Source organism: Alteromonas sp. KUL42 (genome assembly GCF_006538325.1).
Taxonomy (GTDB): Bacteria; Pseudomonadota; Gammaproteobacteria; order Enterobacterales; family Alteromonadaceae; genus Alteromonas.
The window spans coordinates 115344-173014 of record NZ_BJKK01000001.1 but is presented as its reverse complement, the minus strand read 5'-3'; the positions used below and the strand labels follow the sequence as shown (position 1 = coordinate 173014).

The 57671-nt window shown below is 43.2% G+C and carries 56 protein-coding genes and 3 pseudogenes (2 of these 59 cut by a window edge); 35 read left to right on the top strand and 24 right to left on the bottom strand.

What is annotated here, in order from left to right; translation table 11 throughout:
• Positions 1–184: the beginning of a GGDEF domain-containing protein gene (locus tag EYR97_RS00750; RefSeq protein ID WP_131091940.1), read on the bottom strand. The gene continues 833 nt to the left of window position 1, outside the view; the window shows 184 of its 1017 coding nt (coding positions 1–184); it begins with the start codon at positions 182–184; its stop codon lies beyond the left edge, outside the window.
• 83 nt (positions 185–267) lie between these two features.
• Between EYR97_RS00750 and EYR97_RS00745 the strand changes: the two genes are divergently transcribed.
• From EYR97_RS00745 to ruvX, 3 genes are all read left to right on the top strand, one after another.
• Positions 268–1389: a linear amide C-N hydrolase gene (locus EYR97_RS00745; RefSeq protein WP_131091939.1), complete on the top strand. Its 1122-nt coding sequence runs from the start codon at positions 268–270 to the stop codon at positions 1387–1389.
• Positions 1390–1616: 227 nt separating this feature from the next.
• Positions 1617–2183 carry a YqgE/AlgH family protein gene (locus tag EYR97_RS00740; RefSeq protein ID WP_131091938.1) on the top strand — a complete coding sequence of 189 codons (567 nt, stop codon included), beginning with the start codon at positions 1617–1619 and terminating at the stop codon, positions 2181–2183.
• A complete protein-coding gene (gene ruvX / locus EYR97_RS00735) occupies positions 2176–2607 on the top strand; it encodes a Holliday junction resolvase RuvX (RefSeq protein ID WP_131091937.1) in 432 nt (143 codons plus the stop codon). Before EYR97_RS00740 ends, ruvX begins: the two co-directional genes overlap by 8 nt.
• A gap of 166 nt (positions 2608–2773) precedes the next feature.
• On the opposite strand, the gene EYR97_RS00730 is transcribed toward ruvX, so the two are convergent.
• Genes EYR97_RS00730 through EYR97_RS00720 form a run of 3 tightly spaced genes read right to left on the bottom strand, consistent with a single transcriptional unit; the run spans position 2774 to position 5293 of the window.
• Entirely contained in the window at positions 2774–3097 is a 324-nt protein-coding gene (locus EYR97_RS00730) for a DUF2007 domain-containing protein (protein WP_131091936.1), read from the bottom strand.
• A 31-nt stretch (positions 3098–3128) separates the two neighbouring features.
• Positions 3129–4244, bottom strand: a complete 1116-nt coding sequence (locus tag EYR97_RS00725; protein ID WP_165477964.1) for a PilT/PilU family type 4a pilus ATPase — start codon at positions 4242–4244, stop codon at positions 3129–3131.
• A 5-nt stretch (positions 4245–4249) separates the two neighbouring features.
• Positions 4250–5293 carry a type IV pilus twitching motility protein PilT gene (locus tag EYR97_RS00720; RefSeq protein WP_131091935.1) on the bottom strand — a complete coding sequence of 348 codons (1044 nt, stop codon included), beginning with the start codon at positions 5291–5293 and terminating at the stop codon, positions 4250–4252.
• A gap of 27 nt (positions 5294–5320) precedes the next feature.
• Between EYR97_RS00720 and EYR97_RS00715 the strand changes: the two genes are divergently transcribed.
• The 5 genes from EYR97_RS00715 to EYR97_RS00695 all read left to right on the top strand — a co-directional run bounded on the left by EYR97_RS00715 (position 5321) and on the right by EYR97_RS00695 (position 10405).
• Positions 5321–6019, top strand: coding sequence for a YggS family pyridoxal phosphate-dependent enzyme (locus tag EYR97_RS00715; protein WP_131091934.1), 699 nt, complete (start codon positions 5321–5323; stop codon positions 6017–6019).
• A 120-nt stretch (positions 6020–6139) separates the two neighbouring features.
• Entirely contained in the window at positions 6140–6961 is an 822-nt protein-coding gene (proC, locus tag EYR97_RS00710; RefSeq protein ID WP_131091933.1) for a pyrroline-5-carboxylate reductase, read from the top strand.
• Between the two features lie 20 nt (positions 6962–6981).
• Positions 6982–7521, top strand: coding sequence for a YggT family protein (locus EYR97_RS00705; protein ID WP_131091932.1), 540 nt, complete (start codon positions 6982–6984; stop codon positions 7519–7521).
• Between the two features lie 39 nt (positions 7522–7560).
• On the top strand, positions 7561–8007 hold the full coding sequence (locus EYR97_RS00700; protein WP_131091931.1) for a DUF4426 domain-containing protein: 447 nt from the start codon (positions 7561–7563) through the stop codon (positions 8005–8007).
• 376 nt (positions 8008–8383) lie between these two features.
• Positions 8384–10405, top strand: coding sequence for an NADPH-dependent 2,4-dienoyl-CoA reductase (locus tag EYR97_RS00695; protein ID WP_131091930.1), 2022 nt, complete (start codon positions 8384–8386; stop codon positions 10403–10405).
• 24 nt (positions 10406–10429) lie between these two features.
• On the opposite strand, the gene EYR97_RS00690 is transcribed toward EYR97_RS00695, so the two are convergent.
• From EYR97_RS00690 to EYR97_RS00680, 3 genes are all read right to left on the bottom strand, one after another.
• Positions 10430–10765, bottom strand: coding sequence for a VOC family protein (locus EYR97_RS00690; RefSeq protein ID WP_131091929.1), 336 nt, complete (start codon positions 10763–10765; stop codon positions 10430–10432).
• Positions 10766–10917: 152 nt separating this feature from the next.
• Positions 10918–12750: a DUF885 family protein gene (locus EYR97_RS00685; protein ID WP_131091928.1), complete on the bottom strand. Its 1833-nt coding sequence runs from the start codon at positions 12748–12750 to the stop codon at positions 10918–10920.
• A gap of 152 nt (positions 12751–12902) precedes the next feature.
• Positions 12903–13532, bottom strand: a complete 630-nt coding sequence (locus EYR97_RS00680) for a glutathione S-transferase family protein (protein WP_131091927.1) — start codon at positions 13530–13532, stop codon at positions 12903–12905.
• Positions 13533–13846: 314 nt separating this feature from the next.
• On the opposite strand from EYR97_RS00680, the gene EYR97_RS00675 reads away from it, so the two are divergent.
• Positions 13847–14263: an MAPEG family protein gene (locus EYR97_RS00675; RefSeq protein WP_131091926.1), complete on the top strand. Its 417-nt coding sequence runs from the start codon at positions 13847–13849 to the stop codon at positions 14261–14263.
• Between the two features lie 88 nt (positions 14264–14351).
• Here the strand turns inward: EYR97_RS00675 and EYR97_RS00670 are convergent, their stop codons facing one another.
• The 4 genes from EYR97_RS00670 to yaaA all read right to left on the bottom strand — a co-directional run bounded on the left by EYR97_RS00670 (position 14352) and on the right by yaaA (position 16819).
• Entirely contained in the window at positions 14352–14696 is a 345-nt protein-coding gene (locus EYR97_RS00670) for an AzlD domain-containing protein (protein ID WP_131091925.1), read from the bottom strand.
• Complete coding sequence (locus EYR97_RS00665; protein ID WP_131091924.1) at positions 14686–15408, bottom strand: AzlC family ABC transporter permease; 723 nt, start codon at positions 15406–15408, stop codon at positions 14686–14688. The genes EYR97_RS00670 and EYR97_RS00665 overlap by 11 nt, the downstream gene beginning before the upstream one ends.
• Positions 15405–15935: a helix-turn-helix transcriptional regulator gene (locus EYR97_RS00660; protein WP_131091923.1), complete on the bottom strand. Its 531-nt coding sequence runs from the start codon at positions 15933–15935 to the stop codon at positions 15405–15407. Before EYR97_RS00660 ends, EYR97_RS00665 begins: the two co-directional genes overlap by 4 nt.
• A 107-nt stretch (positions 15936–16042) precedes the next feature.
• Positions 16043–16819, bottom strand: a complete 777-nt coding sequence (yaaA, locus tag EYR97_RS00655; RefSeq protein ID WP_131091922.1) for a peroxide stress protein YaaA — start codon at positions 16817–16819, stop codon at positions 16043–16045.
• 311 nt (positions 16820–17130) lie between these two features.
• Between yaaA and tal the strand changes: the two genes are divergently transcribed.
• The 3 genes from tal (at position 17131) to EYR97_RS00640 (ending at position 20368) form a co-directional block, all read left to right on the top strand.
• On the top strand, positions 17131–18090 hold the full coding sequence (gene tal / locus EYR97_RS00650) for a transaldolase (RefSeq protein WP_131091921.1): 960 nt from the start codon (positions 17131–17133) through the stop codon (positions 18088–18090).
• Positions 18091–18105: 15 nt separating this feature from the next.
• On the top strand, positions 18106–19755 hold the full coding sequence (pgi, locus tag EYR97_RS00645; RefSeq protein ID WP_131091920.1) for a glucose-6-phosphate isomerase: 1650 nt from the start codon (positions 18106–18108) through the stop codon (positions 19753–19755).
• Between the two features lie 436 nt (positions 19756–20191).
• Positions 20192–20368 carry a DUF3545 family protein gene (locus EYR97_RS00640; protein WP_012519516.1) on the top strand — a complete coding sequence of 59 codons (177 nt, stop codon included), beginning with the start codon at positions 20192–20194 and terminating at the stop codon, positions 20366–20368.
• Between the two features lie 87 nt (positions 20369–20455).
• Here the strand turns inward: EYR97_RS00640 and ung are convergent, their stop codons facing one another.
• The 5 genes from ung to EYR97_RS00615 form a co-directional block, all read right to left on the bottom strand.
• Positions 20456–21127, bottom strand: a complete 672-nt coding sequence (ung, locus tag EYR97_RS00635; RefSeq protein WP_131091919.1) for a uracil-DNA glycosylase — start codon at positions 21125–21127, stop codon at positions 20456–20458.
• Positions 21124–22410 (bottom strand): threonine synthase, encoded by a 1287-nt coding sequence (gene thrC / locus EYR97_RS00630; protein WP_131091918.1) that lies wholly within the window; start codon positions 22408–22410, stop codon positions 21124–21126. Before thrC ends, ung begins: the two co-directional genes overlap by 4 nt.
• Before the next feature lie 136 nt (positions 22411–22546).
• Entirely contained in the window at positions 22547–23512 is a 966-nt protein-coding gene (gene thrB / locus EYR97_RS00625) for a homoserine kinase (protein WP_131091917.1), read from the bottom strand.
• Positions 23513–23531: 19 nt separating this feature from the next.
• On the bottom strand, positions 23532–25997 hold the full coding sequence (gene thrA, locus EYR97_RS00620) for a bifunctional aspartate kinase/homoserine dehydrogenase I (RefSeq protein ID WP_131091916.1): 2466 nt from the start codon (positions 25995–25997) through the stop codon (positions 23532–23534).
• A gap of 292 nt (positions 25998–26289) precedes the next feature.
• Complete coding sequence (locus EYR97_RS00615; protein ID WP_131092317.1) at positions 26290–27168, bottom strand: LysR substrate-binding domain-containing protein; 879 nt, start codon at positions 27166–27168, stop codon at positions 26290–26292.
• A gap of 161 nt (positions 27169–27329) precedes the next feature.
• On the opposite strand from EYR97_RS00615, the gene EYR97_RS00610 reads away from it, so the two are divergent.
• The gene (locus EYR97_RS00610; protein WP_131091915.1) at positions 27330–28487 is read left to right on the top strand and encodes an S-(hydroxymethyl)glutathione dehydrogenase/class III alcohol dehydrogenase; all 1158 of its coding nucleotides are present in this window, start codon (positions 27330–27332) and stop codon (positions 28485–28487) included.
• 85 nt (positions 28488–28572) lie between these two features.
• Here the strand turns inward: EYR97_RS00610 and EYR97_RS00605 are convergent, their stop codons facing one another.
• Both EYR97_RS00605 and EYR97_RS00600 read right to left on the bottom strand, forming a co-directional pair.
• Positions 28573–29217, bottom strand: a complete 645-nt coding sequence (locus tag EYR97_RS00605; RefSeq protein WP_131091914.1) for a response regulator transcription factor — start codon at positions 29215–29217, stop codon at positions 28573–28575.
• On the bottom strand, positions 29214–30389 hold the full coding sequence (locus tag EYR97_RS00600; protein WP_131091913.1) for a sensor histidine kinase: 1176 nt from the start codon (positions 30387–30389) through the stop codon (positions 29214–29216). Before EYR97_RS00600 ends, EYR97_RS00605 begins: the two co-directional genes overlap by 4 nt.
• A 183-nt stretch (positions 30390–30572) precedes the next feature.
• Between EYR97_RS00600 and EYR97_RS00595 the strand changes: the two genes are divergently transcribed.
• The 5 genes and pseudogenes from EYR97_RS00595 (at position 30573) to arsB (ending at position 34243) form a co-directional block, all read left to right on the top strand.
• Positions 30573–31358, top strand: a complete 786-nt coding sequence (locus EYR97_RS00595) for a hypothetical protein (protein ID WP_131091912.1) — start codon at positions 30573–30575, stop codon at positions 31356–31358.
• 94 nt (positions 31359–31452) lie between these two features.
• Positions 31453–32073, top strand: a complete 621-nt coding sequence (locus tag EYR97_RS00590) for a protein tyrosine phosphatase family protein (RefSeq protein WP_242634826.1) — start codon at positions 31453–31455, stop codon at positions 32071–32073.
• Positions 32074–32304: 231 nt separating this feature from the next.
• Positions 32305–32637 carry a metalloregulator ArsR/SmtB family transcription factor gene (locus tag EYR97_RS00585; protein ID WP_131091911.1) on the top strand — a complete coding sequence of 111 codons (333 nt, stop codon included), beginning with the start codon at positions 32305–32307 and terminating at the stop codon, positions 32635–32637.
• Between the two features lie 120 nt (positions 32638–32757).
• Entirely contained in the window at positions 32758–33225 is a 468-nt protein-coding gene (locus EYR97_RS00580) for an arsenate reductase ArsC (protein WP_131091910.1), read from the top strand.
• Positions 33226–34243: pseudogene (gene arsB / locus EYR97_RS00575) on the top strand (ACR3 family arsenite efflux transporter).
• Between the two features lie 137 nt (positions 34244–34380).
• Here the strand turns inward: arsB and EYR97_RS00570 are convergent.
• A complete protein-coding gene (locus EYR97_RS00570) occupies positions 34381–34779 on the bottom strand; it encodes a response regulator (RefSeq protein ID WP_131091909.1) in 399 nt (132 codons plus the stop codon).
• Positions 34780–34958: 179 nt separating this feature from the next.
• Between EYR97_RS00570 and aceK the strand changes: the two genes are divergently transcribed.
• From aceK to EYR97_RS22640, 3 genes and pseudogenes are all read left to right on the top strand, one after another.
• The gene (gene aceK, locus EYR97_RS00565; RefSeq protein ID WP_131091908.1) at positions 34959–36722 is read left to right on the top strand and encodes a bifunctional isocitrate dehydrogenase kinase/phosphatase; all 1764 of its coding nucleotides are present in this window, start codon (positions 34959–34961) and stop codon (positions 36720–36722) included.
• Positions 36723–36925: 203 nt separating this feature from the next.
• On the top strand, positions 36926–37606 hold the full coding sequence (locus EYR97_RS00560; protein WP_131091907.1) for a response regulator transcription factor: 681 nt from the start codon (positions 36926–36928) through the stop codon (positions 37604–37606).
• Positions 37603–39004 (top strand): annotated as a pseudogene (locus EYR97_RS22640) (sensor histidine kinase). The gene EYR97_RS00560 and the pseudogene EYR97_RS22640 overlap by 4 nt, the downstream one beginning before the upstream one ends.
• 31 nt (positions 39005–39035) lie before the next feature.
• On the opposite strand, the gene EYR97_RS00550 reads toward EYR97_RS22640, so the two are convergent.
• Entirely contained in the window at positions 39036–39587 is a 552-nt protein-coding gene (locus tag EYR97_RS00550) for a DUF3833 domain-containing protein (protein ID WP_131091906.1), read from the bottom strand.
• Between the two features lie 131 nt (positions 39588–39718).
• Positions 39719–40189 (bottom strand): chalcone isomerase family protein, encoded by a 471-nt coding sequence (locus EYR97_RS00545; protein ID WP_242634823.1) that lies wholly within the window; start codon positions 40187–40189, stop codon positions 39719–39721.
• A 172-nt stretch (positions 40190–40361) separates the two neighbouring features.
• Between EYR97_RS00545 and EYR97_RS00540 the strand changes: the two genes are divergently transcribed.
• The 4 genes and pseudogenes from EYR97_RS00540 to nspC all read left to right on the top strand — a co-directional run bounded on the left by EYR97_RS00540 (position 40362) and on the right by nspC (position 44561).
• Positions 40362–41252: a 1-aminocyclopropane-1-carboxylate deaminase/D-cysteine desulfhydrase gene (locus tag EYR97_RS00540; RefSeq protein ID WP_242634858.1), complete on the top strand. Its 891-nt coding sequence runs from the start codon at positions 40362–40364 to the stop codon at positions 41250–41252.
• Positions 41253–41466: 214 nt separating this feature from the next.
• Entirely contained in the window at positions 41467–41877 is a 411-nt protein-coding gene (locus EYR97_RS00535) for a hypothetical protein (RefSeq protein ID WP_131091905.1), read from the top strand.
• A 211-nt stretch (positions 41878–42088) separates the two neighbouring features.
• Positions 42089–43290 (top strand): annotated as a pseudogene (locus EYR97_RS00530) (saccharopine dehydrogenase family protein).
• Between the two features lie 140 nt (positions 43291–43430).
• Positions 43431–44561: a carboxynorspermidine decarboxylase gene (gene nspC / locus EYR97_RS00525; RefSeq protein ID WP_131092313.1), complete on the top strand. Its 1131-nt coding sequence runs from the start codon at positions 43431–43433 to the stop codon at positions 44559–44561.
• Between the two features lie 280 nt (positions 44562–44841).
• Here the strand turns inward: nspC and rsmI are convergent, their stop codons facing one another.
• The gene (gene rsmI, locus EYR97_RS00520; protein WP_131091904.1) at positions 44842–45678 is read right to left on the bottom strand and encodes a 16S rRNA (cytidine(1402)-2'-O)-methyltransferase; all 837 of its coding nucleotides are present in this window, start codon (positions 45676–45678) and stop codon (positions 44842–44844) included.
• A gap of 138 nt (positions 45679–45816) precedes the next feature.
• On the opposite strand from rsmI, the gene EYR97_RS00515 reads away from it, so the two are divergent.
• From EYR97_RS00515 to EYR97_RS00475, 9 genes are all read left to right on the top strand, one after another.
• On the top strand, positions 45817–47787 hold the full coding sequence (locus EYR97_RS00515; RefSeq protein ID WP_131091903.1) for a penicillin-binding protein activator: 1971 nt from the start codon (positions 45817–45819) through the stop codon (positions 47785–47787).
• Positions 47788–47796: 9 nt separating this feature from the next.
• Positions 47797–48138 (top strand): YraN family protein, encoded by a 342-nt coding sequence (locus tag EYR97_RS00510; RefSeq protein ID WP_131091902.1) that lies wholly within the window; start codon positions 47797–47799, stop codon positions 48136–48138.
• A 299-nt stretch (positions 48139–48437) separates the two neighbouring features.
• Positions 48438–49034, top strand: a complete 597-nt coding sequence (locus EYR97_RS00505) for a phosphoheptose isomerase (protein ID WP_105929513.1) — start codon at positions 48438–48440, stop codon at positions 49032–49034.
• Between the two features lie 12 nt (positions 49035–49046).
• Positions 49047–49631 (top strand): BON domain-containing protein, encoded by a 585-nt coding sequence (locus tag EYR97_RS00500; protein ID WP_242634822.1) that lies wholly within the window; start codon positions 49047–49049, stop codon positions 49629–49631.
• Complete coding sequence (locus EYR97_RS00495; protein WP_242634821.1) at positions 49615–51030, top strand: MFS transporter; 1416 nt, start codon at positions 49615–49617, stop codon at positions 51028–51030. The genes EYR97_RS00500 and EYR97_RS00495 overlap by 17 nt, the downstream gene beginning before the upstream one ends.
• A gap of 116 nt (positions 51031–51146) precedes the next feature.
• On the top strand, positions 51147–51746 hold the full coding sequence (locus EYR97_RS00490; RefSeq protein WP_131091901.1) for a DUF7010 family protein: 600 nt from the start codon (positions 51147–51149) through the stop codon (positions 51744–51746).
• A gap of 33 nt (positions 51747–51779) precedes the next feature.
• Positions 51780–52109, top strand: coding sequence for a multidrug efflux SMR transporter (locus EYR97_RS00485; protein ID WP_131091900.1), 330 nt, complete (start codon positions 51780–51782; stop codon positions 52107–52109).
• A gap of 13 nt (positions 52110–52122) precedes the next feature.
• On the top strand, positions 52123–53268 hold the full coding sequence (locus EYR97_RS00480) for a histidine kinase (protein ID WP_242634820.1): 1146 nt from the start codon (positions 52123–52125) through the stop codon (positions 53266–53268).
• Between the two features lie 13 nt (positions 53269–53281).
• Positions 53282–53887 carry a DNA-binding response regulator gene (locus tag EYR97_RS00475; RefSeq protein WP_131091899.1) on the top strand — a complete coding sequence of 202 codons (606 nt, stop codon included), beginning with the start codon at positions 53282–53284 and terminating at the stop codon, positions 53885–53887.
• Positions 53888–54047: 160 nt separating this feature from the next.
• Here the strand turns inward: EYR97_RS00475 and EYR97_RS00470 are convergent, their stop codons facing one another.
• Together EYR97_RS00470 and EYR97_RS00465 are read right to left on the bottom strand one after the other, a co-directional pair.
• Positions 54048–54380: a hypothetical protein gene (locus EYR97_RS00470; RefSeq protein WP_131091898.1), complete on the bottom strand. Its 333-nt coding sequence runs from the start codon at positions 54378–54380 to the stop codon at positions 54048–54050.
• A 230-nt stretch (positions 54381–54610) separates the two neighbouring features.
• Positions 54611–56875, bottom strand: coding sequence for a TonB-dependent receptor (locus tag EYR97_RS00465; protein ID WP_131091897.1), 2265 nt, complete (start codon positions 56873–56875; stop codon positions 54611–54613).
• Between the two features lie 609 nt (positions 56876–57484).
• On the opposite strand from EYR97_RS00465, the gene EYR97_RS00460 reads away from it, so the two are divergent.
• On the top strand, positions 57485–57671 hold the 5' end (the start) of the coding sequence (locus EYR97_RS00460; protein ID WP_131091896.1) for a GntR family transcriptional regulator. Its footprint extends 476 nt past the window's final position; the window shows 187 of its 663 coding nt (coding positions 1–187); the start codon lies at positions 57485–57487; the stop codon falls past the right edge of the window.

The following is a 57671-nucleotide window of genomic DNA, read 5'->3' as shown; positions in this document are numbered from 1 at the left end:
AAGCAAAAAAAGAGGAGAATATAAATTGCGAAACAGCCACCCATTGTGTGATGACCTTATTAGTAAATAAGTTCTGTAGACCCGTCGCTAAGCAGGAAAGGAATATCACCAAACTCAATGTTAATAAAACCCTGTTTCTGAGTTGATGATTGCCTAAATCTATTTCCGGTTTAATTGCTGACATCGTCCACTTTTATCAGTCAAATTACTAAGTTGCGATGTTACCATCATTTTTTTACCAATACATGTGAATTAAAGGAGTACGCCATGTGCTGTAGAATTTTTAACTCAACTGCTGCAGACTTTCCGGTGACAGGCCGAAATATGAATTGGATGTGGAGCTTCGATACCTTTTTGTATTCCACACCCAAACACCTAATAAAACAAGGATTAAGCGATAGTTACTGCCAGAACGAAGGGCTTGAACCTAGTCAAGTTTTTACTTGGCAATCTACATACGCCAGTATTTCAACTATTATTTATGGAGAGCATGTAGAGCAAGAAAAAAGCATTAGTAGTAAAGTTGCCTATCGTGGATTTGAGTATGCTTGCGCCGACGGAATGAATGAGGCGGGTTTAACAGTTAATGCATTGGCTGATACCAATTCTGAATTTGGTACTCCATCAGACTCAGATAAACAGCTCAGTACTTTGAGGTGGGCGCAATACATTTTAGATTCATTTGCAACTGTGGCAGAAGCTATCATTGCTTTGCAGTCCCCAAAGTACGTACTGGTTGATCAGGGCATGCCTGACGCTTCGAATAAAAAAGGACTTTTTCATATGTGCTTGTCCGACCCATCAGGAGATAGTGCAATAGTCGAATACGTTAATGGTGAGCCCGTTATTTATTGCGATGCACAGTATCGCGTCGTTACCAACCAACCAGACTACGCTACACAACTCATTCTAAATAATTATTGGCAATTTCAATGGGGGGTATCGACTGCGCATAACAATCACCCCATACAAACAGCACCTGGTGGACATTCTTCTACACAAATGTTCGAACAAGCGAGTTACAATTTAACGTATAGTGTTGCTCAAGAAACCGCTATTCTAGCAACGGCTCAAACACGAAACTTAATGGGCCAAGTCGCTGTGCATTTAGGGTTTAACTCGAAAAAATTTGATGACATTCCTTTGGAAAATAGGGCGTACACCATTTGGACAAACTTGGCGAGCACGAATGACTTACAATATTACTTCATTAACACATTAGTCGGTTGTGGAGGCTATTTAGAGGTAAGAAATAACACACGTAATACATATAGAGTTAAAGTGATGAATAAAGACAAATATGACCAAGACCAATTTGTCGCATATATTGGTGATCTTTCGGGACAGCTTGAATACTTCGATGTGGCACCATTTGAACACAGAAATTAACACTATTGCTCAAGGCGAATGCAACAATGTAGTTAGAAAATTCAGAAAAGCATCTGTTAACCTCTGCTCGGTTTACAATTTGGGGTATAATTACCGTTAATATCTTTAAATCTATAAACAATCATAACTTCCGACGTTATACCCAGAATTCAAAACGCTCGAATAAAAAGACAAATAGTTCTTAATCGGGATATTCCGGTTACAGCTTAGTAAAGTAAACATAGAAAATGACAGAAATAAAAAGCTTACAAAACCATTTTTTAGTCGCAATGCCTGATTTAGAAGACCCATACTTTTCTCGTTCTCTCATTTATATTTGTGCGCATAACAGTGAAGGTGCAATGGGTATCGTAGTCAATCAGCCTTCCACAATGAACGTGAAACAACTGCTTGAACAAGTAGATAGCTCACTCAATGTGTCTGAAGACAAAGCCGAACAAATCGTACTGGCTGGCGGCCCTGTAAGCAAAGAGCGCGGCTTTGTATTGCATTGCGATCAGAAACGCTGGACTTCTAGCCTGCAACTTGCTCCCAATGTAATGGTCACCACATCGAAGGATATTTTAACTGCAATTGGAAACAATGAAGGACCTAAAGACGTGTTAATAGCACTTGGCTATGCAGGATGGACTGCTGGCCAACTAGAAATTGAAATGCAAGAAAATGCATGGTTGACCATCGAAGCTGACGAAGAAATACTTTTTCATACGCCCATACATAAAAAATGGCAGGCCACTGTAAACAAATTGGGTGTAGATGTGTGGCAACTCGCCCCAGGAGCCGGTCATGCCTGATATTGGCAGTCGCACTGTACTTGCGTTTGATTTTGGTACAAAAAGTATTGGTGTCGCGGTAGGACAAGAAATTACAGGGACCGCTTCTCCCCTACCCGCGTTAAAGGCCCGAGATGGCATTCCTGACTGGACACTTATTGAGAAACTATACGCCGAATGGCAGCCGCAAGCTGTTGTTGTAGGTTTGCCCCTAAACATGGACGGCACCGAGCAAGAAATGACGCAACGTGCGCGAAAGTTTGCTAACCGACTCCATGGACGATTTCGCATTCCCGTAGAAACCTGTGATGAGAGACTCACAACCACGGATGCCAAGTCCATGTTATTTGAGTTAGGTGGTTATAAGAAACTCACCAAAGACAAAGTAGATAGCGTGTCTGCATGTGTTATTTTCACAAGTTGGTTTGAAAACCAGTTTGATTAAAACAACCGATAGAAAATAGCAACATCACTTTTTATCGTTGTTTACTATGCGAGCGCAAACTTTGTTGCTGACAACTTGCTAGGATTAGCGTTTTTATACTAGGCATTTATAAACTAAGCCGTTGTACGCTAGAACTTTAGAAGCTAGGACGTAAACAGCTTGGATTTTACGGGCGAAGCGTCTGACAATGCCAACAATGGTCAAACGCCGCACCATTTTCTTCGGCGCAAAAAGCACAAACCCAATCGTTGTTAGCGCCTTCTGAGGATTGCGTCATTCGAGCAACCAAAGAGGACACTATTGCGGAGGCACGCTGATACCAAGTATCGTCAATTAACCACAATTCTTGCTGTGCGTCTTGCCAAGGGAGCTCTCCAACAGCACCGCCCGCATATTCGTTTTTAACCAAGTAAGGAATAGACAGAGCGTCCAGCTCGCTTCGCACTGCTTGTATTTCAAATCTATCAAGGGAAGAGAAAAGCTTCTTCACAATGCCGGTGCCTCATTCTTATCAGAGCGTGCTAGTCGTCCATATCAATTGATACATTTGATAGTGTACCTAAGCTCGAACCATCGCTGGTATCCAGTTTTATCATCAAACGCAAATCATTGGGTGAATCAGCGTGATGTAGGGCTTGCTCCATATCTATCTTGCCCGCTTTGTACAAGTCGTAAAGTGCCATGTCAAAGCTTTGCATCCCTTGCTCTTTGCCTTTTTTCATGGCTTCTTTTAGGCTGCCAATCTCATTGCGCTGAATGAGATCGCGTATTAATGGCGAGTTTAATAGAATTTCAATGGCAGCTACGCGCCCTTTACCGTCGGGTGTAGGTACCAGCTGTTGCGCGACGATAGCGCGTATGTTCAAGCTCAAATCAAAACGCAGCTTGTCATGCTGATCTTTTGGCGCCAAATGCATGATTCGCTCTATGGCCTGATTAGCATTGTTAGCGTGAAGTGTTGCCACACACAAGTGCCCCGTATCGGCAAACGACATGGCGTATTCCATGGTTTCCATAGAACGAATTTCACCAATTAAGATGACATCAGGTGCTTGTCGTAGCGAGCTCTTGAGCGCGTCATCAAAAGACTGAGTGTCAATACCAACCTCGCGTTGGGTGACTACACAATTATTGTGTTCATGAACAAATTCAATGGGGTCTTCTATGGTAAGAATATGACCGTGAGAGTTAGCATTTCTGTGCCCAATTAACGCAGCAAGTGACGTTGATTTACCCGTACCTGTGCCCCCAACAAACAACACTAAACCGCGTTTAGACATGATAATGTCTTTTAGCACCTCGGGTAACCCCAACTCTTCTGCTTTGGGTATTTGCGTTACAATGCGACGCACCACCATACCAGCTTGATCGCGTTGCCAAAATGCAGAGCAACGAAAGCGCCCAATTCCCTCTCTCACAATGGCGAAATTACACTCTTTTGATGTGTGAAATTCATCTTTCTGTTTGTCTGTCATGGCTTCGTGCACCAATGCCAGTGACGCCTCTTCAGATGCCACTTCACTGGTTATAGGCGTAAGCTTACCGTTGATTTTCGCACTAACGGGAAAGCCTGCTGTGACAAATAAATCGGAGGCGCCGGAGTCGACCATTTTTTGTAGCAAGGTGTCTAACATCATCACTCCTAAAAATTGCTCATCGATTGCTTATCAACTGATTTCTCTGCGGCATCCTGTCGCGTAATCACCCCCATCGCCACTAAGCGTTGCAAACACTGATCCATTGTTTGCATACCATACGCCTGACCAGTTTGTATAACCGAATACATTTGAGGCACTTTGTCTTCTCGAATCAGGTTTCGGATAGCAGGAATACCTACCATGATTTCATGGGCAGCGACTCGACCTCCACCAACCTTTTTTAGCAGTGTTTGTGAGATAACCGCACGCAACGATTCAGACAGCATTGAGCGCACCATCGACTTTTCTTCCGCAGGGAAAACGTCAATGATACGGTCAATGGTTTTCGGAGCGGAGTTAGTGTGCAGTGTACCGAATACTAAATGCCCTGTTTCAGCTGCCGAGATCGCAAGGCGAATTGTTTCTAAATCGCGAAGCTCACCAACGAGAATAACGTCAGGGTCTTCACGAAGCGCCGAGCGTAGCGCGTTATTAAATGAATGGGTATCGCGATGCACTTCACGTTGGTTAATAAGGCTTAACTTGTTGTCGTGAACAAATTCAATAGGATCTTCAATGGTAAGAATGTGTTCTCGTTTATGTGTATTGATGTGGTCAATCATAGCCGCTAGCGTGGTACTTTTCCCCGAGCCAGTAGCCCCAGTAACCAATACAATTCCCGTTGGCTGATTGATAATTTCTTTGAATATCTCTGGCGCACCTAAATCTTCTAAAGTAAGCACATCACTTGGGATGGTACGCAATACTGCAGCCGCCCCGCGATTTTGAACAAAGGCGTTAACACGAAAACGAGAAAGCCCTTTTACCTCAAAAGAAAAATCGGTTTCTAAGTTTTCTTCGTACTCTTTACGCTGCATATCGTTCATAATTTCATAAACGAGCGCATGCACTTGTTTGTGATCGAGCGCAGGGACATTTAGCTTTCGAATATCGCCGTCAACACGAATTATAGGTGGGAGGCCCGCCGAAAGGTGTAAATCCGACGCGTTATTCTTAACACTGAAGGCCAAAAGTTCGGTAATATCCACAACCACTTCTCCAAAACAAGGTGAATAATGCAAACAATAGCAGAAAGACTAGATTCCGCACGAAAAGGAATAGACCAAGCCGCTAATAATGCACATCGTCCACCAAATTCCATTAAATTACTAGCGGTTAGCAAAACTAAACCCGTATCAGATATCATGGAAGCGTATGAAGCGGGACAACGTATGTTTGGTGAAAATTACGTGCAAGAAGGCGTTGAAAAAGCACAAGCTTTGGCGCATCTGAACGACATAGAATGGCACATGATTGGTCCTATTCAATCGAATAAAACCAAAGTTGTGGCTGAACATTTTGACTGGGTGCAGTCAATTGACCGCGAGAAAACAGCGAAGCGTTTAAATGATCAGCGCCCTGCCAATATGCCGCCGCTTAACGTGTGTGTACAAATAAATATCGATGACGAACAAAGCAAGTCAGGTGTAAAACCAAGTGAACTAGCCGACCTTATCACTTTTATTCAGAGCCAAGAAAATCTTAGACTTCGTGGCCTCATGGCAATTCCCAAAGCTGATCCAACAGCAGATGAACAAAACATGAGTTTGAGTAAACTCAAAGAAATATTCGACCATTATCACAATTCTTTGACCAATTTTGATACCCTATCCGTAGGAATGAGCAGTGATATGCAAGCCGCTATTTTAAGCGGCTCAACGATGGTGAGGATCGGAACCGCCATATTTGGTAAGCGAGAGTACCCAAAAGCGTAAAGTCGCTACCTTGTATTTAAGCGGGTAAGTACGCGTTATGTTTCGCGTTTAAAAATAGTGGATAGTGAACCAAAAGCGAACACTGCTAACGTTAGAATTTCAACAACCAATAGGATTTACATGCAACAGAAGAAATTGGCATTTATTGGCGCGGGCAATATGAGCCGCAGTATCATCAGTGGTTTAATCAAATCAGGTTATGCGAAGGAAAATATTCTTGCGGCCAACCCTTCGACACCAAAGCTCGATGGTTTAAAAGCAGAATTCGGGATCCACACCACACAATCGAATGATGAAGCTTGCCAATTTGCTGATGCCATTGTGCTTGCCGTAAAGCCGCAAATTATGGGTGATATGTGTGCTGAATTGCAAAAGAGCAACGACCTTTCAGGTAAGTTATTTTTGAGCATCGCCGCTGGTCTACCCGTCGCTAGACTGCAAGAAATGCTAGGTGGCGCCTATCCCGTGGTACGTATTATGCCAAATACTCCAAGCTTGTTGGGCAAAGGCATGTCGGGAATGTACGCTGATACCACTGTGTCAGAGTCTGATAGACAATATGTTGACGACGTGATGAATAGCGTTGGTGAAACCGTATGGGTTGACCAAGAGGACGGTATTAACGGCGTAATTGCAGCAGCCGGAAGTAGCCCAGCGTATTTCTTTTTGTTCTTGCAAAACATGCAAGAAGAAGCCATGAATATGGGCTTTGACAAAGCGCAATCACGCCTTATGGTACAGCAAGCGATGTTAGGTGCTGCTGAAATGGTTTGTAACAACCCAGACCTTGAATTAAGTGAGCTTCGTGCCCAAGTTACGTCTAAAGGTGGTACAACTGCAGAAGCAGTAAACACCTTTATCAATGAAGGTTTAAAAGACATGGTCAGCAAGTCAATGCGCGCGGCAGTGGCTCGTGCAGAAGAAATGGCAAAACAGCTCTAACGTTTTAGGAAAAACAATACATGAACGCAACGGTTTTTTTGGTTGATACCTTATTCAGCCTTTACTTAATGGTGGTAATTCTTCGCCTGTGGTTGCAAATGGTGCAGGCAGATTTCTATAACCCATTAAGTCAGTTTATTGTTAAAGCAACCCACCCTATAGTGGGGCCGTTGCGTCGTGTTATCCCCTCAATTGGACGTTTCGATACGGCAACCTTTGTGTTAGCCGTTGTGGTGTGTGCACTCAAAATTGTTACTCTTGCTTTAATGTTTAACGGTAATCTTAATCCATTGGGCGTCCTGATACTGTCAGTGGTTGGCGTGATCAAAGAAACCTTGTCGCTCCTATTTTGGGTACTGTTATTACGCGCAATTTTAAGCTGGGTATCACAAGGTCGCTCACCTATTGACTATGTGCTATATCAGCTAACCGAGCCGTTTTTGGCGCCTATTCGCAAGGTACTTCCTCCTTTGGGCGGCCTTGACTTGTCGGTGTTAGTGGCCATTATTGCGCTACAGTTTTTGCAGTTATTGTTGCAAGATCTCTTCCCTATGTTCTGAGCCTAAAGGCTCAGTTGTACCTCGTATTATTTTGAGGAAATGAACATGACAAACGTTAAGATAAAATGGTTAGCATTCTTTACGCTCGCACTTACCACATTGTGTAACACTGCCATCGCAGAACAAAAGCAAACGTTAGGCAACTGGGATGTGCATTACATGGTAGTAAATACACCTTTTCTAACCCCTGAAGTGGCTGCAAGTTACGGCATTGTAAGAAGTAAGTTTAACGCCTTAGTGAATATTTCTGTGCTAGATAACACTACGGGTAAAGCGCAGCGTGCCGATGTCACCGGTGTCGCCAAAAACTTAATTGGCAATAGTCGTTCGTTAAGTTTTAAAAAAGTTGAGGAAGGTGACGCTATTTACTATCTGGCTGTATTACCTTTTCGCGACCAAGAAACCTTTCGTTTTGAAATAGATGTACAAAAAGGTAAAGATAAACAAACGCTAAAGTTCCAGCAAAAAATGTATGTAGATAATTAAAGGGTATTCGACGCTTTGAATATTTATATGAAAGCGCCCATTAGGCGCTTTTTTGTTGGTAGAGAATAAATACCTTTTTGATTCTCCCCTCCCCTTGGGCGGCTAACCGCTATTGAGTGAAGTGTCTAGAGAAGGCTGGTCGATTCATAGGCCTTTGCGTACGTTTTGGCCGCAAAGGTCAACACGATCTAATTTGAGTTAAAAATCTAGCCAACATCAATGCAATCTTCTTTACTTTACCTGTGCACTTGTGTGATGAATAATTACGACAACTGGTCGGGCAAGTTTCATTGTAGCGACTCGCTACTTTGAACTGCGCATATTTTAATTAGCGCAAACCGATAGGCCCAAAAACAAAATAAGAAAGAGACTGACTATGAATAGCCCCTACCCACATTTACTTGAACCTTTAGATTTAGGCTTTACAACGTTGCGCAACCGAACATTGATGGGTTCAATGCACGTGGGTCTTGAAGAGGAAAAAGGCGGTTTTGACAAATTGGCTGCCTTTTATGCAGAGCGGGCTAAAGGTGGTGCGGGACTTATTGTGACCGGCGGTATCAGTCCAAATATATCAGGCTGGGTGGCGCCCTTTGCAGGTAGAATGACCCGTAAAGGACATGCGAAAAAACATCGAGTTATCACCGATGCAGTGCATGCCGAAGGCGGAAAAATATGTATGCAGATCCTGCATTCTGGGCGTTATGGCTATCATCCTCTCGCGGTTTCTGCGTCACCAATGAAATCACCCATTACCCCTTTTAAGCCACGAGAGCTCTCCTCACGCGGTGTAAGAAGTACCATTAAAGATTACATCAAGTGTGCCAGCCTAGCCCAAGATGCTGGCTATGATGGTGTAGAGATCATGGGCTCTGAAGGCTACCTTATCAATCAGTTTTTCTGCGAACGTACGAATCATCGAAATGATGAGTGGGGAGGCAGCCTTGAAAATAGAGCCAGACTCGCAATTGAAGTGGTAAGAGGTGTTAGAGAAAAAGTAGGTACTAACTTCATCATTATTTATCGCTTATCTATGCTCGATTTAGTTGAAGGTGGCGCACAGTGGGATGAAGTCGTTTACTTAGCTAAAGCTATTGAAAAAGCGGGGGCAACCTTAATTAATACAGGAATAGGCTGGCACGAGGCGCGCGTACCGACTATTTCCACCTCAGTTCCACGGGCGGCCTTTACGTGGATAACCCAGCGAATGAAAAAAGAAGTATCACTTCCGCTTATCACCACAAACCGAATAAACACACCTGAAGTAGCGGAATCTGTTTTGGCAGATGGCCATGCTGATATGGTGTCGATGGCAAGACCTTTTCTTGCCGATGCACATTTCGTTAATAAAGCGATGCGCAATGAGTCAGCACTTATTAATACTTGTATTGCGTGCAATCAGGCATGCCTTGATCACGCTTTTGAGCAAAAGCGCGCTAGCTGCCTTGTGAACCCACAGGCGTGTTATGAAACAGAGCTTACATTCACGCCAACAGCAAACCCCAAAAAACTTGCAGTTGTTGGCGCGGGCCCCGCTGGGCTTGCGTTTTCTATGTACGCAGCCGGTCGCGGTCACGAAGTACACTTATTCGACAAAGCTTCAGAAATTGGTGGGCAGTTTAACTACGCCAAGCAAGTACCAGGTAAAGAAGAATTCTATGAAACCCTGCGTTACTTTACTAATCAACTGGCGCGTACAGGGGTTCATATTCATCTCAATACCCTTGTTACACCAGAAAGCCTACAGCAAGGTAATTTTGACGACGTGATATTGGCCACAGGTATTAATCCAAGAAAACTCAACATAGAAGGCCATGACCATCCTAAGGTTATGGGATATTTGGATGTACTGCGCGACCACAAGCCTGTGGGACAAAACGTCGCAATTATTGGTGCAGGCGGCATAGGCTTTGATGTTGCCGAGTTTTTGGTCGAGCACGAAAAGCTCACCGAAAACAAAGAAAAATGGCTTTCACATTGGGGTATTGATACACAATATACGCATGCTGGAGCTCTAAAAGAAAAAGCCATAGAGCCATCATCTCGCAAGGTATATCTGCTGCAACGCAAAACATCAAAAGTAGGCAAAGGACTAGGCAAAACCACTGGTTGGATCCATCGTCAATCGCTAAAACACCACAATGTTCAAATGATAAATGGTGTGAGCTATGAAAAAATAGACGATGAAGGGCTTCATGTTCTTATCAACGACAGCCCAAAACTGCTGCCTGTAGACAACGTTATTGTGTGCGCAGGACAAGAACCCTTCAAGCCATTACAACAGCCACTGGAAGAAGCGGGTCTTACCGTACACATTATAGGGGGCGCAGATGTTGCCGCAGAACTTGACGCCAAAAGAGCGATCCGCCAAGGCGCAGAGTTGGCAGCAAAAATATAGGACGTATATCTAAAGCCTGTTTATCTAGAACTGATCGAACATGATTGTGTTGCCGTCCGGGTCTTTAACCATCAAATGTCCCGGACCACTATCACCTTTCACCGGCACATCAATACTTACACCTTGTTCTTTTAAACTCGCTTCAATGGCGCGAACATCACTTGGGTTGAAGGTTAAGATATTATCTTCAAACATACCTTCAAATAGCCCTATCATGGTTTGTCCATTTTTCATGATCACCCACTTCTCTTCTATCGAGCCACACGACGGCATTGCTTCAAACCCCAAGGTTTCATAGAAGCTTTTTGATAGTGCAATATCCTTTACAGACAAACTTAATGAAAATAGACCTAGTTCCACGCGCTTTCCCTAATTCAAACTGACTAAAATTCATACTTTAAAGAAGACCAAAAGTAATATCACTGACGTTGGTCGCAAATATAAAAAAAGCCAGTGATGCAACGCATCAACTGGCCCTTGATGATAGTTTTGACTGACTGCTAGTTTTTTAACTAGGCTTTTTGACTAGCTATCCAGCGGTCAATTTTTTGCTCTAGAATAGCCAGTGGAATACCACCGGTGTTCAGCACTTGAGCGTGGAATTCACGGATGTCGAATTTATCGCCAAGCGCTTTCTCTGCACGAGCGCGTAGTTCTTGAATTTTCAGCGCGCCCACTTTGTATGACAACGCTTGAGATGGGATGGCAATGTAGCGCTCTACTTCTGCTACCACTTCAGTACGCGTCATACCTGAGTTTTCTAGCATAAAGTCGATAGCTTGTTCACGGGTCCAGCTTTTAGCGTGAATACCCGTATCCACCACAAGACGCATGGCACGTAGTTGCTCATCTTGCAGTGTGCCGTAACGGTTCCACGGATCATCAAAAAAGCCCATCTCGTAACCAAGGGTTTCAGAATACAATGCCCAGCCTTCACCAAAAGCAGGTAAGAAGCTAAAGCGCATAAATGAAGGTAGCGCTTCATTCTCTTGCGCAAGGCTTACCTGGAAATGGTGACCCGGTGCACCTTCATGAAGGTACAAAGTAACGTTACCTGTGGTCAAACGACTTGGTAAGTCGTAAGCATTAAAGTAGAACGTACCAGGTCGTGAACCATCAGGTGTACCTGGTTGGTACGAGCCACCCGCGCTGAACTGTTCGATGGCAGGATCATAGGGTTTTATTTCAAGCTCAGATTTAGGTAGCAAAGAGAAATATTGGTCAATTTTCTCATCGACTTGGCGACCAATTTCATAATAACTCTCTGTTAACGCTTCACGGCTTTCAGGCTTAAATTTAGGGTCGGTGCGTACGTAATCGAAGAACTCGTTTAACGTCCCTTCAAAGTTCACTTCGTCCTTAATTTCAAGCATATCGTTTTTAATGCGCTTAACTTCTTTAAGGCCAAGATTGTGCAGTTCATCAGGTGTCATTGGTAGCGTAGTTGAACCTTCAACCATCAATTGATACAGCTTAGCGCCGCCTTTCATGTCACTCAAACCGATGGTTTCACGAGCTACCGGCAAGTACTCATCACGCAAGAAATCACGCATACGGGTAGTCGCATCGTAAATTTCTTGGGTTGCAGTTTCATAGTCCGCCGTTAAGCGTGCTTTCTCTTCGTCAGAAAAACTTTCTGGGAACATGGTAATTGGCCCCCAAAATTGTGATTCTTTAAGCGGAATAGCCAATTGGGTATCGAACTGTTTGATCACCCGGTCAATCGTCAACTTGGTTTCAAAAACACCGGTTTCCATGCCTTCACGGAATTTTTCGATAGCACGGTCCGAAATGGCGATGTAGTCTTTGTGACGAGACAGGTTATTTTCATAATCTTCTACTGTTTTAAAAGGGGCTGCCCCTTTACCACTGGCAAAAGTAGGATAGAAAGTGTGGAAACCACTGAAATGGTTTACTGGGCGAACTTCTGTTAGCGCCTCAATTTCATCGGTAGACATTTTTACAGAACGTTCTTGGTTATATTTAAAAACGTCGTAGGCTAACTTATCAGTATCACTGAGTTTGCTTCTATCAATGTGAGACAACTCAGACAAATTAAGCAAAGTTGCGGTTTTGCTAGCTATAGTGTGAGAATCCGTTAGAAAATCACCGAGTTTATCAGCACGGCTCATGTCACCACGAAAAATGGCCATGACAGGATTAAGCTCAATATTACGCGCATCAGAAGCAGCAAATAGTGCGAAAAGCTTGTCATGCTCAGTTTTAACCGCTTGATTGGCGGGTGCTTCTGCCTTTGAACCTGTGTGTTCATGTGCAATAGCTAAAGGGTTTCCGAGAGCTAGCGCCACTGCACCGCTCACCAAAAGTGTTTTGAATACTTTCATTGTATTTCCTGTTGTCGTTGAACCGGTCAGGTTCCCTGTCGTATTGTTAGTTGTTCTGCTTTATCGTATATACTATGTCGTATGTACTGCGTCTTATATGTTCATCTGAGTATGCTGATTCAAGCGTACTGAGTCGAACATATTGGCGCTTCTTATTTGGGTAACTTATCAGCTTCACCTTGCCACGCTTTTGTGTAAGCAGGACGAGCTAGTACCTTCTCAGTGTAAGCATGTACGTTATCATAGGAATGCGACAATTTAGACCCTTTAGCCCACGCAAGAATGTGCCCTGCTATCACATCAGCCATGGTAAACATGTCACCACAAACAAAAGACTTATCGCCTAGCAAGATAGAGAATGTCTTCATGGCACGCGTAAATTCCCACGCTGCTACGTCACGCATTTCTGCTATACGCTTGTCTTCTGGTAATGCAAAAGTGTGCTTTGCAATATTCCAAATAGGTTGCTCTAGCTCTGCAACCAGAAACACCAACATTTCTTCGTACTTGGCCCGTGCAAAACTCCCCGGCTCAGGAATGAACTCGTGCATGCCATGACGCTCTGCTAGGTAAGTTACAATAGCTGCAGATTCGCTAAGCGCGCCTTCAGGGGTAATAAGAATAGGAATCTTTGCTGCAGGACTTAACGCTCTGAAAGCATCAGATAAATGTTGCCCTTGTCGTAAGTCAATGAGTTGATAATCGTAGGGTAAACCTAACTCTTCCAGCGCCCAAGCTACGCGAACTGAACGCGTTTTAGGGTAGCCATATAAAGTATACATGCCTCACTCCATTACATAAATGAAGCTAACACTCTATGTCGTTTAGTAAAAAAGTGCTACACGGATTTTGTATCACTGTGTTTCTGATTTGATATAAAGTCAGGAATTAGCGGAGCATTAGTATAACTAACTGAACGATGAGTATTATATTGCGCACTGCCAGCAAAGTATTCTTGTTTGAATTCACGTCTAATCGAATACTTGCTAATTGTAGAGTTTGACGTGCTGTAACTAGAGCCTGCTTTGAGGCTTTGCGTTAAATTAATTTATTGTAAAAGAGCATCTTTGCTCAATATTTGACAAAGGACACTTTCATGCAAGCAACGAGTATATTTTGGCCGGTTTTGACACAAATTGCGCTGACGTTATGTATGTTTATCGTACTGGGTATGAGAAAAGCCAAAGCAGTGAAAGCGGGTGAAGTAAATAGAAAAGAGGCTGCGTTGAACAATCAAGTTTGGCCTAACGAAGTTATTCAAGTTTCAAACAATATTGCCAACCAATTTGAGACGCCGGTACTTTTTTATGCACTTTGTGGCTTGCTCTATGCCTCAAATGGCGTTGGTTACTTGGCAATATCTCTTGCTTGGGCATATGCCCTAAGTCGCGTTTTTCATGCATTTGTGCATGTCGGGTCGAATTATGTTCCCACCAGAATGCGTCTATTTATGCTGGGGTGTCTTATTTTAATTGCAATGACAATACTCGCTGCTGTTAATTTACTATCGTGACACGGCTACAAAAGCCCTCAATGTCTTAACAAATCCCTTAACCATTATCTGTTGACCTTTGTAGTATTTTGTCATCAAAGGTCAACACTTAAAAAATAGAGATAGCCGCGAACACCAAGCCAAAAGACAATACGCCGCAAAACACCGGTAACCCCAGCGTTTTGAATTTACGCCAAACCAAGGTGGTAACCAGTATACCCACAGCACTAGCAAGCCAACTCGATAACGAAGGTGTTTTGGGGATCAAAGAGGCGCCGAGCATGGCGGCAATCATCAGCGGCCCTAAAACGCTTAGCCACGTGGGTAAATGGGCTTCAGTGTTATTGGCTTTGTGTTTGTTAATGTGTCGTTGTGTCCATAATAACGGTCCAACTCGTAATCCATAGGTGCCAATGGCGGCAATAACAATCGCTATCCAAATATCAGTTTGCATGAGATTGCTTCCTATCAAATCGCGTAGTCAGTAAATAAAAAGTCAGAGCCCCTGTTAAAGCCGCTAATGGAATAGCTGCGTTCTTAAATGTACTTAGTGCAATAAATAACGCACTTGCCATGGTAACTAACAGGGTAATAGACCACACTTTATTGGCAAACTTGGGGGCCAACAAAACCAGAAAAAGTGCGGGCAACGCAAACGGCATTACGCTATCTAGCACAGGCCACTTTTGTGTCAATGAATCACCGGCAATTCCCCCCAATGCAGTCCCTAAAACCCAACTTAACCATGCCACCATCGACACACCTTTAAACCAGTCGACTTTCTTGCTCTCTTCCATTGATGGCAAGCGCGTGTGAGCAAGGGCAAAAATTTGATCGGTCAATCCATGCATCAACCAAGGCCATGCCCTACTTTGCGTTAGATGCAGTGCAAGGTTGGGTGCATAAACCACATGACGTACATTAACAAGTAATGTCATGCACACTGCTAACCATAATGGAGAGCCAGAAGCCACCATGGCGACAAGTAAAAACTGAGAAGCACCGGCATAAATAAATACCGAAATAAGTGTCGCCTCAAGTGTAGAGAACCCTGCTTGAACAGCAATAACACCAAATGAAATTGCTACGGGAATGTAGCCACCAAGTAATGGTAACCCGTCGAGTATGCCTTGCTTTAAGCCACTTCTTTGCGTTGAAGCGTTCATTGCTGCGCCTTTTTGTGATAAACGATAGTAATAAGACAGGTTGCCCATTGATCTTGTGTTTTGTAACAATGTGGCAAGTCAGCGTTAAATGCGGTACTTTGGCCTGGGCTCAAAACCACGGTATTCCCTGTATTCCCCGCCTCTAATGAACCGCTTATTAACGTAATGCTCTCTTCTGTCCCCGTTGCATGCGCCTCTGCTTCACGATGCGTATTCGGAGCAATAGACATCCAATAAGCGTCCACTTTGGGGTCGCCTTTTCCCTGCTCAATAAGGCGAACTTCTACACCCTGCTCACCAACGCTGGTACTGAGAGGATGAACTAATTCTCCAAAGGATAGATCGAGTTCTTTTGCCAAACGCCAAATCGTGTCTAAAGTGGGGTTGCCGTTACCTTGCTCAAGTCGAGAAAGATTAGACTTGGCAATACCTGCCCCTGCGGCAAGTTGAGAGAGAGAAATACCCCTTTCTTGTCGCAGCTTTTGCAAATGGCGTCCAAGGGTATTAAGTGTTGATTGATTTAACATGCTGACACTCAAGCGTTCGATATAAAGAACGTTCTATATATTGAACACCCGAATGTCAAGGCTTTTAGATGATGACGGGTTATTTACTTCCCACGCCAAAGATAAAACTAGGCTTCTTGATTACGAAGGAACACGAGCTCTGTGGAAGAGCTTTGCGCTTCACTAAATTGATACCCATCTACGTCAAAAGCTTTAAGGCCATCTACATCGGCGACGCGGTTTTCTAAAATATATCGGGCCATCAAACCGCGGGCTTTTTTCGCGAAGAAGCTGATGATCTTGTACTGACCATTTTTACAATCTTTAAAGGTAGGCGTAATTACCATACCGTCTAGCGACGTTTTCTTAACCGCTTTGAAGTACTCATTTGAAGCAAGATTAATAAGCACATTGTCGCCTTGTTCTGCTAATGCTTGGTTAAGGGTATGAGTAATACGATCGCCCCAAAACGCATAGAGATCTTTGCCTGCTGGGTTCGCAAGCTTAGTTCCCATTTCCAGGCGGTAGGCCTGCATTAAATCGAGTGGGCGTAGCAAACCATACAAACCCGATAGTATTCTCAAATGTTTCTGAGCATATTCAACTGTATTCGCATCAAGGGAATAAGCATCTAACCCTGTATACACATCGCCATTAAACGCATACATAGCCTGGCGCGCATTATCTGGTGTAAACGGTGTTGAAAACTCGGCGAAGCGATTAGCATTAAGGGTAGCGAGTTTGTCACTGATCTTCATCAGCGATGATAAATCTGCAGGTGATAGTGTGCGGCATACTTCCATAAGGCGCATCGTGTCTTCCAACATACTCGGTTGGGTGAATTGCTTTGACGGAATATCGCTTTCAAAATCGAGGTTTTTCGCAGGGGATACTACAACTAACATGTCTACTCCTTAATTCTTAACCATTGCATTGTACCATTTGATACGCAGTAAAAATTAAAAAGGCATAAGAAAGACACAAATTGGCTTAACAGATAAATTCGATTAGCATTTATTTCGCGCTTATCCGCTATAAATTATGACACGGGTTTGATATAAATAGTGCTATTCCATAAAAGTCTGATTCAAACAGACTGCAAGACCCTACAAACGCAAAAGCGAATCAACTTTATACAATTGGCCTTACTGGCGAGTTGTCCAACGCTATCTCGATAGCAGAATGTAGAATACAGAAATTAAGAACAGAGAGACTTATGAGCAATCAGCTAGCTTCGTTACGTGATATCACCACTGTTGTTGCCGATACGGGCGATATCGATGCAATAAAGAAATATCAGCCTGTAGATGCCACTACTAACCCTTCATTACTGCTTAAAGCAGCAAGTCTTCCTCAGTATGCTAGCCTAATTGACGATGCAGTAGCGTGGGCAAAGCTTCAATCTAACGATGCGGAACAACAACTTACCGATGCAGCGGACAAACTGGCAGTGGCGATTGGTAAAGAAATTTCAGGAACCATTCCTGGTCGAATTTCAACAGAGGTAGATGCTCGCTTATCTTTTGATAAAAGCGCTACGATTGAGAAAGCTGAGCGCTTGGTTCAACTATACAAAGACGCAGGTATTGATAAATCGAAAATTCTTATCAAAATTGCATCTACATGGGAAGGTATTCAAGCGGCAGAAGAGCTAGAGAAAAAAGGCATTCAGTGCAACCTAACCTTGCTGTTTAGCTTTGCACAAGCACAGGCCTGTGCGGAAGCGGGTGTTTACCTAATTTCACCGTTCGTAGGAAGAATTCTAGATTGGTACAAAAAGGCAACAGGCACCGAGTCCTATGCACCCGAAGAAGATCCTGGCGTAGTCTCTGTGACCAAAATCTACAATTACTACAAAGATCACGGCTATAAGACTGTTGTGATGGGCGCAAGCTTCCGCAACATTGGTGAAATTCAGGCACTAGCAGGTTGTGACCGTCTAACCATTAGCCCAGCGTTACTAGAAGAGTTGGCCAATGAATCTGGCGAACTTGAAGTGAAATTAAAAGACAAGGGTGCGACAAAAACACCTGGCGAACGCTTAACTGAGAGCCAATTCCGCTGGGAAATGAACGAAGATGCTATGGCAACGGAAAAGCTTTCTGAAGGTATTCGCAACTTTGCTGCCGATCAAGAAAAACTAGAAACCATGCTTCGCGAGAAACTAAGCGCATAAGGATAAGGTAAAACAATGAGCGTTTTAACTTCACTCCCACAGTGGCAAAAATTAAGTGAGTTAGCGGAATCAGTAAAAAGCGCACACATGCGTGACTGGTTTGAAGCTGACCCGCAAAGAGCCGAGAAAATGCAACTTGAAGCATGTGGTATTTTCCTCGATTACGCTAAAAACCGCGTTAATGATGATGCGTTGTCCGCATTATTCGATTTAGCTCGCGCTTGCAATGTTGAAACTCTGCGCGATGCTATGTTTTCGGGTGAGCAAATAAACTCAACTGAGGGCCGCGCTGTACTGCACACTGCCCTGCGCAATTTTTCTGACCGCCCTGTCATGGTAGACGGTCAAAATGTAATGCCAGAAGTTCATGACACCCTTGCTAAAATAGAAGCGTTCACAGCCTCTATTCACAACGGTTCGCACAAAGGCTACACAGGCAAACCTATTAAGCACATAGTGGCGATTGGTATTGGTGGCTCGTTTTTGGGCCCGAAAATCATGACCGAAGCACTTAAGCCGCATACCGTTGACGCGGTGAAAGTACATTTTGTTGCGAATGTTGATGGATGCCATATTCACGATGTGCTGTCGAGCGTCGATTTTGAAGAAACGCTCGTTGTGATGTCTTCTAAGTCGTTTTCTACGCAAGAAACACTGCAAAATACCCTTACTGCCAAAGACTGGTTTATAAAATCAGGCGGCACGCAAGAAGACATTGCCAAACACTTTGTTGCCGTGTCTTCTAATGTAAAAGCGGCCACAGATTTTGGTATCAGTGCCGACAATATATTCCCAATGTGGGACTGGGTTGGCGGACGTTATTCATTGTGGTCGGCAATTGGTTTGCCTATTTCACTGGCACTCGGTTTTGAAAACTTTAAAGGCTTATTAGAAGGCGCTTTCGAAATGGATACCCATTTCGCCACGGCACCGCTAGAGCAAAATATGCCGGTATTGCTTGCGCTTTTAGGCGTGTGGTACAGAAACTTCTTCGATGCGCAGTCGCATGTGTTGTTACCTTATTGTCACTATTTGCGCGGCTTACCAGCCTACGTGCAACAGCTTGATATGGAAAGTAATGGCAAAGAAGTGACGCAAGAAGGTGATAGTGTTGATTACCCTACGGGCCCAATTATTTGGGGGAGTGAAGGTACTAATGGTCAACATAGTTTCCACCAGCTGATTCACCAAGGCTCAGGTGTTATCCCTGCAGATTTTATGCTTCCGCTAAACGTACCAAACCAAGATGACACACATCATGCCATGCTTGCGTCTAACTGCTTTGGTCAAACTCAAGCATTGATGCAAGGCAAAACCTTTGAAGCCTGTTATGCGGATCTAGACGGTAAAGGGCTAGACGATGCCGAGCGCAAACGCTTAGCAGCGCACAAAACCATGCCGGGTAACAAGCCTAGCAATACTTTTTTGTTCGAAAGCCTCACGCCAAACATTCTTGGCGCGCTGGTTGCAATGTATGAGCATAAGGTATTCGTTCAGGGTGTTATCTGGAACCTAAACTCATTCGACCAATGGGGCGTTGAGTTAGGTAAAGTACTAGGAAACCAAGTACTTGCAGGCATTCAAGGTGAAGCAGACAAAGATAATTTCGACGCTTCAACACAACAATTGATTGCTAAATTCAGAGCTGCGAATGCACCAAAATAAGGAATTTAGGGTGATGTAAAATTACCCATTTGGTGCAAAGCAAACACAAAGCGAACATTGAACGGCCGTATATACCTTACAGTATAAAGCGGCCGTTTTTGTTTACACGCTTAAAATAGTTAACGTAATTGTTACACTGATAGATAGCGATCTTTATGGATATTCGTACTGTCTTGAGATGTAATTTAATGCAATAAAAGCAAATAGCTCAATAACATAGCATTCTACGTTAATCTATTCACCCTACCTGACGCATCCTTACCATTGTCATCATATCGTCACAAATTGTTAATAAAAGGTAAATTTAACTATTTTATTTTAGTGTCGGCTGTGATACAAAATCGTACAGAGGGAAATGAGAATATATTGGCCTTGAGTCAATACACTCTGACAATAAGCTCTGTATTAGTTATAGTGGTATAAAAAGGAGATCCCAGTGGATAAATCAGATCTATTTGCCATGTTAGACATCGAAGCAAGCCCAGCAAAAACCAAAAGCAAAAAACGTAAGTGGAGAGAAATCGAAGCGCTGCAAGATCGCTACAAATTAGAAAAAGAACTAGCTGAACTCGATTGTGGGTTCGAATATGAGCTAGAAACACTGGAAAGATAATAGAAAGGCCGCTTGATGAATCAAGCGGCCTTTTTACTTTCTATCCTGTTACTTGCGCGTGTAGTTTAATTGCACTACGCAACCGAACTACACCTGCCAGTCTATTGGGGCTTTGCCTTTTAACGTCAAGTACTCATTGGCTTGACTGAAGTGCTTGCACCCTAAAAAACCGCGATGCGCAGACAAAGGTGACGGATGTGGTGCATGTAAAACCGTATGCTTATCACGGTCAATATGCTTTCCTTTTTTCTGTGCGTGGCTCCCCCACAACAAAAATACAACGTCTGTGCAGTGCGTGTTAACGGACTCAATAATTTTGTCAGTGAAAGTTTCCCATCCCCACTTAGCATGGCTATGCGCTTTTCCTTGCTCAACAGTTAATACAGTATTAAGCAACAATACGCCCTGCTTGGCCCATTGCGTTAGCGTGCCGTGATTGGGAATGGCAAAACCATCTATGTCGTTAGCGAGTTCTTTGTATATATTCACCAACGAAGGAGGCGTTTTTACCCCCGGCAGCACAGAAAAACATAGTCCGTGAGCTTGATGCGGGCCGTGGTAAGGATCTTGCCCCAAAATAACCACCCTTACGTCGTTAAGCGGTGTCAGCGTAAGTGCATTAAAAACGTCATCTTGAGCAGGGTAAATAACCTTCCCCGCTTTGCGTTCGGCCTTAATTTTAGAAAGCAAAGACACGAAGTACGCTTGCTGCTTCTCAACAGCAAGTGCATCTTCCCATGTCATCAGCGTGTCGCTCATGCTTTTAGTAAGTCCATCATATGTTGTTTTAACACGTCATAAGAAGCAGGCAAATCAACCGCTAAACTGTCTTCTCCGGCAACATCAGCCAGAGCTTTAGGCAAGCTGATTGGATTACCCAAAACATTTTCCACAGTCTCTCTGAATTTAGCTGGGTGCGCTGTACCTAGGAAAAGACCGATTTCTCCCTCTTCTAAGTCGTGGCTTACGGCGCGATATGCAATCGCCGCATGTGGTTCACTGGTATAGCCTAGCTGTGCCAATTGACGCATCGCTAACTGCGTATACTCTTCGTCAACCATTTCACCTTTCAAGCATGCTTTATCGATATAGCCGCGCTCAATTAATGCTTCAATACGCGGCCAGTTATTGGGCTGGCTCACATCCATCGCATTCGACATAGTGGCAACCGTGGCTTTTGGTGCCCACTCACCGGTTTTCAAATAACGTGGCACGGTATCGTTTAAATTCGTTGCAGCAATAAAGCGCTTAATAGGTAACCCTAGCGCCTTTGCAATCATCCCGGCAGTAAGGTTACCAAAGTTACCACTTGGTACAGAAACGACCAGCTGATCACGCTTCTCTTTTGGCAACTGGCTAACCGCTTCAAAGTAATAACACACTTGAGCAAGTAATCGACTGATATTAATTGAGTTCGCTGAATTTAGGTGTAGACCTTCGCGCACATCCGGATCGTCAAAAGCCGTTTTAACAAGGCTTTGGCAAGCATCAAAATCTGACTCAATGGCCACAGTGTGAATATTGCCACCTAGCGTAGTAAACAGCTTTTCTTGAAGGGCACTTATTTTGCCTTTCGGGAAAAGAATAACAACATTGATATTGTCTATACCGTGAAATGCATGAGCTACCGCTGCACCAGTATCACCAGACGTTGCGGTTAAAATAGTAACTGGCTTGCCTTCGCTGATACGCGATAAGGTTTGTGCCATGAAGCGGCCGCCGAAGTCCTTAAATGCCAATGTAGGACCGTGAAAAAGCTCTAGCGAATAAATATTATCGCTAACCTGCTCTACCGGAGCACCAAAAGCAAACGCCGTTTCAACAATAGCTTCTAGCTCGCCATTGTTTAGTTCATCACCAATAAGCGCACGAAGCACATCAATGCTGCGCTCGACAAATGGCTTATCAAGCAATGCGTCAATATTGTCGAGCGTTGGAATACGCTCAGGAAAATACAAACCTTGTTGTTTACCTAAACCGCGCTTTACAGCTTCAGCAAAGTTTGCTGTGTCCGAAGGATCTTTTAAATTTACCAATTCCACTTGCTGTTACCTTTTTATTTAGACCGCGAGGTTAAGCACCTAATTTGGCAGTCTTTATATCTCTTATTGCTATTGCAAATTTCGTTACTGAAATTGCATCTTTGAAGCGTTTTCTCTAAAAACTATATTTCTTAAATTATATATCTGTGACATTTACATCTGTGACAAGCGTACCTTGCGTTGGTATCTGACACACATGACTAAAACCGTCTTCATTTTGAATGTAGTGTTTTGTCAGATATTCAGCCACATCGTCTGCTTGCTCTTTGGTTGGGCACACTGCAAACACTGTTGGCCCTGACCCTGAAATACCGAACGCCAACGCACCGGCTTGTTCGCTGTAAACTCGCGCGTCATCAAAACCGGGAAGTAATGACTTTCGATATGGCTCTGCAATCACATCTTTCATCACAGATGCTGCAAGAGAAAAATCTCCTGCATGCAGTGCATGTACAAAAACGCCCAACTGTCGACCAAAGGTCAACGCCGTGGCCATATCAACCTGTTTGGGCAATATGTCTCGCGCAGCCGAAGTAGAAACGCTGATACCCGAGTAGCATATAGCGTAGTACCAATCTTTATTTAGCGGTAGTGACAAGGTAAGTGGCGCAGCAGCTCCCGTCATTAAGGTCATGCCGCCTAAATAGCAAGGTGCTACGTTATCATAATGAACGCTACCACTAATTTGCCCCTCTAGCTCGCCCATCATGAAAAGCAAGGTATCTTCATCATACGGATTGCCGAAATACGCATTAAGCGCCGCAAAAGCAGCCACAATGGAACTGGCACTTGAACCTAGTCCACTGCCAATAGGTAAGTTTTTATGTAGCGTTAGCGCAACAGGCGATGTTGGTTTACCGGCTTTTTCCATTTGCTCACAAAAATAGTGATAACATTTGGTTACGATATTGCTGTCAGCATCCCCAGGAAGCTTGTGCGCAAATGGCCCAAGAACGTCCAGCGAAAAGTGTTCCGCGGCTTTAATTTCTACTTCATCCCCTAACCGAGTACCATCGACAGGGGCCAAAGCCGCACCTAATACATCGAAACCAAGACTCACATTTCCAATTGAGGCTGGCGCAAAGGCCCGTAATGCTTTCATTTTATATCCTCTACTTGGCTTAATGGGCCATTTGTTTCCATGGCATGGTGCGCAGAATATCTGCAAACACACCGGCTGCGGTAACCGTACCACCTGCACCATAACCGCGAATAACGTACGGAATAGGATTGTAGTAATCACTGTTAATAGCCAATGCGTTTTCACCATCTTTCACTTGGGAAAGTGGGTTAGTCGCTGGCACGGCCTGTATACTTACCTTACATTTACCTGCTTCGATACTGCCGATATAGCGCAACACTTTGCCTTGAGCTTTAGCGCTGGCCACTTTTTCAGCAAAGTCACTATCTAATTCAGGAAGTTGTCGCATAAACTCATCAATCGAGCAGTCCTCAGCAAATCCAGCAGGTAGTACAGACTCAATTTCAATATCTGATAGCTCTAATGCCAAATCAGCTTCACGTGCCATGATCAATAGCTTGCGCGCCACATCCATGCCACTAAGGTCATCTCGTGGGTCTGGCTCAGTAAAGCCGTTATCTTTGGCTGTTTGCGTCGCTTGTGAAAGGCTCATGCCCTCTTCCAACTTGCCAAAAACATACGACAAGCTGCCTGAAAGAATACCTTCAAAACGGTGTAACACATCACCCGCACTGAATAATTTCTGCAAGTTGTCGATTACAGGTAGGCCTGCACCGACAGTCGTTTCATACAGGTATTGACGATTAGTAGACTGGGCTGTTTTACGCAGTGTTTTGTAGTAGTCCATCGACGAGGTATTGGCCTTTTTATTCGGCGTAACCACATGGAAGCCACTTTCCATCATCTCAACGTATTGCTGTGCAATAGCTTCGTGACTTGTACAATCAACAATGACGGGGTTAACCAAACTGTTATCGTTAGCGAATTGATGTAAACGCTCAACACTTAATCCTTCACTGGCAGATGCCAGCGCAGCTTTCCAATCGCTATTTAAGTCAATACCTTGGCTATTGAGCAACAGTTTTCGGCTATTTGCTATACCGTAAACACGTAGCTGAACATTGCGTTTAAGAAGTTCTGGTTGCTGCTTGGCAATTTGCCCCAATAATTCGGTACCCACGTTGCCACAACCAACAAGAAACACATCAATGGTGTGACGGTCAGAGAAAAAATTCTGGTGAATCACCTTCACCGCTTTTTTCGCACGCTTGCATTCAATTACTGTTGAGATTGAACGCTCTGATGAACCTTGCGCAATGGCCACATTATTCACGCGAGCTTGCGCTAGTGAATTAAAGAAACGCGCAGCGAGGCCCTTCGTTTGACGCATGCCATCACCAACTAAGGTGACAATGGCTAAATCGTGACGTACTTCGATAGGGTCAAGCAATTGATTTTGGAGCTCTAGTGCAAACGCATCTTCAAGTAACGTTAATGCGCGGCTTGCATCTTTGCTTTGAATACAAAAACTAATGGAATACTCTGATGACGATTGCGTGATAAGGCTAATAGAAATATTGGCGTTTGACATCACCTCAAACACGCGACTTGCCATGCCAACCATACCTTTAAGGCCGGGGCCTGCAACGTTGAACATGGTTACATTATCAAGCTGAGAGATACCTTTAACCGACGTCCACTTTTCGCTCTTTTCATTGCTAATGAGCGTGCCAGGCGCAGCTGGGTTAAGTGTGTTGCGAATTAAACAAGGAATGTGATGTTGCGCGATGGGGCCGATAGTCTTAGGGTGAAGCACTTTTGCACCGAAATAAGACAATTCCATCGCTTCTTGATAGGTAAGTTTATCAAGCAGAACTGCGCCTTCAACTTGATTAGGATCGGCATTGTAAACGCCGTCTACATCAGTCCAAATTTCACAACAGCTCGCATCAATACACGCCGCCAATATAGCAGCTGAATAATCAGAACCGTTGCGTCCCAGTGTGACTTTTTCACCTTTTTCATTGGCCGCCACAAACCCCGGCATCACCAATAATTCACTGCCATCAGTAGGTACATCTGAAAAACGAGCCTTGCTCAGTGATACATCCGCGATGCTATCTAAATAGTCGCCTTCGGCTAAAACATAAGTTACTGGGTCGATAACGCGGTTCGCAATTCCCTTAGCTGAAAGCATAGCACTGAACAGAGTGACTGAAATATATTCGCCAATACTTAAGATACCCGCCGACACGTTGTCTGGTGCCACACCTAATAGCGCAATACCTTCTAAATGTTGCTTCAACACATTAAGGTGCGAGTTAATAAAATCAATAACTCGGGTGTGATCAAAGCCTGTTAAATCTTGATTTAAGTTATTCGCTATTCCCGTTACCGTTTCATTGAGTTTGTTGAAAAGGGGTTGGAAATCTTCACCGGCGGCTGCTTGTTCACAAAGTAATGAAAGCGCATTCGTTACCCCTTTAGGGGCAGAGAGTACAACCGCAGCACCGTCGGTTTGGTGGGTTGCCGTGCTAATTTCCATTACGCGCATGTAACGCGGTGCATCGGCTAGAGAGGAACCCCCAAACTTTAAGACTTTCATATGCTGCTCCTTAAGGTTACGCATGCTAAAACGTGAGTAAAAAAAAGCCCGCTCTTGTTTAGGCGGGCTTTCGTTGTCTTTTGCTTACTTGCACTAGTCAGCGACCGCCCTATTTAAGGTGGTAATCGACATGGTTGTGGTGCCAATAAGTAGAATCTTTTTCATACATGCAATTTGCCGTATAGACGTCTATCTGTCAACCGCAGTTTTCACCACACTGTATTGCAAAAAATGAAACACTCTTGAGAAAATATTTCGAATTAAGGTACAAAAGTCGAAATATTTGACCTTCTCAACGGTCATCAACAATATTTTGAGCAAGAAAATCAACAAGTAACCTAATTTTTGGCGCCACATTTCGATTTGACGGAAACACTGCCCAAATCGCTTCTTGCTTATCTTTGAGCGCTGGTAGTACCTCTATTAAATTTCCTTTGGCTAAATCGTCGCGCACGTAGAACCCTGGCAACTGTGTGAGCCCCAAACCTTCTAGAGAGGCATCGCGCAACGCATTACCACTGTTATAGCGAGCACGACCTTGGACAGGTATTGAATGCACTTTGTTGTCAATCACCGCTCGCCAAAAGGGTTGAGAGCCAACCAACAAATCGAGTTGCTTCAGTTCGTCAAGGGTTTGCGGCACACTGTGTTGCTCGAAATAGCTGGGGCTGCCACAGATATACAAGTGACGTGTAGCAAGCTTTTTCGCCACCAATGTGGAGTCTTGTAACTTACCAATTCGGATAGCAAGGTCTAACCCCATTTCCACAATATCCAGCTTTTCATTAGAAAAAACACATTGCACACTGATACCTGAATACATCTTCATGAAAGTGTTTAATAATGGAGCAATGAATGCCTCTCCGAATGCAACAGGCGCTGTAAGCTTAATAAGGCCTTGAGGCGATTGCTGTAATGCGCTGACAGCCAACTGTGCGTCCTCAAGAGCTTGTAAAGCAGGTTGTACCTGTTTGAAATACAACTCGCCTGCCTCGGTGAGTGACACACTGCGCGTGGTGCGCTGTAATAATTTCACACCCAATTGCTTTTCAAGTGAAGCTACCTTGCGACTAATTTGGGCTACTGATGTATCGAGCTTGTTTGCCGCACCGGTAAAATTGCCTACTTCAGCGACAGAACAAAATTCGGCGATGCCTTCTAGATATTTCATTTTTAATAATCGTTGAACTGTTGCAGACATATTAAGCTTCATTAGAAATTATTACAAATACGTAAAAGTGATTTACTAAATCCGTATTTATCTAAACCTTTCCCTCTCCTATACTTTAGCGCATTACCTATCCATCATATTTGTGATTAAGGAGTTACCGAATGGCATCATTTAAAGATTCACTACAAGAAGGGCAAACACATATTAAGTCTAAAGCTGCTGTAGCTTGGGGACCGGGTGAACCACTTAAAATGGAAGAAGTGGATGTAGAGTTGCCGAAAAAAGGTGAAGTACTAGTTCGCATTGTCGCTACCGGTGTTTGTCATACTGATGCATTCACCCTTTCAGGTGAAGATCCAGAAGGCGTATTCCCATCAATATTGGGCCACGAAGGTGGCGGTATTGTGGAAATGGTGGGTGAAGGTGTAACAAGTGTAGAAGTTGGCGACCATGTTATTCCACTTTACACCGCAGAATGCGGAGAGTGTAAATTCTGTAAGTCTGGTAAAACAAACCTTTGCCAAGCAGTGCGTGCCACGCAAGGAAAAGGGCTTATGCCTGACGGAACAAGCCGTTTTTCTAAAGATGGCGAGCCTATTTATCACTACATGGGTTGTTCTACGTTTTCTGAATTTACCGTGCTACCAGAAATTTCATTAGCTAAGGTGAATAAATCTGCCCCACTTGAAGAAGTGTGCTTACTTGGTTGCGGTGTAACTACAGGTATGGGTGCGGTGTTAAATACTGCCAAAGTACAAGAAGGCGATACCGTTGCTATCTTTGGTTTAGGCGGCATTGGGCTTTCAGCTATTATTGGTGCGCGCATGGCGGGTGCAGGCCGTATTATCGGTATTGATATTAACGAAAGTAAGTTCGATCTAGCCAAACAACTTGGGGCTACTGATGTGGTTAACCCTAAGCACTTTGACAAGCCTATTCAAGAAGTCATCGTTGATATGACAGATGGCGGTGTGGACTACTCATTTGAGTGTATTGGTAACGTTAATGTTATGCGTTCTGCCCTTGAATGTTGTCACAAGGGCTGGGGTGAATCGGTCATTATTGGTGTAGCTGGCGCAGGCCAAGAGATTTCAACTCGTCCCTTCCAACTTGTAACAGGCCGAGTATGGCGAGGTACAGCATTCGGCGGTGTAAAAGGTCGCTCTCAATTGCCAGGTATTGTTGAACAATATCTAAATGGCGAATTTGGTCTTCAAGAATTCATAACACACACCATGGGCTTAGAAGATATAAACGACGCATTTGACTTAATGCACAAAGGCGAAAGTATTCGCTCTGTTGTACATATGGACAAATAAGCCAGGTCAACAGGCTCTAAATAACAAAGGCTCGTTTCAACACGAGCCTTTTTGTTTTTTGCTATGCTTTAATTCCATTCGAACTCTAAATCCACCCTAGCTCTAAAGCCTTCAAAACTGCTCTGGTTCTGTCCCGTACACCAAGTTTAGCCATGATGGTAGATACCTGATTTTTTACTGTACCCGTAGATTTGTGAATGGTATCGGCTATTTCTTTGTTGCTATACCCTGCTGCAACTAAACGCAATATTTCCAACTCTTTCGTTGAAAGCGACTCTGGCATATCAAAAGATTCAAAGGTAACACTGAGCCCTTGCAGTCCTTTCAACACTTTTTCTGTTACCGCAGGCTGAATTAATGTTTCGCCCCGCTCGACCGTTTTAATAGCATCAACTAAGGTTTCAAGTGACACATCTTTAAGTAAATACCCTCGAGCCCCTGCATTAATGGCGCCACTTACCAAGGAGTGATCATCAAAGGTAGTCAACATTAAAACGGGAATACCAATATCGCTTTCTTTTAGTGCGTTTAATGCGTCTATCCCTGACATTTTTGGCATGCGTATGTCCATTAAAATTACATCACATGAAACTCGCTTCAAGGTATCAATTAGTTGACTTCCATCTTCACACTCGCCAACAACATCAACAGATTCATCGAGCGCTAACAAGGATGTAATACCTTGGCGCACCAACATTTGATCTTCGACTAACAGCACTCGCGTTTTCATTCCTCCTCCGGAACATCAATAGTCAAACGAAACCCTATTTCATTAAACTCAAAAAACACCCTTCCACCCAGTGCCTCAACGCGTTCTCTCATTCCCGTTAATCCATTTCCTTGTTGAAATGACTTTTGAGCAACAAACTGTCTATCTTGCATGACTAAATTATATTGTTGATTTTGTTGAGTAAGGCTGATGGTAAATTCATGGGACTGAGTGTGACGAATGACATTAGTTAAGCCTTCTTGCATACACCGCAGCAAAGCATCCGCAATGCGCACATTGGTTAACGTTAGGTTGTCTTGAATATGCAGTGTCACTTGCGGTCTCGGCAAATCGCTGACCAAAGAGCGAACCGCACCTTTAAAGTCAATTGCCGCATTCTCTCTAATATCAGAAATGGCTTCTCTTACATCTGACAGCAGCAGTTTTGCGATGGCATGGCACTGTTCAACATGCGTTTTTACATCTTCGCACTTTGCTAAATCACTCTTGCGTGAGGCCACCTGTAGATTAATTGTCAAAGCAGTAAGGTGATGCCCCAATACATCATGGATATTTCGCGCTATACGCAAGCGCTCATCTTGAGTAATGGCCTGTTTAATTAAATGCTGTGTACTGAGGAGCTGTCGATTCAAAGCATCGGCCTGCTCTCTAGCAGCGGTTTCCTTTATTGCTGTACTCGACATCATCATAGCGAATAAGTTAAAAGTCCAAAACAATGCCCCAGTAAGCAACGCTTGATTTTCTCCCCACACCATACTCTGTATTAATACTGTTGGTATCGACAGTGGAATAGACAATGCTAAGCACCTTCCCCACGACACATAATAAGGTAATACTGCTGACCAAATAACTAAGAAAATAGCAATGTAGGCATACGGTAATAAGAGTTGGCTTAAAACTGATAAGCCATACATCCCCCATAGCAAGGGCACGCGCCATTTAGGTAAAGATTCATCGTGCCGGGTAATAATTACGAAGCACACGGCAATGGCAATGAATAGCACTGGAGCCACAAACATACGCCAAAGGCCAATGTTTGCTCCACCACCAACGTTATAATTCAATGATAGAAAATAAAGTGCAGAACCACTCACGAAAAGCCATGTAATAAACGCTGAGCCACGTTCTACATTGTTTACCAACCACGCTTTGCAAATTGAAAGTTGAGTCATATGTACCTTATATGTATGCAAGCCCTAAGGCTTTTGGACCTTCCTATTGTTACTTATATTATTCATTTACGCATAGGCCAAAAGTCACTTTTTATACGGTTACTTTTGGCACTATTTCACAACAAGAGGAATAGACACAATGAGTGCAATTAACGTTCAGCTATGTACTCTTGGAGATATTCGATGCAAACCATTCACAGTTTATTGGTATACGGCCATATTATTGCTGGCGCCCTGTCACTCTTACTATTTTGGGTGCCATGCTTTGCTGCTAAAGGTGGCAAGCTTCACAAACAAATAGGTAACTACTATATAAAAGCAATGCAATTTACCTCTATTAGTGGCGTGATTAGTTCAACCATTGTTTTGTTTGCTCCACTTGTTATTTACCCCACAATGCCTGCTCATTTCGAATCCGTTGGCTACTTTGTTGCTTACTTGCGCGGTCAATATCTGTTCTTACTTATGCTCAGCCTTTTAGTTTGGAACAACGTTCGTCATGCGCAACAAGTGCTTGTAATAAAAAGCGACATAAACCAAATGCGTTCTATACGCTATTTATGGCTACCTGTATTACTCTTTGTGGTTGCCTCAGTATCTTTGTATCAAGGTATTAAATATCACATTACGCTAACCTGCATATTCGCTCCCATCGCAGTACTCAATGCCATTGGTATTATTCGCTATGCTCTACAAAAAGAAGTTAAGCAAGGTAAGTGGGTGTTAGAGCATATTGGCCACATTATTGCGTCGGGTATTGGCGCATATACTGCCTTCTTCGCATTTGGTGGCAGAACCTTATTTGAAGGTATACCTACATTGCAAATTGCTAGCTGGATTGTACCCAGCCTAATTGGAGTGCCAGCCTCCATTTGGTTAAGCAAAAAATACAAACAAAAATTTTCGCCATTGAAATCAGCCAATGCAACACGCTCTAGTCAGCCCTTGTCTTGCCAGAGAGATTATTGAGGTATAAATTGAACGCCGATGACGCTGCAAAATGCGAAGTACGTGGCGCAATTGGTAAACATATTTGGCAAACATAAAAAAAGGTTAACTAACAATGAATCAAATTAAGCTGCTGACTGTTGTCGCCATTATGAGTCTCTTTGTATATCACTCGCTTAGCGGTGCCGCTTTGGCCGATCCCTCTGTACACAATAACGCAGAACAAGACACTGCAGCAGATACATTGGCCAACTTGACTAATTTACAAAGAAATAATGCTTACCTATTTTCTTCAGGCTTACCCAGTGCACAGCAACTAAAAGCGCTGAAAGAAGAAGGCGTAACCCATGTAGTTGACCTTATTCCTGGAAATCGCGTTAATGAAATTTTAGCTACGGCTCAGCTTAACCTTGAGTATTTTAACGTGCCGGTTGATTGGGAGGCTCCAACACTGGCTAATTTTTTGAACTACGCCGCTTTTATGCAGCGCGTGGACGCTACTGACGAAAAAGTACTTACTCATTGTAAACTCAATTGGCGAGGCGCTTCATTTACCTACCTTTATCGCGTTGCGATATTGGGTGAAAGTGAAGAAAAAGCAAAACAAGATTTAATGGCCATTTGGCACCCCAACCCTACATGGCATGCCTTTATGAGTGAAGTTGTCGCTCACTACAACGCATTACAGGGAACCTCTGTTAGCATGTCTTTTGCCCCTGCACCTTTAGAATCCTAAAAGTAAGCTAACTGACTGTAGCAGAGACTGAAAAAGCTTCAATACACGTTCAAGCAACACCTGCGTACCGCATTGATAAGGTATATAAGCCACGAAAAATTCCAAATTAGCCGCAGGCTGCCACCAGCCCAGCGTGCTCAGCACCTGCTCGTCGGGCAAAAATATATGATTTGACACATATGGAATTTCATATACCATGCAACACATACGAAATTTCATATGTGATATAATATGTCAAAGTCTTCACTGTCACCACTGGCATTTTTCAAGTGTTTGTCAGAGGACACGCGATTAAAAACTTTACTGATGCTGAGCATCAAAGAAGAGCTATGCGTGTGCGATCTCACCGATGCCTTACAGATCAGTCAGCCCAAAATTTCTCGTCATCTAGCCGATTTGCGTAAGTGTGGGTTAGTACAAGATACGCGCAGAGGGAAATGGGTTTATTACCGACTACATCCTACTTTACCTAATTGGGCAAAGACCATCATTGAGCAAACAGCATCAAGTAACACTGACTACATTAGTGAGTCACTGGATAACCTAAAATGCAGTAGTTGTTAGCCCCTATTGCTAGCCTTTATTAAAGGTTGCTGATTTATCGTATTACCTAGTTACATAAAAACAGAGAAAACAAACATTTAACTTCAGGTTGTTATAATCACAAATTATCAAAGGTCTCTTATGAAAATTCTCTATATATGCACCCACAACCGCTGTAGGAGTATTCTTTGCGAAGCTATTACTAATGCGTCGCAAGGTAATTTGAACGCGCGCAGTGCTGGAAGCCAACCCGTGGGTGAAGTTCACCCACTTTCTTTGAAGTATCTTGGCGAACGGGGATATAAGACTGAAGGACTTAAAAGCCAATCATGGGATGAGTTTGAAGCGTATTCGCCAGATCTTGTAGTGACAGTTTGTGACTCTGCAGCGGGTGAGTCATGTCCAATTTACTTTGGTCAATCTCTGAAAGTGCACTGGGGATTAGAAGACCCATCTAAACTCGAGGGCACTGACAGCGAGAAAGCATCAGCGTTTAATCAAACCATGGATATTATTGAAAAGCGAGTGCTCGCACTTGCAGAAATAGCCGAACAAACACACACAAAAGAAACGCTAAAAAAGGCACTTATTGCGCTAGGAGCACAGTAAATGGGATTCTTCGAAAGATACTTATCAGTTTGGGTTGGTTTATGTATTGCCGCTGGCGTTGGGCTAGGTTATGTTTTTCCCAGTGTATTTGAAGCAATTGCAGCCATAGAATATGCCCATGTCAATTTGATAGTCGCCTTACTCATTTGGTTAATGATTTACCCGATGATGGTACAAATTGACTTTAGTTCACTGAAACATGTTGGGGCAAAACCCAAAGGGCTTGTACTTACATTAATCATCAATTGGCTTATTAAGCCGTTTACCATGGCGCTGCTTGGCTGGCTATTCTTCCGTTTTATATTTGCTGATTGGGTCGACCCACAGACAGCAACCGAGTACATTGCCGGTATGATTTTACTGGGCGTAGCACCTTGTACCGCCATGGTCTTCGTTTGGAGTCACCTAACAAAAGGTGATGCTAACTACACATTGGTACAGGTATCAATTAACGATTTGATCATGGTAGTGGCGTTTGCCCCGATAACAGCAATGTTACTGGGTGTCACCAATATTACTGTGCCATGGGACACACTTTTACTATCTGTCGTACTTTACGTGGTTTTACCTTTATTAGCGGGGTATATCACACGAAAGCACATCGAGAAAAAACGGAAGTCATGCCGTTACCGCTTTAGTTGATAAATTTAAACCCTTCTCTGTATTGGGTTTACTGTTAACTATCGTTATTCTATTCGGCTTACAAGCGAATACGATTTTATCTCAACCACAAGATATTCTGTTAATTGCCATTCCGTTACTTATTCAAACTTACGGCATTTTTGCGCTGGCTTATTTTGTAGCCAAACGCCTAAAACTACCGCACAATGTTGCCGCTCCCGCTTGTATGATTGGCACTTCTAACTTTTTTGAATTGGCAGTTGCGGTTGCTATATCTTTGTTTGGTTTACACAGCGGTGCAGCATTGGCCACAGTAGTCGGCGTACTTGTTGAGGTGCCCGTCATGTTGTCACTGGTTTGGTTTGCTAACAAAACTCGTCATTGGTTTGCGGAATAATTTAAACCAATCTGCATCACATAACGTTATAACTCGACAAATAAAAAAGGGTAATCAATAGACGATTACCCTTTTTTTGAGAATAATAGATTTTGGTCTCTATCCAGTTAAAACACTTTTTGCCAGCCAACGCACTTTTACCCAGCCAATGCGCTTTGCTGTGTTTCGGGGAGAATAAAACCAAATCGACGCAATACTGAAGTAAGCAACTCTTTTTTAATCGGCTTTTCAATAAAACTTAGTGCGCCAAGCGACATCACTTTTTCTCGCATCATAGGTTGAATATCACCTGAAACCACAATGACAAAGGTTTTCAACTGCCTGCGTTTAATTTCACTGAGCACATCGATGCCACCTAAAATAGGCATAGTCAAATCAAGTAATACAAGGTCAATGGTGTGATGGGCTAACACCTCTAATGCATCCATACCATTTGACACTTCATAGATACTTTCCGCGAATCCATCGGGTAGATTTCGACGCGCCATTTTTCGTGCCAGTGCTGAATCATCACAAATAAGAATGTTAAAACTCATCAATTCCACGCTAAATACTGAATATTAGTCATTCAAGAGAATACATTAATCAAAAGTATAATAAAATCAAAAAAACTGCCACTCTCTGGCAGCTTAATCGTTAAGTTCTATAATCTTATCTCACGTTAGTACCTGTTTTGTGGTAGATATAACGTCCATAGAATAAAGGAATTAACCCTATGAACGATGCAATCGCACCAAACGATACACAGCTAATAAAAAAAGTCGCTTATCAGGTTTTGTCACACTTTGACAAAAGCTACCGATGGTTTACGCGCATCACTCGCGGTGCCCAAGAACGCTTTGAAAGAGGGAATTGGAAAGAAACACAGCTTGCTTCCAAAGAACGTATTACCATATACGAGCAAAGTTTATCTGATGCGGTTGCAGAGATTTACCACCTTACCGAAGTACGTCAAAAGGACGATTTATTTTGGCAGGAGCTCAAAAAAACCTTTGCGGTTCAACTCGAAGGTCATCCACAATTTGAATTAGCGGAAACCTTTTACAACTCTGTCATAGGGCGATTATTTAAGCACCGCCGAATTGAAAACGACATGATGTTCGTTTTACCCAGTCGTTGTTACTTACCCGGCCAAGACAGACACAAAGTCATTCACAGTTTTGACACCACCACTACCGTTCGCGAAATGTATGAGTCGATTTTCAAAATCTATCGTTACAACATACCTTTTGAGAATTTCGAACGGGATTTACAAAACTTAGAAGCGGCCTTGCGCGCAAGGCTCAACAAAGAGCAATTAGCAAGTGTACAAGCTGTAGAGATCTTAAAACCAACATTCTTTCGAGGAAAAGCAGCGTATTTAATTGGCCGTATTTGCATGCCTGATGAAACACTGCCATTTGTTATTGCCATGCGTCGTTACAATGAACCTCACATGTTTGTTGACGCGCTATTGACCGACCGCAAAGATCTCAGTGTTATCTTTGGTTTTGCAAGAAGCTACTTTATGGCTGACACGCAAAATCCAGCAGAAGTTGCAGCCTTCTTACAAGAACTCCTCCCCAATAAAAAGCACTTTGAGTTGTACATGGCGCTTGGACATTACAAACACGGTAAAACTGTCTTCTACCGCAACTTCCTTCAGCATATGGACGCTTCTGACGACAAATTCGAAGCTGCACCTGGTATACGTGGCTTAGTGATGATGGTTTTTCACCTCCCCTCTTATGGCGTCGTATTCAAAATCATCAAAGACGAGTTCGCAGAAAGTAAGAAAATTACCCGTGAGCATGTTAAAGAGTGCTATAAGCTGGTCAAGATGTCGGACCGTGTTGGCAGAATGGCGGACACCCACGAATACGTCAATTTCAGATTCCCTCTAGATAGAATTGAACCTGAACTAATCGAGGAATTAAAAGACACGTGTGCTTCAAGTTTGGAGTTCACAGAAAGTGAACTCATCATTAAGCACATGTATATCGAGCGCAAAATGACGCCCCTTAACTTGTTCCTACAAGAAGAAACCGACGAAGAAAAGATCACACGGGCACTTGATGAATTGGGACTTTGTATTAAACAAATTGCCATGGCAAACATTTTCCCTGGCGATATGCTGCACAAAAATTTCGGCATTACACGCCACGGCCGCGTTATCTTCTACGATTACGATGAAATATGTTTAATGAATGAACGCAATTTCAGAGCGCTGCCTAAATCAGATGACCCTTACGCAATAGATACATTGTCCGTGGCGCCCAACGACGTGTTTCCAGAACAATTTGAACATTTCATTGTAGGTAAGAGAAAATTCAAAGACATTTTGAAAGAATTACACGGCGACTTAATGACACCGGAGTATTGGCACGAGGTACAGCGTAAGTGCGAGCGTGGCGATGTCCAACACTTTACGCCTTACAACCCTAACATGCGCTTTGAAAGAGTTGCGTTACCTGAATCAGGTAACGAGACGAGTAACTAAAGTATGCTCACCTTTGCCTAAATTAGACATAAAGCATTAAAGGCCAAATGTGATCGCGTGCCCATATCCAATACGTATAAAAAACATGCTTATTAGTGTTAGTGCATTTAAGCATTTGTGAACCAATTAACATGAGTATGTCAGTGTTGATATTCAATTACGTTATGGAAGTAACCCGTTAAATAGCCAAAAGAAGTGTGACAATGAAAGTTTTACTAGTAGAAGATGATCCAAAAGTTGCCTCATACATAGCCGATTCGTTATTAGGAGAAGGACATCAATGCATAACCGTGGGAGATGGCGCAGCAGGTTATCGCGAGGCTGTTTCACAAGAGCTTGATGCCGTTATCCTTGATGTAATGCTACCTGAACTAGATGGCTTTACCGTTCTTGAAAAATTAAGAGATTCGGGCAATCACACCCCGGTGCTATTACTCAGTGCAAAAAGCCAAGTTGAAGATAAAGTCAGAGGATTGCGAACAGGTGCAAACGACTATTTAACCAAACCTTTTGCATTTGAAGAACTTCTTGCGCGTGTTGAGGGGCTTGCAGGCCGAAATCGCGATAGTGACGACAAAACATTGATCAAAGTAGGCGACTTAACCCTTGATTTGGTTAACCGAAAAGTAATGCGAGGCGAGACAGAAATAGACCTTCAGTCAAAAGAGTTTCAACTCCTAGAGTGCTTACTGAGGCACAAAGGCAAAGTAGTTACGCGTAGCATGCTACTTGAGCAGGTGTGGAACTATCACTTCGACCCGCAGACCAACGTTATTGATGTGCACATCAGTCGATTGCGCCAGAAAGTAGATAAAGCCTTTAATGTTCCACTTATTGAAACAGTCAGAGGCACAGGGTATCGGATTGCGGATGACGTAGCATGATAGCCATTCGCGACTTTACGCGAAGTTCGAGTTTTCGCGTAGGCGCACTGCTTACGACCTTAGCAGGTTTGGCAATTGTTTTAATTATTTACTTTTGGCGACTGAACAACACAGATATCTATGTGGCAGAATCCTATGCTGCGGTTAACGCAAAAACCCAAGCACTAGCAGGTGTCTATCACAGTGCAGGGATCGAAACTGTTATCGATATTATTAACAGTGAACGATTAACCGCAGATGATACTGCTCAAAATAAATCTGCGCAGCCCCCGCCCCTTCGGGCCTTTATTGTACTTAGTAACAAGGATGAGGTTATTGCAGGAAATCTCACCGAGGTTCCGCAAATTAAAGAGCATCACGATGAAGGCCAATTTAAAACGTTTTCGCTTTCAATCACGCTTTCTCAACAAAATGAAAGTGAAACACTGGAACAAGCCTTACTGGAAGTCGTTGAACTGGGTGAATATACGTTATACGTAGGCCGTGGCATTGGCTCGCTCTATAGTGCGCAATGGTTTGCAAAAAACCTTCAGCTGGATCATTGTAGTATTACTTTGCCTGTTAAGTATTTTAAGTTTTGTTGTGGCCGCCTATGTGGTGAATCGCATTAATCGCATGTCGCAAACGGCAGATAAAATAATAAAAACCGGAAATTTAGAGGAAAGGCTAGAAATAGACAGCAGTTGGGATGATTTAAGCAGTTTGTCTTTTGTTTTTAATCATATGCTCGATACCATCGAAGACTCTGTAAACAATATAAAATCAGTCACCGACAGTATTGCTCATGACCTAAGAACGCCGCTTTCACGCTTGCGCAATACACTTGAGAAAATAGACGACCCGCAGCTTCGAGAAGAAACCACGCAAGAAGCAGACAATCTTCTCAACATGTTCAATAGCTTATTGCGTATCAGCGGTATTGAAACGACCAAACAAAAAGAAGGTTTTACTCAGTGTGAGTTAAACGCCATTGCCTTGGATGTTATCGAGCTTTATCAACCACTTGCAGAAGAACGGGATATTCACTTAAGTAGTGAATTGGCGCCGATTGTAATGCAAGCCGATCCAAACTTACTGTTTCAGGCGATTGCTAACATTCTCGATAATGCGATTAAATATTCAAAAGATGGTGGTCGCGTTGAAATGGAACTTAGCGAAACTACTACGCATATCACGATTGCTGTGCGTGACAACGGTATTGGCGTAAGTGAGGAAGATATTGTTAATTTAGACAGGCGATTTTACCGCGCTGATAGAAGTCGAACCAGCAAAGGCAACGGGTTGGGTTTGTCACTCGTGTCAGCCATTATCAAATTGCACAATGGTCAATTGTGGTTCGTCCATGACCCTTTAATGCAAGGTCATGGACTTGGTGTGGTGTGTAGTTTGAGGAAATAAAAGGAATAACCTCCGCGGTACTAAACAAACATTACTGTTTTTGCATAAATATCGTCACTTCTGCCACGACAATTCCAAACTTTCGAATGTAAGAGCGATTCATCATTGTTGAATCATCAAATGCCCAAAACCAATCATCAAAGGTTACATCGTAGCTTGTGTCATCAACGGGCAATGTCATTTGATAGTGAAAATTAAATGCGTTGCCGTAAGACGTACCTGTAGCAGGACCGGGGATATCGGTTGCACTGCCTTTAAACGTATTGTCGCCTTGTTTAACAATGGTCCATGTGCGCGAAGTGGGCCCCTCTCCTACACCGTAATCAAAGGTTTCATCTAAGGTTAACGTGTCGTTGTTCACAGTACCGGCAATATCAACCACAAAACGTTGTACGACATCACCTGAACGGTTTTGTACGATGCCCCACGCTTTAACGTTGCCATCAAAGAACTGGAATAAGTCAAAGCGCGGAGATACAGCTTGGTAATCGTTGCCGTCAACGGAAACCGAACAACCCACAGTACCCAACATACCTAGAATCGCGACAATAGTAGCCGATACTGTCTTTTTAATTTTGTTCATAACTTTCTCTCACTTTAGTTTTCACGTTAGTTTTGACGCTCGTTTTGAAACGGTGTTTGAAGCCAATCAGCGCCTACCGGCTGGCGAGAACAAACCAAACCGTCAAACACTCCCAAGCGCTACTTCATTATTTAATTACCCAACAATAGCTTTCGGAATTTAGGTTCTGAGGTTTTATTACCAAGCCAGATATCAAAAAAACGAGACGTAAAGTCGCTATCTTGGACCGCATCAATGTACTCACCATTGAAATAAAACTGGGTCTCCTCTTTGTTGATAGCAATACCAGTTAAAACATCACCTTCGGAAACATCGGGGAATATGCTTTCCATTTTAGACAACCAGGTTTCAGCCACGTCATTGGACAAGGAGCCTTGCTTTTTCATTTCATCGATAGAACGCTGCGCTATCTTCTTACCTTCCAGCTCCCGCTGATAAGTTAAACGCAATGCAAAAGGTTTTGCGTGATCATAATTTCTATTAGGTGCATAAAGGGATGCGCGATATACATCCCAAAAATAAAACGTAAACATACCTTCACCGACAAGACTCGCATTCGGCACGTGCTGTCTTACTTCAATAGGAATATCATCATCTGCCATACTGCTGTTAGTTCCTATCAACATCATGATAAAAAAAGTCGAAAAGATCTTTATCACCTTTCATTCCACCTTGTTAAAAGTACTCATGTTTAAAAGTACCCATGTTGTTTAGCACATATACTGGTTATACTTTGCGGTGAAAACAATTGATCAAAAAACAGCGGCTCCCCCTTTGAACTCTCTTGAAGTACTTGAAAAATCACTAACACTTCCCTCTCCTTTAATACCCTTTTGCCCTTCTTGGCATGGTGCTGAAAGTGTATCTATGTGGGTCAAACGAGATGATATGATTCACCCTGTTATCTCAGGAAATAAGTGGCGAAAATTAGCGTATGCTCTGCGCAGTAATAAGATTGCAGAAGTCATTAGTTTTGGTGGTGGATTTTCCAATCATCTACACGCTTTGGGATTTGTGTGTTACACGCTTAATATTAAGTTTACAGCCATCATTAGGGGGGATTACAGCGCAGCGCCCACTCCGATGATTTGCGATCTCGTACGTTGGAATACTCAGATTGACTATGTTAATCGCCTAACCTACCAAAAGCGCAACGATGAACATTATCTAGCGGCACTCCAAATTAAGCACCCTCACGCCACTATTATTCCAGAGGGAGGTAGCCAGCACGCTGCACTGTTAGGCGTACAAGAACTAGTGCATGAGATAACTACTCCCTTTGACGTCATTATGGCTCCCGTGGCCAGTGGCGCGACACTTGCCGGTATTACCAGCGCATTGAGCGAAAAACAAACTGCGATAGGTATTGGCGTTTTGAAAGGGCAAGGGTATTTAGAGTCACTAGTTTCACAGTTTCTTCCGCATCAGATGGACAATTGGACTATTAACCACAACTATCACTGCGGAGGCTATGCGAAAGTGCCTGCTACACTGGCCACCTTCTGCGAAGAATTCATCCAAACTATGCCATTTAAGATTGAGCCAGTGTATTCAGGTAAGGTGTTTTGGGCCCTAAAAAATATGCTAAATGAGGGCTTTTTTGCGCCGGGTACTAAGATTGTTATTGTGCACACAGGTGGCCTACAAGGCGCTCGAAAAAACTAATTTGCAAAGTACTTTAGCTACTCTCTTTTATCGCTATATTTATATTTGTTGTGTTTCTAATAACACTGAAAAGCTGAAACTTTAAAAGAGTGAGCTCTCACTGCCAGCTCACCAAAAATTCCACCTGTTTATTTTTCAATTATTAAACTATTGTGAAAGTGTATGCGTAAAAATTTATAGAGTCTAAAGCAACGCTAACTTAAGGATAGATACTATGATCGACCGACCAGTTACATTGCCATTACCCTTGAATAAACTTGTAACGCGAGCACTTAACTTGTGCGAGTTAATGCTTCCTCTTAACGATGTTCTTTACCCATTTGCCGCCATTTTTGACGATGGACGCATTGGCTGCGTATTTAGTGATGAATCTCTCGAAAGAAAAACCGAATCTCAGCTCATAGAGCAATTGCAGTGGCGAGTTATCGACGCCACCACAGATCGCCTAAGCTATAGTGTAATTGTTTATGCAGCTACAATTAACACGCAAGACAGTAAGAAAATTAATGCGATTGCAGTGGCGACATCAACACCAGACCAAGAAGAACGCTTGTTGCTATACCCATATTATAGGGTTGATGATAAGGTTGTGATTTCGCCGCCAATTGATGCCATTTCACGTTAGTGGAATGCTACAACTCTAGAGCATGTCTCTATTTGTGCTTGTTGCGCTCAAGATTACTTAGCTAGAAGCGGGTACAGCTATTAACAGCTGCTCTGATTGGTTATCACGATTAAAATTTTTTGTACTTTCACACGCTGACTTTGCTTGCCAAATTAGTTTGGTCTGCTAGCATTCAGCCCAAAATTCATTAGCAAATTAGGGATTGGTTATTATGTCTCGCGTTTTAATTATTGGTGCTGGCGGTGTTGCGTCGGTAACCGTGAAAAAGTGTGCACGTTTACCTCAACATTTCGACGAAATTTATTTAGCAAGCCGCACGGTATCTAAGTGTGAAGCACTGCAACAAGAAGTAGGTGCAGATCGCGTAAAAGGCGTATTCGCTGTTGATGCTGACGATGCGAAAGCAGTTGAAGCACTTATTAACGAAGTAAAACCAGACTTGGTGATTAACCTAGCGCTTCCTTATCAAGACCTTCCAATTATGGATGCGTGCCTTGCTACAAATACTGACTACCTCGATACCGCTAACTACGAGCCAAAAGACGAAGCGAAATTCGAATACTCATGGCAGTGGGCGTACCAAGACAAATTTAAAGACGCGGGCATCATGGCACTGCTAGGCAGCGGCTTCGACCCGGGTGTGACGAATGTGTATACCGCTTATGCTGCTAAGCACTATTTTGATGAGATTCACTACCTAGATATCGTAGATTGTAATGGTGGTGATCACGGTCAAGCTTTTGCTACCAACTTCAACCCTGAGATCAACATCCGTGAAATTACACAACGTGGTCGCTTCTGGGAAAATGGCGAGTGGAAAGAAACTGATCCATTAAGCGTTCGTGAAGACTTAGACTATCAAAATATTGGTGTACGCGCTTCTTACTTGATGTTCCACGAAGAGTTAGAATCTATCGTTAAGCACTTCCCGACACTTAAACGCGCTCGTTTTTGGATGACATTTGGCGATGCTTACCTGAACCACCTTCGCGTACTTGAAGGCATTGGTATGACAAGTATTCAACCGGTAGAATTCCAGGGTCAACAAATTGTCCCTCTTGAATTTCTTAAAGCCGTACTTCCTAACCCAGGTTCTTTAGCTGAAGGATATAGCGGTATGACATGTATTGGTACATACATTACTGGTATTAAAGACGGCAAAGAAAAACTATCTTTATTTACAACAACTGCGATCACGCCAAATGTAATGAAGAAGTTGGCGCGCAAGCAGTGTCATACACAACAGGTGTTCCAGCAATGATTGGTGCAGCTCTTATGCTTAATGGTACTTGGAAAGAAGCCGGTGTTTGGAATATGGAACAATTCGATCCAGATCCATTCATGGACATGCTAAATGAGCATGGTCTACCATGGCATGTACTAGAATGTGAAGCGAGCCCCTTCACAAAGTAATAACTGTCTAGGGCGCTTTAAAAGCGCCTTTTTTTATTAACGCAGCATTCTTGTTTGCGCCGCGCTATTTAGCACGAAAAGACTTAGCGCAAAATGACGTTTTAGATACAAAACAGAAATCTAATTGGAGCTTTACTGCATTGACCGATTTAACCCAACGCACTGATATCCCTTCTCCATGTTATGTGCTGGAAGAAGCTAAACTTATTCGCAACCTTGAATTAATGAAACGGGTTCAAGACGAATCTGGCGCACGCATTATCTTGGCGTTGAAAGGTTTTTCGATGTGGTCTTGTTTCGACATCATCAAACAATACCTTCAAGGTGCAACGGCAAGTTCAGTTTGGGAAGCCAAGCTCGCCGCAGAAATGGGTAAAGAAGTACATGCCTATTCACCGGCTTATAAAGTAGATGACGCAAAAGCACTAGCTGAGTTGGTTAACCACCTTTCTTTTAACAGCCTAACCCAATGGCAGACCCACAAAGATACCCTTGCAAAGGTATCTCTGGGTTTACGTATTAACCCGGAACATCAAGAAGCAGATACACCGCTTTACGACCCGGCCGCACCAGGCTCTCGTTTAGGTATTCGTGCAAGCGAATTAGAAAATGTTGATTTGACCGGTATAGAAGGCTTCCATTGTCACAACCTGTGTGAGTGTGATTCGTTTGCGACAGCGCGTACACTTGAGGCTATTGAAAAGCGTTTTGGCAAATGGTTAGGACAGCTTAAATGGTTGAATTTAGGTGGTGGACACCTAATGACTCGTGAAGGCTATGACGTCGAACACCTAATTACTACCCTGAAGAACTTTAAGGCACGCTACCCTCATCTTGACGTTATCCTTGAACCAGGCTCGGCGGTAGCATGGCAAACAGGTCCACTTATTTGTGAAGTGGTGGATATGGTCAACAACGAAGGTGACATTGCTATTTTGGACATTTCAGCAACGGCGCACATGCCTGATGTACTTGAGATGCCCTATCGCCCAACAATACTCGATGCGGGTTTACCCGGTGAGAAAGCTCATGATGTTAAACTAGGTGGTAACTCTTGTTTAGCGGGTGACGTAATCGACACCTATTCTTTTGATAAGCCACTACAAATTGGCGATCGCTTACAGTTTGAAGATATGATGCACTACACCATGGTTAAAACGACGTTTTTCAACGGTGTTGAACACCCTGGTATTGGTATCTTACGTACAAACGGTGAATTTGAACTTGTACGTGCATTTACCTATGAAGACTTTAAAGGCCGTTTGTCTTAAGGAATAATCTCGTTTATTAAAACCGGTTAACTTATACCAATCCGCATGGAAGTCTACACTCTCAGAGTAGGTAAACTTCTATGCTCACTGGTATTAGGAATACGCACTTAGACATAAAAGCTTGTACATAAAACAAACACGCTTACTCAGCGGGTTTGTTTTATGTTCGGTTTGAGTTTTTTGCGTTTAAGCTTTTACATCAGTTCCATATATTTGGCTACTACTCAGCTCTTTCTGCTTAGCCCTTTCTAGTAAGCCCTTTCTAGTCAGCCTTTTTTACTCATCCCTTCGCATCAAGCCCTGCTTGATATAACGCATTTTTCTTCAAGCCATAGTGTTCAGCCACTACAGCTGCCGCTTTCTTAAGTGGCATATGATCACACAGTGTCATTAATAATGACATAGCTTCACTTGGCAAGGCTTGTTCATCGACAAGTGCTGGCCCAATCATTACCACGAACTCACCTTTTTGATGTGTAGCATCTGCCTCTAAGTAAGTAATAACATCTTGTGGTGTACCGCTAACGTAAGTCTCAAAGGTTTTGGTAAGCTCTTTGGCAACAACAATTGAACGTTCACCTAATACGCGCTGTATGTCTTTTACCGTATCGAGAATACGACGGGGGGCTTCATAAAATACGGTGGTAAAAGTACGGTCTAGTAGCTCGGTAAGAACACCTTCACGGGCCTGTGTTTTCACCGGTAAAAAGCCTTCAAAAATGAATTTATCTGTAGGTAACCCTGAGGCACTTAATGCAGTGATTGCTGCACAAGGGCCGGGTAATGCACTAACTGGGATCCCTTGTTCGCGGCACCGTCTTACCAATACAAAACCCGGGTCGCTAATTAAAGGGGTGCCGGCATCACTTATCAATGCAACCGCCTCGCCCGACTTTAATCGCTCACATAACATCGCTGCGCGCTTATCTTCATTGTGCTCATGCAACGACAAGGTTTTGGTTTTAATATTAAAGTGTTGCAATAATCGCGCGCTGTGACGGGTATCTTCCGCAGCAATCCAACTCACTTCACTTAATATTTCGATGGCCCGCGCCGTCATGTCATTTAAGTTGCCGATAGGCGTTGGAACTATATATAGCGTGGCAATGTCAGTCATATAAGTTACTAGATCTGGTTAAAACGTGTTATTTGCGGTAAGTGTACCATGCCATTAGGCCAGATTATGCTGGCAAGCGTAGATTTTCACACGGTTTACGATAAACTTGTCGATTATTGATGTAAAAGGAAGAGCGCTGTGTACCCAACAAGACACAAAGGAAAATTTTTTGCCCTGTCAATCATTGCCTCAGTTGTACTTATATCAGGTTGTGGCAGTACACCTAAACAATCCTCGGTAACACGTGAGCGCGCTCCTACACCTATAGAAACTTCAAAAGCCGCTGCTATTACACCTGAACATAAATTGGTTGAAGCGAAAAAAGTATGGGCTAATACACGAGATAAAGTACAGCGCGATGAGCTTTTGTTACAAGCTGCTGACCTGTACCTTCAAAATAATCAACCTACTCTTGCGCAACAGATTTTGTTCGAGCTTCAACAAGAAGGCGTAGAAACTAGTCAAGCATCAAAATACACCTTGCTATTGGTTAAAGCTTACTTAGCCCAACCGCATGCATCTGTTGAGTCCATGCTAGCGCTTCTAGACACTATCAACGACAATAGTGATGTCGCTATAGAAAAGGCATATCTACAAACTCAGCTTTATACGCAGCAAGGTCATTTGGCTGCTGCTGCAAACAGCTTGATGAAAACCGACTTATCCAGTGAAGAAAAAGTCACTAAAATTTGGGCATGGGTTACGTCACTCTCCCGCGAAACATTAAATGAGATAAACGCCCAATACCCAGCCCTTTCTCCCTTTGTGACATTACGCGAATTGACCGAAGAGCACATAGGTTCTCCCAAGCAACTTGCCCAAAGCCTGACACAATTTCAACAAGTCTACCGTGGTCATGTACTTAGTGAGGCAATACCACAAGAAGTGCTGGAAGCAGTAAAAGTTGAACCCATTTACGCCAGTGAAATCGCAGTATTGTTGCCTCTATCTGGACGACTTGCCAGAACTGGCAACGCGGTTAAAAACGGCATTATGGCAGCCTATTACAACGATGTTGAACAAGAAAATAGCGAAAGAAACTTACCTCGTTTGCGCTTTATCGATACAAACGAGTCTTCGCCTCAGTCACTTATCGAACAAATTGGCGAAACCAAGTTTGTCATCGGTCCATTATTGAAAGAAACAGTGGATAGCCTTATTCCAATACTTCCTCCTAGCATTAACGTATTGGCGCTAAATCGCCCAGAAGAAAGTGCGAACACACAGCCCAATGCGACAAACGCTGTTGAACAACTTACTCAAAATCAACAATCAGTATTAGAAAGCCATACTGATGTCGAGCAAGAGATGCTATTCCCCACTGCACTTAATTATTTTGGATTGGCTCCAGAAGACGAGGCAATACAGTTGGCTGAGTTTATCTTCAGCAAAGGTTATCGCGCACCTATTGTGATTTCAGCGGAAAGCGGCCTGTATCAACGCATGGATAGCACGTTCAAAGCGCACTGGATAAAACTTAACAACATTGAAAATAAGCAAAGGGCGAATATAACATCAGTGTCATTTAACGACAGTAGCTCGCTTAGAGAAGGGGTGACACAAGCGCTAGATGTAGCTCAGAGCAATGCGCGTATTAATCAGATTGAGTATATGACCAATGACGAGGTCTATAATATGCCGCGCAGTCGCAGAGATATTGATGCCATTGTCGCGTTTGCGTCTCCACAAGATACAGAACTGCTGAACCCCATTATTGAAGCAAGCTTAAACCCTTACGATGGGAAATTGGTGCCAGTGTATGCTACTTCTCGTTCAATGGATTACGATTCGGGCAAAAACCAGTGGCGGGATCTGCAAAATGTTCATTTCATTGATATGCCATGGCTTATGCCCCAGCATAACTGGAAACAGTTAGAAGAAGACGCAGAGAAAGCGTGGTCTAACCAAAATACCATGCAGAAGCGTCTTTTCGCTTTCGGCTATGACGCTTATCAACTTTTACCTGAACTCGGTATGCTCAATACCCTACACTACATTACTCATGAGGGCCTCACCGGCAAACTGTCAGTAAATAAACGTGGCGAAGTAATTAGGCAACAACCTCAGGCCATTATCAGAGACGAAGAAATTCAGATGGTCATGGAGTAGAAGAGCACTATGTCACTACTGCAAGGGAATGCAGCCGAAGACAAAGCCTGCTCATTTTTAATCGAACAAGGCCTAACACTTCGCAGTCGAAACTACCGCACCAGACGCGGTGAACTTGATATAGTTATGCAAGATGGCAACACCATTGTTTGCATTGAAGTAAAATATAGAAAGCAAAATCATTACGGCAGTGCGGTAGAGTTCATCACTGCTAAGAAACTAAACAGAATTCGGGCTGCGTTTGAATTCTATTTGTTAGATAATAACCTAAATTCGACGTCTACGCCTTTGCGAATAGACGTTATAGCCATTGATGGGAACAACCTGCAGTGGTTAAAAAACATCGGCTAAGCAGATTCGTTAAGCTAGGTAGGGGAATACCTCCGAAAACACGCGGTAAACCCATCCATGGGCGCTCCGCCGCTGCATCCATGCAGCGGAGGGTTTTCTACGGTATCCCCCTACCTATCTTATTGAGCTAAAATTCACACGCTTAATACATTCAAAATGATTGTTTAAGCAAGCTATAGAGTCTTCCTGTTACTCGATGAAATTAACACTGACTAGAATTAATTTTCGGGCAATTCCTGTTACTTTCGAACTAGTTCCATTTACACAGCTCGAAAGTAAAATTGAAGAGAAAGAGAAGTATGATTGAACAAATTAAAGCGAATTTTACAGAGAGTATTCAAACCAAAATTGCAGCCTCTGAAATTTTGCCAGAGTCTATTGAAAAAGCGGCGAATATGATGGTTGAAGCCCTTATTCGTGGCAATAAAGTATTAAGCTGTGGTAACGGTGGTTCGGCAGGTGACGCTCAACACTTCTCCTCAGAAATGCTCAATCGCTATGAGCGCGACCGCCCAAGCCTACCGGCTATAGCCCTTAGCACAGACACCTCTACCTTGACGTCTATTGCCAATGACTACAGCTACGATGAAATCTTCGCGAAGCAAGTACGCGCTTTAGGTCAGCCTGGCGATATCCTTCTTGCTATTTCAACAAGTGGTAACTCGCGCAACGTTATTGCAGCAATGGAAGCCGCCCTCTCTCGTGACATGACAATTGTCGCTCTAACGGGTAAAGATGGCGGTGAAATGGCGGGCTTTTTAAGTGAGCATGACGTAGAAATACGCGTACCGTCAAACCGCACCGCACGTATACAAGAAGTACACTTGTTAGTGATCCACAACCTATGTGAATGTATCGACGATAGTTTATTTCCAGCCGACCACGGTGATGAGTAATTGCTTTCACTTATGAATAACATCAAAAAGTTAAGTGTTATTGGGTGCTTGTTAGCCCTTGTCTTGAACATGCAAGGGTGCGTTGTTGCTGTTGGTGCCGCAGGTGCCATGGCGGCAAAGGTTGCCAACGATCGCCGAACAGTAGGAACGCAACTCGACGATCAAAATGCAGATCGCGCTGTTGCGTTTCAATGGTCTAAAAGTGACGAGTTGAAAGATCAAGCCAACTTGCAAGTTGACATCTACAATGGTGTAGCCTTGCTCACAGGCCAAGCTCCAACCCAAGGGCTCATCGATGATGCAGTCAAGCGAGCACAAGAAGTCAGTTACCTAAAGAAAATTCACAATCAAATTCGCATCGCTGAGCCCATAGGGGCAGGCACGCAAGCTAACGATATTTGGCTTGCCTCTAAAGTACGAACTAAGATCCTTGCTGATGAGCGGGTTCCTGCGCTTCAAGTAAAAGTTGTGGTGCAAGACTCCGAAGTTTTCTTAATGGGTAGGCTCACCAACCAAGAAGCAACTGCCGCTGTAGATATTGCACGCAATATTACAGGTGTGGCTAGAGTGGTTAGAGCGTTTGAAATTATTCAATAAAGAAGTTGCCACTGCCCTTTTAGTGGCAGGGGCGCTCTTTATGGAAATTCTAGATGCCACAGTCATTACCACGGCACTGCCCGTTATTGCCGCTGATTTTGGTATTGCAGCGGCGCACCTCTCTATTGGCGTATCCGCCTATCTCGTGGCAGTAACACTGTTTATCCCCTTAAGTGGTTATGTTGCCGACCGATTTGGTGCGCGTACTATCTTTGTCGCTGCCATTGCGCTATTTACCATTGCATCAGTGTTATGCGGCCTAAGCACCAACCTTGTTGAGTTTACTTTAGCGCGTGTATTACAAGGTATTGGGGGAGCCATGATGGTGCCGGTTGGGCGTTTAGTCGTGTTTCGCGATTTACCCAAAGAACAACTAGTAAAAACCGTTGCCATTATTACTTGGCCAGCACTGAGTGCTCCTATACTCGGCCCAGTGATCGGCGGCTATATTGCCACCCATTTTAGTTGGCAATGGATATTCTACATGAATGTGCCACTTGGTATGCTCGCCATCGTCGCCACACTTTATTTGCTAAAAAATACCAAAGGCGAAGTAGGTCGATTTAATTTAAAAGGTTTTTTATTAACGGGCCTTGGCTTTGCCCTCTTTATGGCGGGAATTGAATATTTAGCTAGTAACACAGACAAGCTACTACATGCTGTAGGCATTATCTTTACTGGTCTGCTACTTATGATACTAGCTATTAGGCATGTGAAGCGCGCAGCGTTCCCGCTTTTTTCATTTGACGCAATGCAATACAAAACCTTTCGCCTATCGGTTTACGGCGGTTCTGTGGTACGTATAGCGTTGGGCAGTGCACCATTTCTTGTTCCCCTAATGTTGCAATTGGGCTTAGATTACACACCGGTTGAGGCAGGCTCATTACTGCTTTGGCTATTTGCAGGAAACCTCGCAATAAAGCCCGCAACCACTTGGATAATGAATACATTTGGCTTTAAACGTGTGTTAATTGTCAACGGCATACTGATTGCAGCTGGGTTTATAGCACTCGCTCTTATTACAAAGAACACATCATCACTAACCATTGGTATCATACTGTTTATCAATGGCGTAACGCGTTCTATGCACTTAACCTTGTTAAATACCATCGCATTTGCCGATGTACCAGCACATGAAATGCGTGACGCCAATACGCTTAGTGCTATCTTAATGCAAATGAACAGAGGGCTTGGCATTACGCTTTCTGCTTTAGCCATAGCATTCGCCACCTTCATCTTAGACCAACATGCATCATCGCCTGACTTAAGCACATTTACGCTGGCCATGTTGTTTATGGCATTTATTGCCTTTATCAGTATTGCAGACAGTTGGCTTCTGTCGAAAGAAGATGGTGATAGCGTGCTCAATAAACGCAAAGATAAAAAACAAACGTCATAACAGATGAAAACAATATGACATTTGTCATGACACATTCATGACCTTTGTGAATACCCTCTTAAGGCGGAACTCGTCATACTTTTTCTAACGCTTAATATGCATCAACGGAAAAGAAAATGACACAAGCTATAAGACAACACGATATTCCAACATCCTCTCAAGCCCCCTCTTCTGCCACTTTGACCTTGGAACAGGAAAGAACACTGTTCAAGCAAAATCGGTTTATCGCCATGCCATTGGCTGGCACTGTTGTTTGGGCAATTCTAGGACTTACCGCCCCTTTTGTTTCCGACTTTGTCATCACTTGGCTGTTGTATATCGGCACCGGTTCTATCTTCTACCTCGGCACTGGATTATCTTATGTAACCGGAGAGCGCTTCTTTGCCAAAGATAAGGTTTTAACAAGCTTTGACCGGCTCTTTTTTGTCGGGCTGATTATGAGCTTAATGGTATTTGGTATTGCACTGCCTGTGGCAGCCATCGACCATACTACTGTGCCGCTTTCTTTAGGTATTCTGGCTGGCTTAATGTGGATGCCGCTTTCATGGGCAATTCAACATTGGGTAGGTTATTTCCACACTGTCGCTCGCACCATTGCTATTGTTACCGTGTGGTATCTCTTTCCTGAGGCTCGTGTTGAAGCGATCAGCGCTGTTATTGTGGCTATCTATGCCATATCGCTTTATGCGTTAGAAATGCGATATAGAAACCTTTAATCAACACAAAGTCTGCACGTAGGAGAACTCTGAATGACGTCCTTAATTCTCACCATTGCCATTGTGACAGAAGTTACCGCTACACTCTTATTAAAGGCCTCTAACGGATGGGAAAAATGGGCATTTGGTTATGGTGCAATATTCTTTTACGCCATTTCGGGCATGTTGTTTTCCTTGGTACTAAAAAATATGGGAATAGGGGTGGCGTATGCTATTTGGTCAGGCATGGGAATTGCCCTCATTACAGCAGCGTCCGTGGTGTTTTGGAAACAAACATTCGACATCTATGCAGTGCTGGGTATTATGTTAATCATTTCAGGTACGATACTTATTACTAGTAAATCTACCGTCGTATTTCAGTAGGGACGAAATACCCGTGTTAGAAAATAAAGCATCTTTAAACAGTGGCATAGCAATGCCACTTCTTGCAAGTGGCCGCAAAAAACGCTGGTCTTATAGCAGCTTGTTCTTTTCATTGTTCTTTTTTGTCCCTTTAATCTTGTCTACACCGCTGCATGGTACAGTATGGATAACTCAGCTATTGGGTTATGCGCTTTTTGTAGCCCTGTACATTCAAGCAATAAACAAACCTGTAAATAGACTTCCCTACTTTTTAACTGCGTTAATAATCTTGGGTTATGCGCTGAGTTTTCAAAATCCGGGCGGCGCCATCATTTTTGGTTTTGTTGGCTTCATTATTGGTTATTACTACACGCTAAAAAAAGGTATCGCTTTTATTTCCACGCTTGCCGTTTCATTAGCACTGCTTCAGCTTCTTGTTTTCAAAGGTGAAGGGTTCTACTTATTGGCGGCCACCATAAATAGCGTGGTGTTATTCGGTTTTGGTGCTATGGAGCGCAAAGAAACACTGTATCAAATGAAAGAAGCGAAGCACGCGGAATCAATGCGAACACTATCTGCTATTGCCGAGCGAGAGCGTATTGGACGTGATTTACATGATGTTGCGGGGCACGCATTAAGCTCTATTGCACTCAAAGCGCAATTAGCCGACAAACTGCTGGCTAAGAATGAGGTATCGCTAGCACAACAAGAAGTTAAAGCACTCGCCCAGTTGTCTCAAAGTTTACTTAGTGATATTCGTCACGCAGTTTCAGACATTAAGCACCTTACATTAAGTGATGAAATATCGAAAAATATCGCGTTGCTTGAAGAAAACCACTTTGTAGTATCAGCAACATTGTCAAAAAACCTCGAAACAACCTTGAGTTCCCTGCAAGAATCTCAACTTGCCCTTGTTGTTAAAGAGCTTACAACCAATACTTTACGTCACTCCAACGGCAATAAAGTTTCGCTAGAAATAACCTATCAAGAAGATGCAATTACCCTGCGCTATCACGATTACGGTGACACTGCTGCCCCACAACAACTCGCTGAAGGAAATGGGTTAACGGGTATTCGAGAACGCGCTGACTCCATAGGTGCTAAAGTACATTTTCAACACACACCTAGTGTTGCTTTTAGCTGTGAACTTACTCTCCCTTATCAATTGAGCAGAGCATAAATAGGATTATCACATGCCGTCTATACTTGTTGTTGAAGATCAGTCTTTAGTTCGCGATGCCATTGCTATGCTGTTATCACTTGAAGACGACTTTAGCGTGGTAGGAAAATGCAGCAACGGGCAAGATGCTATCTCGTATTTAAAAGAAAGTGCCTCTCCCGATATTGTACTTAGCGATATCGAAATGCCGATAGCATCAGGGCTAGATGTAGCCAATTATATTACCGATAACGCAATTCCCAGTAAGGTTGTGCTTATGACCACGTTTTCTAAACCCGGTTATATAAAGCGCGCAATGAGTGCTGGCGTTAAAGGTTTTATATTAAAAGAGTCTGATAGTGATTATCTGATTAATGCCATTAATAAGGTCATTAATGGCGAGAAAGTGATTTCCCCAGAATTGGCAATCATGGCCCTTGATGACAATAACCCACTTTCAGCAAAGGAAATGTCAGCCTTAAAATTGGCGTCAGATGGTTTGAAAACCCAAGATATTGCCAAGGCATTGTTTTTATCTGAAGGAACCGTCAGGAATTATCTTTCAGAAGCTATATCAAAGCTCGATGCTACAAACCGAATAGACGCAGCACGCATAGCGAAACAAAAGGGATGGTTGTAGCCTGATTGCACAGCGCTTATTCCAGAAGTCTCTAAGCAGAGAAATGAATGCATCGGACTAATTTAAAAGAGCTTGGAATGGGTTACTTGGGGGCAAGTGATAGTGATTAAATCACTTCAAGTACAGATGTTTTGGAAACTCAGTTATATTAGAATTGTTCTTAGAACCAAGGGTGAGAAATAGACGTCGATGTACTTAGGTTTAGCTTACTGGCCAAACTAGTGAGCACCCTCTCAGGTCCATAAATTTGCCCTGATACACTAGCACTCCAAACACACGTTAGTGTGCTGATACCCTTTCTTAGTTCACATTGCCATGTCGTTGTTTCAGGAGCAAGCCGCTGATAATCATCCTCAATCTCCCACCCATCATCCACATAATCAACGATAGTTTGTTCGAATTGCTCAAACGGGATGCTTTGAATAATGACCCAATCGCTTTTTTTGAATTTTCTCTCTAGACGTGACTTTTTGAAACTTGCCAACAATCCCATGTTGCGCCTCTTTCTCAGTGATTATTTCAAGTAGATATTCACAGAGCTTTTTCGAAATGCTCTACCGAAGTACTCATTTAAGGTGAGCACCTAAATAACGGGATACCCAATCTGTAACCCCACTATAACTATATAAACTCACAATGTCAGGTTTCTTAATAGACGATTTAAGACTGGCAATAAAAAAGCCGGTCATATACAGACCGGCTTCATTGTGCAATCAGTGCTGTTTAGAACTCCGTAGAGAACCTTACACCGAATTCACTGGCGTCATTACTTAGAATTTGCAGGATGTAGTCACCTGTATTCAAGCGCGCATTGTCGTAACGTTCATCAAAGATATTACGGCCATAGAGCGCAACCGTATAAGCATCATTTGCAGGTGTGTAGGCAATGTCAAAGTTAACCAGTTCACGGCTATCTAGTTCTGTCTGGCGTTCTGGCGCGGCAGTCGGCTCACCATACATTTCTGCGCGGTAAGAGTAGTCTGCACGAACGTTAATTGATGCTCCGCCCTCTAGCTCAAAGGTATACTGAGGACCAATTGCCAATGTTAAATCTGGCGTAAGAGGTGCTACAGGGTTAAAACCATCTTGCTCTTCAACGTCAACATCCATATAACCTAGGCTAGTCATCATGCTGAAGTTGCCGTAAGTAAATGTAGAATCAAATTCAACACCACGTGATGTTTGTTCTACCACTAGGTTAGCAGTGTCGAAACCACCTTCGCTAACACGGCTTACCTGATAAGGTAAGTCTTCAAACTCGGTATTAAATACAGCAACGCTTACATCGAAGTATTCGTTGATACGACCTTTGATACCCACTTCGTAGTTTGTCGCTGTAATGTTATCAGACGCCGTAAAACAGTTGTTTGCGCTCACTGCCGCTTGAGCCGCCGGAATATCGTCAAATCCACCTGCGCCAAAGAACTGACCGATAAGACAGTATGGACGGGCAGGATACTGACCTGATTGATAACCAGATTGAATAGTGGCATACCCTGTCATACCATTTTCAAAGGTATAATTGGTTGCAAGCTCCCACGTTACTTCGTCCCAATCATTCTCATCGTAAATAGTACCAAGTGCTGAGAATACATTTGCCGAGGCTTCTTTTTCGTCTTTGGTGTAACGAATACCACCGGATACACTCAACTCGTCGGTTAAGTCATGACGCACGTTCACGTACGCAGCTTTTGATGTGGTTTCCTGGTCAAGCTCAAGTAAGTTGGCGCCACCATCAAAACTTGAATCGTCACCTTGGCGGTTACTTCCTTCTTCATTGAAGTAATAAACACCAGCAACAAAATCGGTATATTCGTTGATGTAACCGTTTAATTGAAGTTCGATTGAGGTTTGGTCAGCTTCACCACGCTCAGGAAATTGGTCAAGCGAATAAATAGTACCGTCGTCATCAAGGCCCGCTTTGTACTTAGAAGTACGTTGGCTAGCTACAACTTTCGCTGTGTAATCTTCGTTGAGATCCCACTCGGTCGTTAATGAAATGCCACGAGCTTCATTCGATACGCTGGTTACCTCAGGTGTACCCGTTGCATTGTCATACTCATCATAACCATCAGGAATTACGTCAGAGTTACGTAGCTCTTCACCAACACCGTTGGCTCCGCCGAAATAACGTGCTGAGCCCACTTCATCAATCAATACCGTATACGGACGAAGACCACCGTCACCATTATTCGCATCAGCGGTTAACACCATACGAAAATCGTTTGAAGGTTCCCATTTTAGTGATACGCGACCTGAAACGTCTTCCGTTTCACCTACATCGTATTCTGCATTAGGAACATTAATAAACTCACCAAGGCCATCGCGCTTGTTGAAAGACAAGTTCATATTAAACGCAACCGTATCAGACAAGCCGTGATTAACGAACAAATCACCTTTGACGCGACCGCGTGTACCGAATTCTGTATTAACTTTAGTTACATCACCTTGGTCTGGCTCTTTGGTGATAATATTGATAGCACCACCAATTGAGTTACGACCGTAAAGCGTACCTTGTGGACCACGCAATACTTCAATACGCTCAATGTTGTTCAAGCTCCAGTTTTGACCAACTTGACGACCAAGATAAACACCATCAACGTATACGCTAACGCCTGGGTCGGTAGTAATAAGGTGATCTTGAAGGCCGATACCACGAATAAAGGGGTTAACAGAAGAAGTGTGACCCGCAGAGAAACCAGTTACGTTCAGGTTGGGTACAAATTTACCAACATCAGTAAGGTCAGTGATCCCTTGCTCAGCCAATTTGTCACCATCAAAGGCGCTAATGGCAATCGGAACTTCATAAATTACTTGTGGACGTTTTGTCGCAGTTACCGTAATAGCTTCAAATTGTTGTTCTTCTAGCGTTTCATCTTCTTGTGCAATCGCAACGTTAGACAGTGCAGGAATAGTCATCGCCACAGCAAGTGCGACAGGAGAAAGCTTACTGGCAAGTGTCTTTGACACGTCAGTATTGGTTGTCATGATGTAACCTCTTTGCGTGAGTGTTAGGTGTTTAATATTTTTTTGGCTGCTTCAAGTTCTTCTGTGGAACTTTTAAAAACCTAAGCTCAAGGAAAGATGATGAGGTGTCACAAGGACAATATAGTGCTGATAATCGGCATAAAACAGTGACCGCTACCCTTACCAGCCCCCATTATCTTGAAGAAGAATTTAGGTTTGAAGACTGGAAATGCATGATACTGGCTGTTTGTTATCTTGCAAAGATAAAAATTGCAATTTTGCTAAATTAACTTTTTAATTTAAGACCATATAGTCAATGCAACGCCAGCTGCTCTGGGAGAGTCAATAAATAGCTTTATCCCATATTAATCATATATATAGAACTTAAACCTATTTATTCAACTTCACTAGTTCAAAACCTCTAAACTGTTGACCAAGTGGGCAACCTCTAACCATGTATACATAGTTAACTCGCTTCTACCATAAGCTCAGTCACATTTCACTTCATCTATCTAGAGCCTGCCCATCTGTTCAAAAACAAACTTTGTCGACAATTTAAGCATTAAAATTTGATAAATTGCAAATAAGGGCCTATATTGTCGACATCAACAGAAGAATTTATGGATAATTGTGCTTTCAAACAGCGAACAACCTATCACCAATGCAGACAGAACCTTCTTCAAACTAAGAAAGGATATTGTCGAAGGTGTTATCCCTGCTGGTAGCAAACTCAGCGAAACTGAGTTGTCGACAAAATACGAAGTTAGCCGTGCGGTTATTCGCGAAGCTATTAATCGTTTGGCTACATGCCATTTGG

What these genes read in the sequence shown, in the direction of transcription:
- EYR97_RS00745 (WP_131091939.1), top strand. Translation starts at nt 268, where the DNA reads ATGTGCTGTAGAATTTTTAACTCAACTGCTGCAGACTTTCCGGTGACA.
- EYR97_RS00740 (WP_131091938.1), top strand. Translation starts at nt 1,617, where the DNA reads ATGACAGAAATAAAAAGCTTACAAAACCATTTTTTAGTCGCAATGCCT.
- ruvX (WP_131091937.1), top strand. Translation starts at nt 2,176, where the DNA reads ATGCCTGATATTGGCAGTCGCACTGTACTTGCGTTTGATTTTGGTACA.
- EYR97_RS00725 (WP_165477964.1), bottom strand. Translation starts at nt 4,244, where the DNA reads ATGATGTTAGACACCTTGCTACAAAAAATGGTCGACTCCGGCGCCTCC.
- EYR97_RS00715 (WP_131091934.1), top strand. Translation starts at nt 5,321, where the DNA reads ATGCAAACAATAGCAGAAAGACTAGATTCCGCACGAAAAGGAATAGAC.
- proC (WP_131091933.1), top strand. Translation starts at nt 6,140, where the DNA reads ATGCAACAGAAGAAATTGGCATTTATTGGCGCGGGCAATATGAGCCGC.
- EYR97_RS00705 (WP_131091932.1), top strand. Translation starts at nt 6,982, where the DNA reads ATGAACGCAACGGTTTTTTTGGTTGATACCTTATTCAGCCTTTACTTA.
- EYR97_RS00700 (WP_131091931.1), top strand. Translation starts at nt 7,561, where the DNA reads ATGAACATGACAAACGTTAAGATAAAATGGTTAGCATTCTTTACGCTC.
- EYR97_RS00695 (WP_131091930.1), top strand. Translation starts at nt 8,384, where the DNA reads ATGAATAGCCCCTACCCACATTTACTTGAACCTTTAGATTTAGGCTTT.
- EYR97_RS00685 (WP_131091928.1), bottom strand. Translation starts at nt 12,750, where the DNA reads ATGAAAGTATTCAAAACACTTTTGGTGAGCGGTGCAGTGGCGCTAGCT.
- EYR97_RS00680 (WP_131091927.1), bottom strand. Translation starts at nt 13,532, where the DNA reads ATGTATACTTTATATGGCTACCCTAAAACGCGTTCAGTTCGCGTAGCT.
- EYR97_RS00675 (WP_131091926.1), top strand. Translation starts at nt 13,847, where the DNA reads ATGCAAGCAACGAGTATATTTTGGCCGGTTTTGACACAAATTGCGCTG.
- EYR97_RS00670 (WP_131091925.1), bottom strand. Translation starts at nt 14,696, where the DNA reads ATGCAAACTGATATTTGGATAGCGATTGTTATTGCCGCCATTGGCACC.
- EYR97_RS00665 (WP_131091924.1), bottom strand. Translation starts at nt 15,408, where the DNA reads ATGAACGCTTCAACGCAAAGAAGTGGCTTAAAGCAAGGCATACTCGAC.
- EYR97_RS00660 (WP_131091923.1), bottom strand. Translation starts at nt 15,935, where the DNA reads ATGTTAAATCAATCAACACTTAATACCCTTGGACGCCATTTGCAAAAG.
- yaaA (WP_131091922.1), bottom strand. Translation starts at nt 16,819, where the DNA reads ATGTTAGTTGTAGTATCCCCTGCGAAAAACCTCGATTTTGAAAGCGAT.
- tal (WP_131091921.1), top strand. Translation starts at nt 17,131, where the DNA reads ATGAGCAATCAGCTAGCTTCGTTACGTGATATCACCACTGTTGTTGCC.
- pgi (WP_131091920.1), top strand. Translation starts at nt 18,106, where the DNA reads ATGAGCGTTTTAACTTCACTCCCACAGTGGCAAAAATTAAGTGAGTTA.
- ung (WP_131091919.1), bottom strand. Translation starts at nt 21,127, where the DNA reads ATGAGCGACACGCTGATGACATGGGAAGATGCACTTGCTGTTGAGAAG.
- thrB (WP_131091917.1), bottom strand. Translation starts at nt 23,512, where the DNA reads ATGAAAGCATTACGGGCCTTTGCGCCAGCCTCAATTGGAAATGTGAGT.
- thrA (WP_131091916.1), bottom strand. Translation starts at nt 25,997, where the DNA reads ATGAAAGTCTTAAAGTTTGGGGGTTCCTCTCTAGCCGATGCACCGCGT.
- EYR97_RS00615 (WP_131092317.1), bottom strand. Translation starts at nt 27,168, where the DNA reads ATGAAATATCTAGAAGGCATCGCCGAATTTTGTTCTGTCGCTGAAGTA.
- EYR97_RS00610 (WP_131091915.1), top strand. Translation starts at nt 27,330, where the DNA reads ATGGCATCATTTAAAGATTCACTACAAGAAGGGCAAACACATATTAAG.
- EYR97_RS00605 (WP_131091914.1), bottom strand. Translation starts at nt 29,217, where the DNA reads ATGAAAACGCGAGTGCTGTTAGTCGAAGATCAAATGTTGGTGCGCCAA.
- EYR97_RS00600 (WP_131091913.1), bottom strand. Translation starts at nt 30,389, where the DNA reads ATGACTCAACTTTCAATTTGCAAAGCGTGGTTGGTAAACAATGTAGAA.
- EYR97_RS00595 (WP_131091912.1), top strand. Translation starts at nt 30,573, where the DNA reads ATGCAAACCATTCACAGTTTATTGGTATACGGCCATATTATTGCTGGC.
- EYR97_RS00590 (WP_242634826.1), top strand. Translation starts at nt 31,453, where the DNA reads ATGAATCAAATTAAGCTGCTGACTGTTGTCGCCATTATGAGTCTCTTT.
- EYR97_RS00585 (WP_131091911.1), top strand. Translation starts at nt 32,305, where the DNA reads ATGTCAAAGTCTTCACTGTCACCACTGGCATTTTTCAAGTGTTTGTCA.
- EYR97_RS00580 (WP_131091910.1), top strand. Translation starts at nt 32,758, where the DNA reads ATGAAAATTCTCTATATATGCACCCACAACCGCTGTAGGAGTATTCTT.
- EYR97_RS00570 (WP_131091909.1), bottom strand. Translation starts at nt 34,779, where the DNA reads ATGAGTTTTAACATTCTTATTTGTGATGATTCAGCACTGGCACGAAAA.
- aceK (WP_131091908.1), top strand. Translation starts at nt 34,959, where the DNA reads ATGAACGATGCAATCGCACCAAACGATACACAGCTAATAAAAAAAGTC.
- EYR97_RS00560 (WP_131091907.1), top strand. Translation starts at nt 36,926, where the DNA reads ATGAAAGTTTTACTAGTAGAAGATGATCCAAAAGTTGCCTCATACATA.
- EYR97_RS00550 (WP_131091906.1), bottom strand. Translation starts at nt 39,587, where the DNA reads ATGAACAAAATTAAAAAGACAGTATCGGCTACTATTGTCGCGATTCTA.
- EYR97_RS00545 (WP_242634823.1), bottom strand. Translation starts at nt 40,189, where the DNA reads ATGGCAGATGATGATATTCCTATTGAAGTAAGACAGCACGTGCCGAAT.
- EYR97_RS00535 (WP_131091905.1), top strand. Translation starts at nt 41,467, where the DNA reads ATGATCGACCGACCAGTTACATTGCCATTACCCTTGAATAAACTTGTA.
- rsmI (WP_131091904.1), bottom strand. Translation starts at nt 45,678, where the DNA reads ATGACTGACATTGCCACGCTATATATAGTTCCAACGCCTATCGGCAAC.
- EYR97_RS00510 (WP_131091902.1), top strand. Translation starts at nt 47,797, where the DNA reads ATGTCACTACTGCAAGGGAATGCAGCCGAAGACAAAGCCTGCTCATTT.
- EYR97_RS00505 (WP_105929513.1), top strand. Translation starts at nt 48,438, where the DNA reads ATGATTGAACAAATTAAAGCGAATTTTACAGAGAGTATTCAAACCAAA.
- EYR97_RS00500 (WP_242634822.1), top strand. Translation starts at nt 49,047, where the DNA reads ATGAATAACATCAAAAAGTTAAGTGTTATTGGGTGCTTGTTAGCCCTT.
- EYR97_RS00490 (WP_131091901.1), top strand. Translation starts at nt 51,147, where the DNA reads ATGACACAAGCTATAAGACAACACGATATTCCAACATCCTCTCAAGCC.
- EYR97_RS00485 (WP_131091900.1), top strand. Translation starts at nt 51,780, where the DNA reads ATGACGTCCTTAATTCTCACCATTGCCATTGTGACAGAAGTTACCGCT.
- EYR97_RS00475 (WP_131091899.1), top strand. Translation starts at nt 53,282, where the DNA reads ATGCCGTCTATACTTGTTGTTGAAGATCAGTCTTTAGTTCGCGATGCC.
- EYR97_RS00470 (WP_131091898.1), bottom strand. Translation starts at nt 54,380, where the DNA reads ATGGGATTGTTGGCAAGTTTCAAAAAGTCACGTCTAGAGAGAAAATTC.
- EYR97_RS00465 (WP_131091897.1), bottom strand. Translation starts at nt 56,875, where the DNA reads ATGACAACCAATACTGACGTGTCAAAGACACTTGCCAGTAAGCTTTCT.